General features: G+C 68.3%; 53 protein-coding genes and 2 tRNA genes (1 of these 55 running past the window's edge). 27 read left to right on the top strand and 28 right to left on the bottom strand.

All coding sequences use genetic code 11. From position 1 onward, the window contains the following. The 4 genes from NNZ72_RS13635 to NNZ72_RS13620 all read right to left on the bottom strand — a co-directional run. A protein-coding gene (locus NNZ72_RS13635; RefSeq protein WP_257315859.1) for a 2Fe-2S iron-sulfur cluster-binding protein crosses the window boundary here: on the bottom strand, positions 1-1,536 show its 5' portion. It extends 1,272 nt beyond the left edge of the window; the window shows 1,536 of its 2,808 coding nt (coding positions 1-1,536); the start codon lies at positions 1,534-1,536; its stop codon lies off the left edge, out of view. Further along, positions 1,517-1,801, bottom strand: coding sequence for a sarcosine oxidase subunit delta (locus NNZ72_RS13630; RefSeq protein ID WP_257315858.1), 285 nt, complete (start codon positions 1,799-1,801; stop codon positions 1,517-1,519). The genes NNZ72_RS13635 and NNZ72_RS13630 overlap by 20 nt, the downstream gene beginning before the upstream one ends. A 9-nt stretch (positions 1,802-1,810) precedes the next feature. Beyond that, complete coding sequence (locus NNZ72_RS13625) at positions 1,811-3,064, bottom strand: sarcosine oxidase subunit beta family protein (RefSeq protein ID WP_257315857.1); 1,254 nt, start codon at positions 3,062-3,064, stop codon at positions 1,811-1,813. A gap of 217 nt (positions 3,065-3,281) precedes the next feature. Continuing rightward, positions 3,282-3,884 carry a TetR/AcrR family transcriptional regulator gene (locus NNZ72_RS13620; RefSeq protein WP_257315856.1) on the bottom strand — a complete coding sequence of 201 codons (603 nt, stop codon included), beginning with the start codon at positions 3,882-3,884 and terminating at the stop codon, positions 3,282-3,284. A gap of 261 nt (positions 3,885-4,145) precedes the next feature. On the opposite strand from NNZ72_RS13620, the gene ftsH reads away from it, so the two are divergent. Further along, positions 4,146-5,996 (top strand): ATP-dependent zinc metalloprotease FtsH, encoded by a 1,851-nt coding sequence (gene ftsH, locus NNZ72_RS13615; RefSeq protein WP_306766304.1) that lies wholly within the window; start codon positions 4,146-4,148, stop codon positions 5,994-5,996. On the opposite strand, the gene NNZ72_RS13610 is transcribed toward ftsH, so the two are convergent. From NNZ72_RS13610 to NNZ72_RS13565, 10 genes are all read right to left on the bottom strand, one after another. Then, positions 5,982-7,226 (bottom strand): Zn-dependent hydrolase, encoded by a 1,245-nt coding sequence (locus NNZ72_RS13610; protein WP_257315855.1) that lies wholly within the window; start codon positions 7,224-7,226, stop codon positions 5,982-5,984. The genes ftsH and NNZ72_RS13610 overlap by 15 nt on opposite strands. Beyond that, positions 7,223-8,056 (bottom strand): BtpA/SgcQ family protein, encoded by an 834-nt coding sequence (locus NNZ72_RS13605; RefSeq protein ID WP_257315854.1) that lies wholly within the window; start codon positions 8,054-8,056, stop codon positions 7,223-7,225. Before NNZ72_RS13605 ends, NNZ72_RS13610 begins: the two co-directional genes overlap by 4 nt. 5 nt (positions 8,057-8,061) lie before the next feature. Further along, positions 8,062-8,967 carry a PfkB family carbohydrate kinase gene (locus NNZ72_RS13600; RefSeq protein WP_257315853.1) on the bottom strand — a complete coding sequence of 302 codons (906 nt, stop codon included), beginning with the start codon at positions 8,965-8,967 and terminating at the stop codon, positions 8,062-8,064. Positions 8,968-8,987: 20 nt separating this feature from the next. Then, positions 8,988-9,752, bottom strand: a complete 765-nt coding sequence (locus NNZ72_RS13595) for a glutamine amidotransferase (RefSeq protein WP_257315852.1) — start codon at positions 9,750-9,752, stop codon at positions 8,988-8,990. Between the two features lie 27 nt (positions 9,753-9,779). Then, entirely contained in the window at positions 9,780-10,871 is a 1,092-nt protein-coding gene (locus NNZ72_RS13590) for a phosphotriesterase family protein (protein WP_257315851.1), read from the bottom strand. 1 nt (position 10,872) lies between these two features. After that, positions 10,873-11,883 (bottom strand): ABC transporter permease, encoded by a 1,011-nt coding sequence (locus tag NNZ72_RS13585; RefSeq protein ID WP_371747757.1) that lies wholly within the window; start codon positions 11,881-11,883, stop codon positions 10,873-10,875. Between the two features lie 2 nt (positions 11,884-11,885). Beyond that, entirely contained in the window at positions 11,886-12,677 is a 792-nt protein-coding gene (locus NNZ72_RS13580) for an ATP-binding cassette domain-containing protein (protein WP_257315850.1), read from the bottom strand. 71 nt (positions 12,678-12,748) lie between these two features. After that, positions 12,749-13,690: an ABC transporter substrate-binding protein gene (locus NNZ72_RS13575; RefSeq protein ID WP_257315849.1), complete on the bottom strand. Its 942-nt coding sequence runs from the start codon at positions 13,688-13,690 to the stop codon at positions 12,749-12,751. Positions 13,691-13,829: 139 nt separating this feature from the next. After that, positions 13,830-14,444 carry a cupin domain-containing protein gene (locus tag NNZ72_RS13570; protein WP_257315931.1) on the bottom strand — a complete coding sequence of 205 codons (615 nt, stop codon included), beginning with the start codon at positions 14,442-14,444 and terminating at the stop codon, positions 13,830-13,832. A gap of 117 nt (positions 14,445-14,561) precedes the next feature. Then, the gene (locus NNZ72_RS13565) at positions 14,562-16,244 is read right to left on the bottom strand and encodes a flagellin N-terminal helical domain-containing protein (RefSeq protein ID WP_257315848.1); all 1,683 of its coding nucleotides are present in this window, start codon (positions 16,242-16,244) and stop codon (positions 14,562-14,564) included. Between the two features lie 497 nt (positions 16,245-16,741). Between NNZ72_RS13565 and NNZ72_RS13560 the strand changes: the two genes are divergently transcribed. Genes NNZ72_RS13560 through NNZ72_RS13550 form a run of 3 tightly spaced genes read left to right on the top strand, consistent with a single transcriptional unit; the run spans position 16,742 to position 19,254 of the window. Beyond that, positions 16,742-17,776, top strand: a complete 1,035-nt coding sequence (locus NNZ72_RS13560) for a methionine ABC transporter ATP-binding protein (RefSeq protein ID WP_257315930.1) — start codon at positions 16,742-16,744, stop codon at positions 17,774-17,776. Continuing rightward, complete coding sequence (locus NNZ72_RS13555; protein ID WP_257315847.1) at positions 17,766-18,434, top strand: methionine ABC transporter permease; 669 nt, start codon at positions 17,766-17,768, stop codon at positions 18,432-18,434. Before NNZ72_RS13560 ends, NNZ72_RS13555 begins: the two co-directional genes overlap by 11 nt. A gap of 43 nt (positions 18,435-18,477) precedes the next feature. Next, complete coding sequence (locus NNZ72_RS13550) at positions 18,478-19,254, top strand: MetQ/NlpA family ABC transporter substrate-binding protein (protein ID WP_257315929.1); 777 nt, start codon at positions 18,478-18,480, stop codon at positions 19,252-19,254. A 69-nt stretch (positions 19,255-19,323) separates the two neighbouring features. Here the strand turns inward: NNZ72_RS13550 and NNZ72_RS13545 are convergent. Further along, positions 19,324-19,436: transfer RNA gene (locus NNZ72_RS13545), tRNA-OTHER, on the bottom strand. A gap of 169 nt (positions 19,437-19,605) precedes the next feature. Then, positions 19,606-20,343, bottom strand: coding sequence for an SDR family oxidoreductase (locus NNZ72_RS13540; RefSeq protein WP_257315846.1), 738 nt, complete (start codon positions 20,341-20,343; stop codon positions 19,606-19,608). A gap of 141 nt (positions 20,344-20,484) precedes the next feature. On the opposite strand from NNZ72_RS13540, the gene NNZ72_RS13535 reads away from it, so the two are divergent. The 6 genes from NNZ72_RS13535 (at position 20,485) to NNZ72_RS13510 (ending at position 26,897) form a co-directional block, all read left to right on the top strand. Beyond that, on the top strand, positions 20,485-21,378 hold the full coding sequence (locus NNZ72_RS13535; RefSeq protein ID WP_257315845.1) for a LysR family transcriptional regulator: 894 nt from the start codon (positions 20,485-20,487) through the stop codon (positions 21,376-21,378). A gap of 274 nt (positions 21,379-21,652) precedes the next feature. Then, complete coding sequence (locus NNZ72_RS13530) at positions 21,653-22,480, top strand: helix-turn-helix transcriptional regulator (protein ID WP_257315844.1); 828 nt, start codon at positions 21,653-21,655, stop codon at positions 22,478-22,480. Between the two features lie 109 nt (positions 22,481-22,589). Next, positions 22,590-24,710: a TonB-dependent receptor gene (locus tag NNZ72_RS13525; protein WP_257315843.1), complete on the top strand. Its 2,121-nt coding sequence runs from the start codon at positions 22,590-22,592 to the stop codon at positions 24,708-24,710. A gap of 1 nt (position 24,711) precedes the next feature. Further along, the gene (locus NNZ72_RS13520; protein ID WP_257315842.1) at positions 24,712-25,974 is read left to right on the top strand and encodes an MFS transporter; all 1,263 of its coding nucleotides are present in this window, start codon (positions 24,712-24,714) and stop codon (positions 25,972-25,974) included. Between the two features lie 12 nt (positions 25,975-25,986). Continuing rightward, on the top strand, positions 25,987-26,619 hold the full coding sequence (locus NNZ72_RS13515; RefSeq protein WP_257315841.1) for a class I SAM-dependent methyltransferase: 633 nt from the start codon (positions 25,987-25,989) through the stop codon (positions 26,617-26,619). Continuing rightward, entirely contained in the window at positions 26,616-26,897 is a 282-nt protein-coding gene (locus NNZ72_RS13510; RefSeq protein ID WP_257315840.1) for a cupin domain-containing protein, read from the top strand. The genes NNZ72_RS13515 and NNZ72_RS13510 overlap by 4 nt, the downstream gene beginning before the upstream one ends. A gap of 71 nt (positions 26,898-26,968) precedes the next feature. Here NNZ72_RS13510 and NNZ72_RS13505 read toward each other — a convergent pair whose 3' ends face one another. The 4 genes from NNZ72_RS13505 to NNZ72_RS13490 are packed head-to-tail and all read right to left on the bottom strand — an operon-like array spanning position 26,969 to position 29,439. After that, complete coding sequence (locus NNZ72_RS13505; protein WP_257315839.1) at positions 26,969-27,445, bottom strand: gluconokinase; 477 nt, start codon at positions 27,443-27,445, stop codon at positions 26,969-26,971. Further along, a complete protein-coding gene (locus tag NNZ72_RS13500; RefSeq protein WP_257315838.1) occupies positions 27,445-27,660 on the bottom strand; it encodes a hypothetical protein in 216 nt (71 codons plus the stop codon). Before NNZ72_RS13500 ends, NNZ72_RS13505 begins: the two co-directional genes overlap by 1 nt. Beyond that, the gene (locus NNZ72_RS13495) at positions 27,647-29,008 is read right to left on the bottom strand and encodes an acetyl-CoA carboxylase biotin carboxylase subunit (protein ID WP_257315837.1); all 1,362 of its coding nucleotides are present in this window, start codon (positions 29,006-29,008) and stop codon (positions 27,647-27,649) included. Before NNZ72_RS13495 ends, NNZ72_RS13500 begins: the two co-directional genes overlap by 14 nt. Then, positions 29,008-29,439 carry an acetyl-CoA carboxylase biotin carboxyl carrier protein gene (locus NNZ72_RS13490; protein ID WP_257315836.1) on the bottom strand — a complete coding sequence of 144 codons (432 nt, stop codon included), beginning with the start codon at positions 29,437-29,439 and terminating at the stop codon, positions 29,008-29,010. Before NNZ72_RS13490 ends, NNZ72_RS13495 begins: the two co-directional genes overlap by 1 nt. A gap of 655 nt (positions 29,440-30,094) precedes the next feature. Here NNZ72_RS13490 and NNZ72_RS13485 point away from each other — a divergent pair. Both NNZ72_RS13485 and NNZ72_RS13480 read left to right on the top strand, forming a co-directional pair. Continuing rightward, positions 30,095-30,364 (top strand): SOS response-associated peptidase family protein, encoded by a 270-nt coding sequence (locus NNZ72_RS13485; protein WP_257315835.1) that lies wholly within the window; start codon positions 30,095-30,097, stop codon positions 30,362-30,364. Then, entirely contained in the window at positions 30,364-30,645 is a 282-nt protein-coding gene (locus NNZ72_RS13480) for a hypothetical protein (RefSeq protein WP_257315834.1), read from the top strand. The genes NNZ72_RS13485 and NNZ72_RS13480 overlap by 1 nt, the downstream gene beginning before the upstream one ends. 347 nt (positions 30,646-30,992) lie before the next feature. Here the strand turns inward: NNZ72_RS13480 and lhgD are convergent, their stop codons facing one another. Further along, the gene (lhgD, locus tag NNZ72_RS13475; RefSeq protein ID WP_257315833.1) at positions 30,993-32,186 is read right to left on the bottom strand and encodes an L-2-hydroxyglutarate dehydrogenase; all 1,194 of its coding nucleotides are present in this window, start codon (positions 32,184-32,186) and stop codon (positions 30,993-30,995) included. 16 nt (positions 32,187-32,202) lie between these two features. Further along, positions 32,203-32,931 carry an ABC transporter ATP-binding protein gene (locus tag NNZ72_RS13470; protein ID WP_257315832.1) on the bottom strand — a complete coding sequence of 243 codons (729 nt, stop codon included), beginning with the start codon at positions 32,929-32,931 and terminating at the stop codon, positions 32,203-32,205. A gap of 165 nt (positions 32,932-33,096) precedes the next feature. On the opposite strand from NNZ72_RS13470, the gene NNZ72_RS13465 reads away from it, so the two are divergent. The 11 genes from NNZ72_RS13465 (at position 33,097) to NNZ72_RS13415 (ending at position 45,321) form a co-directional block, all read left to right on the top strand. Beyond that, positions 33,097-34,293 (top strand): ABC transporter substrate-binding protein, encoded by a 1,197-nt coding sequence (locus tag NNZ72_RS13465; RefSeq protein ID WP_257315831.1) that lies wholly within the window; start codon positions 33,097-33,099, stop codon positions 34,291-34,293. 91 nt (positions 34,294-34,384) lie between these two features. Beyond that, positions 34,385-35,140 (top strand): ABC transporter ATP-binding protein, encoded by a 756-nt coding sequence (locus NNZ72_RS13460; RefSeq protein WP_257315830.1) that lies wholly within the window; start codon positions 34,385-34,387, stop codon positions 35,138-35,140. Positions 35,141-35,148: 8 nt separating this feature from the next. Beyond that, positions 35,149-36,063, top strand: coding sequence for a branched-chain amino acid ABC transporter permease (locus tag NNZ72_RS13455; protein WP_257315829.1), 915 nt, complete (start codon positions 35,149-35,151; stop codon positions 36,061-36,063). Further along, the gene (locus tag NNZ72_RS13450; RefSeq protein ID WP_257315828.1) at positions 36,060-37,106 is read left to right on the top strand and encodes a branched-chain amino acid ABC transporter permease; all 1,047 of its coding nucleotides are present in this window, start codon (positions 36,060-36,062) and stop codon (positions 37,104-37,106) included. Before NNZ72_RS13455 ends, NNZ72_RS13450 begins: the two co-directional genes overlap by 4 nt. Next, positions 37,099-37,815: a GntR family transcriptional regulator gene (locus tag NNZ72_RS13445; RefSeq protein WP_257315827.1), complete on the top strand. Its 717-nt coding sequence runs from the start codon at positions 37,099-37,101 to the stop codon at positions 37,813-37,815. Before NNZ72_RS13450 ends, NNZ72_RS13445 begins: the two co-directional genes overlap by 8 nt. Before the next feature lie 27 nt (positions 37,816-37,842). After that, positions 37,843-39,873, top strand: coding sequence for a hydantoinase/oxoprolinase family protein (locus NNZ72_RS13440; protein ID WP_257315826.1), 2,031 nt, complete (start codon positions 37,843-37,845; stop codon positions 39,871-39,873). An 11-nt stretch (positions 39,874-39,884) separates the two neighbouring features. Continuing rightward, on the top strand, positions 39,885-41,582 hold the full coding sequence (locus NNZ72_RS13435; protein WP_257315825.1) for a hydantoinase B/oxoprolinase family protein: 1,698 nt from the start codon (positions 39,885-39,887) through the stop codon (positions 41,580-41,582). Positions 41,583-41,587: 5 nt separating this feature from the next. After that, the gene (locus tag NNZ72_RS13430; protein WP_257315824.1) at positions 41,588-41,779 is read left to right on the top strand and encodes a hypothetical protein; all 192 of its coding nucleotides are present in this window, start codon (positions 41,588-41,590) and stop codon (positions 41,777-41,779) included. 92 nt (positions 41,780-41,871) lie between these two features. Beyond that, positions 41,872-43,176, top strand: coding sequence for a 4-aminobutyrate--2-oxoglutarate transaminase (gene gabT / locus NNZ72_RS13425; protein ID WP_257315823.1), 1,305 nt, complete (start codon positions 41,872-41,874; stop codon positions 43,174-43,176). After that, positions 43,173-44,627 (top strand): NAD-dependent succinate-semialdehyde dehydrogenase, encoded by a 1,455-nt coding sequence (locus NNZ72_RS13420; protein WP_257315822.1) that lies wholly within the window; start codon positions 43,173-43,175, stop codon positions 44,625-44,627. Before gabT ends, NNZ72_RS13420 begins: the two co-directional genes overlap by 4 nt. A gap of 4 nt (positions 44,628-44,631) precedes the next feature. Further along, entirely contained in the window at positions 44,632-45,321 is a 690-nt protein-coding gene (locus tag NNZ72_RS13415; RefSeq protein ID WP_257315821.1) for an SDR family NAD(P)-dependent oxidoreductase, read from the top strand. A gap of 267 nt (positions 45,322-45,588) precedes the next feature. On the opposite strand, the gene NNZ72_RS13410 is transcribed toward NNZ72_RS13415, so the two are convergent. From NNZ72_RS13410 to NNZ72_RS13400, 3 genes are all read right to left on the bottom strand, one after another. Continuing rightward, a tRNA-Lys gene (locus tag NNZ72_RS13410) sits at positions 45,589-45,664 on the bottom strand. Positions 45,665-45,780: 116 nt separating this feature from the next. Next, positions 45,781-46,701 carry a PhzF family phenazine biosynthesis protein gene (locus tag NNZ72_RS13405; protein ID WP_257315820.1) on the bottom strand — a complete coding sequence of 307 codons (921 nt, stop codon included), beginning with the start codon at positions 46,699-46,701 and terminating at the stop codon, positions 45,781-45,783. A 97-nt stretch (positions 46,702-46,798) separates the two neighbouring features. Continuing rightward, the gene (locus NNZ72_RS13400; protein WP_257315819.1) at positions 46,799-47,905 is read right to left on the bottom strand and encodes an endonuclease/exonuclease/phosphatase family protein; all 1,107 of its coding nucleotides are present in this window, start codon (positions 47,903-47,905) and stop codon (positions 46,799-46,801) included. Between the two features lie 140 nt (positions 47,906-48,045). Here NNZ72_RS13400 and NNZ72_RS13395 point away from each other — a divergent pair, with 140 nt between their 5' ends. The 3 genes from NNZ72_RS13395 (at position 48,046) to NNZ72_RS13390 (ending at position 51,365) form a co-directional block, all read left to right on the top strand. Next, complete coding sequence (locus tag NNZ72_RS13395; protein ID WP_257315818.1) at positions 48,046-49,656, top strand: hypothetical protein; 1,611 nt, start codon at positions 48,046-48,048, stop codon at positions 49,654-49,656. A 75-nt stretch (positions 49,657-49,731) separates the two neighbouring features. Then, positions 49,732-50,163, top strand: a complete 432-nt coding sequence (locus NNZ72_RS25465; RefSeq protein ID WP_306766302.1) for a hypothetical protein — start codon at positions 49,732-49,734, stop codon at positions 50,161-50,163. Beyond that, on the top strand, positions 50,160-51,365 hold the full coding sequence (locus NNZ72_RS13390) for a M20/M25/M40 family metallo-hydrolase (protein WP_306766301.1): 1,206 nt from the start codon (positions 50,160-50,162) through the stop codon (positions 51,363-51,365). The genes NNZ72_RS25465 and NNZ72_RS13390 overlap by 4 nt, the downstream gene beginning before the upstream one ends. Before the next feature lie 3 nt (positions 51,366-51,368). Here NNZ72_RS13390 and NNZ72_RS13385 read toward each other — a convergent pair whose 3' ends face one another. From NNZ72_RS13385 to NNZ72_RS13375, 3 genes are all read right to left on the bottom strand, one after another. Further along, positions 51,369-52,592 (bottom strand): aminotransferase-like domain-containing protein, encoded by a 1,224-nt coding sequence (locus NNZ72_RS13385; RefSeq protein ID WP_257315817.1) that lies wholly within the window; start codon positions 52,590-52,592, stop codon positions 51,369-51,371. A 397-nt stretch (positions 52,593-52,989) separates the two neighbouring features. Next, positions 52,990-54,009, bottom strand: coding sequence for a ketol-acid reductoisomerase (gene ilvC, locus NNZ72_RS13380; protein ID WP_257315816.1), 1,020 nt, complete (start codon positions 54,007-54,009; stop codon positions 52,990-52,992). A 159-nt stretch (positions 54,010-54,168) separates the two neighbouring features. Then, positions 54,169-54,813, bottom strand: a complete 645-nt coding sequence (locus NNZ72_RS13375; protein WP_371747756.1) for a TetR/AcrR family transcriptional regulator C-terminal domain-containing protein — start codon at positions 54,811-54,813, stop codon at positions 54,169-54,171. A 364-nt stretch (positions 54,814-55,177) separates the two neighbouring features. Here NNZ72_RS13375 and NNZ72_RS13370 point away from each other — a divergent pair, with 364 nt between their 5' ends. Continuing rightward, positions 55,178-55,558: a BRA0787 family protein gene (locus tag NNZ72_RS13370; RefSeq protein ID WP_257315814.1), complete on the top strand. Its 381-nt coding sequence runs from the start codon at positions 55,178-55,180 to the stop codon at positions 55,556-55,558. Positions 55,559-55,646: the final 88 nt, after the last annotated feature.

The following is a 55,646-nucleotide window of genomic DNA, read 5'->3' as shown; positions in this document are numbered from 1 at the left end:
TTCCGCCACCAGCGCCAGGCCGTTGACGTTCGAGGTCTTGCCTTGGTCGGTCGCCATGCCGAGCGTGGTGTAGCGCTTCAGGTGCTCGACGGAGACGAAATTCTCCCTGACGGCGAGCTCCACGTCCTTGGCGGTGACGTCGTTCTGGAGGTCGATCCAGACACGCTGCCTCGCCCGCGGCTTCGGCCAGGCGGCGACGATGCCAAGGCTGCGGCCGGTGCCGTCGGCAAGCTCCGCCGGAAGGCCGAAGTCGCCGGCGGCCGCACCCGCAACCTCGACGCCCGCCACGGCGCGGCCGGGCACGAAGGCGAGGATGTCGTCGCGCCAGTCGAGCCTGCCCTGCGCCTGGCAGTAGAGATGCACGGTCGGCGTGAAGCCGCCCGATGCGAGCACCGCGTCCGCCTCCAGCACCTGGCCGTCGGAGAGCCGGACGCTGCTTACGGCATTGCGGCCGCCCGCCGAGACGATGGAGGTGCCCCTGAGGACCCGGAGCCCGGCGGGCGCGGCAACGTCGGCGCGATGGTCGACCACCGTCACGTCGGCGCCGGCGGCGGCGAGCGCTTCCGCCGTCTCGTAGGCGAGCCCGTTGTTCGTCGCCACCACGACCTTGCGGCCGGCGGCGACGCCGAAGCGGCGGAGATAGACGAGCGCCGCCTCGGCCGACATGACGCCCGGCAGGTCGTTGTTGCCGAAGGGCAGCGGCCGCTCGATCGCGCCCGTGGCGAGCACGATCGACTGCGCGCGCACCCGCCACAGCCGGTCCGGCGCGCCGCCCTCGCCCTTCTCGTTGAGGCCGACGAGGCGGTGATCGTAGATGCCGAAGGCCGTCGTGCCGGCGAGCACCAGGGCCCCTGCCCGCGTCAGCTCCGCCGCCACGTCCGCCGCCCATTCCGCGCCCGGCTTCCCCTCAACGGTGGCCGCGCGGAACAGCAGGCTGCCGCCTGCCTGCCGCCCGTCGTCCGAGAGCACGACGCGCCGGCCGGCGCGAACGGCCTTGCGGGCGGCAAGAAGCCCCGCAGGCCCGGCGCCGACCACCAGCACGTCGCAATGATGGTTGACCTGCTCGGCGAAAGCCGGGGCCTTCACATTCTCGTCCAGCGTGCCGAGGCCCGCCATCGCGCGGATGCGCGGCTCGAACCGGTGCCAGTCGGGGAACATGAAGGTCTTGTAGTAGAAGGCCGCCGGGATGAAGCGCGAGAAGGCGTCGAGGAAGGCGTGGCGGTCCTTCTCGGCGCTCGGCGCGGCGTTGACGCTGCGCACCGCCAACCCGTCCTCGGCGGGCACCTGCGTGGCGCGCGTGTTCGGCATGCCGCCGGCGATGTCGACGAGCGCGTTCGGCTCCTCGACGCCGGCACCCCAGAGGCCGCGCGGACGGTGGTACTTGAAGCTGCGGCCGAGGATGGAGACGCCTCCGGCAAGCAGCGCCGAGGCGACCGTGTCGCCGGAAAAACCCTCGATCCGCCTGCCGTCGAAGGTGAAGGCGAGCGGCCGCCCCCGGTCGATGGCCGTGCCGCCGTCAGTGCGCCAAGCCGTCATCGCCGCCTCCTTCGATGAGCGCGAAGGACCGCACCGCGCCGTGGTGCACCGTGTCGCGCTCCATGCGGAACACCTCGCCGCAGGTCATGTGCATCCAGATCTCGCTTGCCGGCCCGCGCCGGTTGTCGCGCTCGTGCAGGTAGGCGGCCCATTCACCGTCCGTCACCGCGCGAAACCCTTCGGGACGACGGTTGCCGGCCTCGCCGCCGAAGTGGAATTCGCTCTCGCTCCTCGGGCCGCAGAAGGGGCATGGGAAAAGCTGCATGGCGGTCTCCTAATGCGCGATGCCGGAGCCGGCCGCCTCGTCGATCAGCCGTCCGCGTGCGAAACGGTCGAGATCGAAGGGGCGGCTGACGTCGTGGTGTTTTCCCGTCGCCAGCAGATGGGCGAGCAGCGTGCCGCCGGCGGGGATCGCCTTGAAGCCGCCCGTGCCCCAGCCGCAGTTGAGGAAGAGGCCCGGCAGCGGGCTTTCGCCGAGGATCGGCGAGGAATCCGGCGTGACGTCGACGATGCCGGCCCATTGCCGCATCAGCCGGAGCTGGCGGAAGCTCGGGAACATTTCGAGAAGGCCCGAGATCACCTCCTCCAGCACCGGCAGGTTGCCGCGCTGGCCGTAGGAGGGGACGCGGTCGAGCGCGCCGCCCAGCACCAGCTCGCCCTTGTCCGACTGGCTGGCATAGACGCCGGTCGCCGGCGACAGCACGACCGTGTCGAGCGCCGGCTTGATCGGCTCGGAGACGCAGGCCTGCAGGGCATAGGAGGTGACCGGCAGGCGGAAGCCGGCCTTCGCGGCGAGATGCGAGGAATGGCCGGCGACGACCATGCCGACCCGCTCGGCGCGGATCTCGCCGCGGTTCGTCCTGACGCCGCGGCAGCGCCCGCCCTCGACGATGAATTCGTCCACCTCGCAGGACTGGACGATGTCGACGCCCAGCCGGTCGGCGGCGCGGGCGTAGCCCCAGGCGACCGCGTCGTGCCGCGCCACGCCGGCCCTGCCCTGCCAGACGCCGCCGAACACCGGATAGCGCGCCGCCGGCGACATGTCGAGGAGCGGCAGCACGCGGCGCACGTCCTCGACGCCGAAGAGCTCGGCATCGGTGCCGTTGATCTGCATGGCGTTGACGGTGCGCGCCGCCGTCTCCATCTCGGCCTCGGAATGGGCGAGCGTGACGATGCCGCGCTGGGAGAGCATGATGTTGTAGTTGAGCGCGCGGCCGAGCCCCTCGTAGAGCGTCAGCGCCATGTCGTAGAGCGCCGTGCTCTCGGGGAAGAAGTAGTTGGAGCGCACGACCGTCGTGTTGCGCCCGGTATTGCCGCCGCCGATCCAGCCCTTCTCGATGACCGCGACATTGCGGATGCCGTGCGTCTTCGCAAGGTAGTAGGCGGTCGCCAATCCATGCCCGCCGCCGCCGATGACGAGGATGTCGTAGCGCGGCTTCGGCGCCGGCGAGCGCCAGGCCTGCTGCCAGCCCGTCTGGCCGGCGAGCCCTTCCTTGACGAGCGAGAAGGCGGAGTAGTGCCGCGTCATGATGCGGCGCCCCGGTCCTCACGCGGCTCCGCGCGGCGGCGAATTGGCAAGGCGGAGTGCTGCTGCATGCGCGGCCCCATCGACGAAAAGAATATCCCCTGCGGATTTCCTAGTCCCTCTGGACATAAATGTCCAGAACATTGCGGCAAACGTCGCACGGGTTCCGGAATCCGGCCCCGGCGTCCCGGGGGCCCGTTGCGTACAGGCATGCCATCGCTCAGCCGTCCGGCTGGACGCGCCGCATCAATGTTTCAAAGGCCTCGACCTCGTCGTCCGAGGCTTCCCGCCCGGTGAAGCTGAGGAGATAGGGCCGCAGCAGGCGCAGCCGCGTCTCGCGGTCGTCGCGCATGCCGAGCGTGTAGTGGCCGATCTGCGTGAAATAGAGAACCCGGGCACGGATGAAGGCCTCCTCGTCCGGATAGCCGTAGCGCAGGAACATGCGCGTGACGGCATCGACGCGCTGGTCGTCCGCCTGGTCGACGACGCCGCGCACCGCCGCGTCCACCTGCCCCCAGGACCGCACCGCCGCATCGAGACGGGGGCTGAAGAGTTCCGGGTCCACCCAGCATTCGAAGATGTGGCACACGGCCTTCGTCACCGTCGGGGCGGGACGCAGGGCCCGTTCGAGGATCGGGCTCGTGTTCTTGCGCAGCCAGTATTCCAGCAGTTCCTTGTGCAGCGCCTGCAGGTCGGCGAAGAACCAGTAGAAGCTCGACCGGGACACGGCCAGCTTCCTGGCCATGACCTGGATCTTCACGCTGGCGATGCCCTCCTCGACGAGCGCCTCGATGCCGGCCTCGATCCAGGCCGCCCGCGTCATCCGGCCGGTCGCCTGCCCGGCGCCGGGCCGTCTTTCTGCTGGGCGCCTCGGAGCACGCACGATCTCTTCTCCTGGCGGGTTGTGTGGCACGCCTGTCCGGAACGCCATGTTGCGCAAAGCCGGAGGGATATCAAGTTCGAGGCAGGGGTCCGGCGGCAAAGGCGGCCTCTTTTTGACTTGTCTCAATCCGCAAAGCCGGTGCACCGTCTAAGAGCATCGGACGAGACTCCGCAAGCAGCCCCGCGCAGAGGATGGAATGCCATGGAAATGAACAGGAAGACCCGGTTCAATATCTGGTACTGGGTTGCGGCCTTCTTCGGATTGCTGGTGTTCCAGTATCTCTTCACCACGGCGACGCAGGTCGCCCAGATCCCCTACAGCGAATTCGAGACGCATCTGAAGGAGGGCCGGATCGCCGAGGTATCGGTGTCCGACCGCTTCATCCAGGGCCGCTTCAAGCAGCCCGTCGGCAACCGCCCGATGTTCATCACCACGCGGGTCGAGCCGGATCTCGCGCGTGACCTGCAGGAGCACGGCGTCGTCGTCACCGGCCAGGTCGAGGACACCTTCCTGCGCGACCTCCTGTCCTGGGTCGTCCCGGTCGCGCTCTTCGCGGGCATCTGGATCTTCGTGCTGCGGCGCATGGGCGGCGGTGTCGGCGGCGGGCTGATGCAGATCGGCAAGTCCAAGGCCCGGGTCTACGTCCAGACCGACACCGGCGTCACCTTCAAGGACGTCGCCGGCGTCGACGAGGCGAAGGAGGAGCTGAAGGAGATCGTCGACTTCCTCAAGGACCCCGACGGCTACGGCCGCCTCGGCGGGCGCATGCCGAAGGGCATCCTGCTGGTCGGGCCTCCCGGCACGGGCAAGACGCTCCTGGCAAGGGCCGTCGCCGGCGAGGCGGGCGTTCCCTTCTTCTCGATCTCGGGCTCGGAATTCGTCGAGATGTTCGTCGGCGTCGGTGCCGCCCGCGTGCGCGACCTGTTCGAGCAGGCGCGCGCCAAGGCGCCGGCGATCATCTTCATCGACGAGCTCGACGCGCTCGGCCGCGCCCGCGGCATCGGCCCGCTGTCCGGCGGCCACGACGAGAAGGAGCAGACGCTGAACCAGCTCTTGTCCGAGCTCGACGGCTTCGACCCGTCGAGCGGCCTGGTGCTGCTGGCCGCCACGAACCGCCCCGAGATCCTCGATCCGGCGCTGCTGCGCGCCGGCCGTTTCGACAGGCAGGTCCTGGTCGACCGTCCCGACAAGGTGGGCCGCGTGCAGATCCTCGGCGTGCACCTGAAGAAGGCGAAGCTCGCCCCGGACGTGTCGCCGGAGCAGATCGCGGCGCTGACGCCCGGCTTTACCGGCGCCGACCTCGCCAACCTCGTCAACGAGGCGACGCTGCTCGCCACCCGCCGCAAGGCCGATGCGGTGACGATGGAGGACTTCAACAACGCCATCGAGCGCATCGTCGCGGGCCTGGAGAAGCGCAACCGGCTGCTCAACCCGAAGGAGCGGGAGATCGTCGCCTATCACGAGATCGGCCACGCGCTCGTCGCCATGGCCCTGCCCGGCGTCGATCCCGTGCACAAGGTCTCGATCATCCCGCGCGGCATCGGCGCGCTCGGCTACACGATCCAGCGCCCGACCGAGGACCGCTTCCTCATGACCCGCGAGGAGCTGGAGGACAAGATGGCCGTGCTGCTCGGCGGCCGCGCGGCGGAGAAGATCGTCTTCGGCCACCTGTCGACGGGAGCCGCCGACGACCTGATGAAGGTCACCGACATCGCGCGCGCCATGGTCACCCGCTACGGCATGACCGAGCGCCTGGGGCACGTCGCGCTGGAAAAGGACCGCCGCTCCTTCCTGGCGACCGACCAGCCCTATTACGGCCCGCAGGACCGGGACTATTCCGACGAGACCGCCGCGACGATCGACGAGGAGGTCAAGCGCATCGTCGACGAGACCTTCGAGCGCACGGTCGGGCTGCTGCAAGAGCGCCGCGACACGCTCGAAACGATGTCGCGCCTGCTGCTCGAACGGGAGACCCTCGACCAGGACGACCTGCAGCAGGCGTTCGGCAGCAAGTCCGCTTATGGACGCGGCGGCGCGTCAGAGGCGCGCTAGCGATCCCGCCACGCCGAGCAGCACCCGCGCGCCCGACACGACATGCGCGTCGCTCACGAATTCCGCCTCGTTGTGGCTGATGCCGTTGCGGCACGGCACGAAGATCATCGCCGAGGGCGCAATCCGGCTGACGAACAGCGCGTCGTGGAAGGCGCCGGAGACCATCGGCCGGCTGCGGATGCCGAGCGTCCGGCAGGTCTCCTCGATCTTCGCCGTGATCGACGGGGCGAAGCGGCCGGGCGACATGTCGACGCGCTGGCCGATCGCAACGGCGCAGCCCCAGCGCGCGCCCGCCGCCCCGCATTCCTGCCGCACCCGCCGTTCCATCGCCGCGAGGGCGCCGGCATCCGGGTGGCGGATGTCGACGGTGAAGGTGACGCGGCTCGAGATGACGTTGATGGAGCCGGGTTCAGCGACGATGCGACCGACCGTCAGCCGCGCCTCCGGGTCGGCGGGCATGACGTCCTCCTGGAGCCGCGCGATGGCCGCCGCCGCCGCCGCCATCGGGTCCCTGCGGAATTCGAGCGGCGTGGTGCCCGCATGGGCCGCCTCGCCGGAAAAGGCGATCTCCAGCCATTTGGTGCCCTGCACGGCGGTGACGACGCCGATCGGCACGTCCTCCCGTTCGAGGACGGGTCCCTGCTCGATATGCAGCTCGACGAAGGCGGAGATGGCGTGCCCGGCAGGCCTCACCTCGGCCTCGGGCAGGGCATCAAGGGTCGCCGCCAGTTCGTCGGCGAGGAGCGCGCCGTCCGTCGCCCGCGCCCCGCGCCAGTCCGCGACGGCGCCCGCGCCGGAAAAGGCCATGGACCCCATGCAGCCCGGCGAGAAGCGGCTCCCCTCCTCGTTGGTGAAGGCGACGACCTCGACGGCGCGGTCCGTCTCGACGCCGGCATCGGCGAGCGCCTCCAGCGCCTCGAAGGCGCTGAGCGTGCCGAGCGCGCCGTCGAAGCGGCCGCCGGTCGGCTGGCTGTCGAGATGGCTGCCGATGAGGAGCGGCGCGAGCGCCGCATCGCGGCCCTCGCGGCGGACGAAGAGGTTGGCCGCCTCGTCCTGGAAGACGGTGAAGCCGCGGGCAAGCGCGCGCTCGGCCAGCAGCCGGCGGGCCGCGCGGTCTTCGGCGCTCAGCGCCTGCCGGTTGACGCCGCCGGCCGGCGTCGCGCCGATCGCCGCGAAATCGGCGACGGACTGGAGGAGGCGCGCGGCGTTGACCTCCGGCGTGGCGCTCATCGGCCGAGGCCTGCGATGAAGCGCTTCACGCGCTCCGGATCGACCGCGTTCCACCAGACGCCGTCATGCTTGAGGGCGCTGGCGATGATCACGCCGTCGGCGACGGAGAGGATGTCGTTGGCGTTGTCGTGGGTGACGCCGCTGCCGACCAGCGTCGGCAGCGCGGCCGCCTCCCTGATCATGCGGATATAGCCGAGATCGGCGGCATGGCCGGTGCGCTGGCCGGTGGCGATGACGACGTCGGCGTCGAAGAAGACGAGGTCCTTCACCTGCTCCTCCACCGGCCGGTCGGCGACGATGGCGTGCGCGCCGTGCTTGACGTGGGCGTCGGCGAAGATGCGGATGCCGCGGGCGCGAAGCCGGGCGCGGTAGCGCATGGCGCGGGCCGCCTCCCCCTCGACGAAGCCCTCGTTGGCGACATAGGCGTTGGCCCACTGGTTGACGCGGATGAAGTCGGCGGAGGAGGCCGAGGCGATCGCAAGCGCGGGGATCGCCGCGTTGGCGAGCACGTTGATGCCGATCGGCCGGCCGAGCTCGCGGCGGATGCGGTCGGCGACGACGGCCATGTGGGCGGAGGTCTCGTGGCCGATGTCGTCGGGCTTGGCGAAGGGCACGTCGCCGTGGTTCTCGACGATCAGCGCGTCGCAGCCGCCGGAGAGATAGGCGCGCGCATCCGAAAGGCCGCGCTCGTAGATCGCCTGCACACCCTCGCCGTCATAGCGCGGCGCGCCGGGCAGCGGCAGCAGGTGCACCACGCCAATCACCGGCTTGTCGCGCCCGAAAAGCGTCTTCAGCGTATCCTTGTCCTGCCGTCCGATGGGGTTGCTCATGGCGATCACACGTTTTCCGGTTTCGATGTCCTGGTGAGGGCGGAAAGCTCCGCCCGGCTCGGGAAGGAGGCGAGCGTGCCGGGACGCCCGACCGCGATTGCCGCCGCCTGCGTCGCCAGCCGGGCGGCGTCGGCAAGCGGCGCGCCCTGCGCGAGGCATCCGGCGAGCGTTCCCGCAAAGCAGTCGCCCGCCCCGCTGGCGTCCACCGCCCCGACCGCTCCGGCCGGAATGCGGAGGGACGAAGCCCCCTCGACGACGAGGGCCCCCGCCGGGCCGAGCGTGACGACGACGCGGTCCGCGCCCATGGCGTGCAGCCGGCGCGCCGCGCGCTCGGCGTCGGCCTCGCCGGCCAGCGCCTCGGCCTCCGGCCGGTTGAGGACGAGGAGCGAGACGGCCTCGAGATCGGGCGGCCCGGCGGGAAGCGGGCTCGGGTTGAGGATGGTGAAGAGGCCGGCCGCGCGTGCGGCCTTCAGGCAGGCGGACGTCGCCGCCGCGCCGAGGTTGCCCTGCATCAGCAGCATGTCGCCCGGCCGCCATGTTTGCGCAAGGCTGGTCGCGGCGAGCGGATCGAAAGCCTCGGCGCAGGCGGCGGCGGTGACGATGACGTTCTCGCCCTCGCGGTCGATCAGGATCACCGAGCGGTCGCAGGGACGGTCGAGGCGCGAGAGGCGCAGGTCGGGAATCTCGGCGGCGAGCAGCGCTTCCATCCGCTCGCTCGCCGCATCCCTGCCGACGGGCGCCCAGAGCGCCACCGCCGCGCCGGTGCGGGCGGCGGCGATGGCCTGGTTCGCCCCCTTGCCGCCCGCGCCCTCGCCGGCGGCCGCCGCGTTCAGCGTCTCGCCCGGCCGCGGCAGCCGCTCCAGGCGAAAGCTGGTGTCGACGCAGACATTGCCGACGACGTGGATGGTCATGGGCGGCCCCGGCCTCTCGTTCAGTCGGTCGCCCAGGCGAGCATCCGTTCGAACAGCGTCTTGTAGCCCGGCCAGGCGATGAATTCCGGCGGCAGCCAGTGCGGGCCGACGTCGGAGGTCCAGACCACGGTGCGGCCTTCGCCGTAGGTGCCGGTGACGAGCAGCGGCAGCGAGCCGTATTCGGAGGAGACGGTCATGAGCTGGTCGGCGCCCGCCTTCAGCGTCACCTCGTTGAAGCCGAGCAGATAGGGAAGCTCGCCGGAGATGCCGCTAAGGATCGGATGCGACGCGTCGCCGGACACGACGGGCGTGAAACCTTCCGGCACCTCCACGCGGTCGTCGACGGACAGGCAGGCGACCGGCAGCACCTCCTCGACGGCCGTGGTGCGATAGCGCGCGCCGCCGTTGATGCCCTGGAAGGAATAGTAGCCGCCGAACATCAGCAGCCCGCCGCCCTTGGCGACGTAGTCGCGCAGCAGCTTCAGCCGGTTCGGCGTGCGGCGGGAATGGATCCAGGTGTCGGGGTGGAGCAGCAGCGTGTTGGCGCCGATGTCCGAGAGCACGATGGCGTCATAGGCCTGCAGGCCTTCGAGCGTGCTCGGGAAGTCGCGCTGCGCCTCGTGCGCGGGCATGAAGGTCACGTCGAAGGGACTGTCCTTCAGCGCCTTCAGCAGTTCGTCGGCGCCGGTGTGGTAGGTCACGGTCGGGAACTGGTCGAAACCCTTGATATGGGTCGCGGTCGAAACCCAGGATTCGCCGGCGAGCAGCACTTTCTTCTTGGTCATGATGGCTCCTTGACGGTTGGCTGGCGCTCAGCGCGCAGCGGAAAAGACGGATTTCGGATTGTCGACCAGCATGCGGTCGATCGCCGCCTGCTCGACGCCGTGGCGCTTCAGCCGCGGCAGGAAATGCTTGAGGATGTAGCCGTAGCCGAAACCCCCGTAGCGGGTGAGCATGATCTTCAGGAACACGTCCTGCGACAGCAGCAGCCGGTCCGCGTAGCCCTTGTCGACGAGGGCGGCGATAGCGCGCGCGTTCTCCTCGTCGGATGGCGACTGGGCGTCCTGGTCGGCGTAGTAGTAGTCCATGCCGATCATGTCGTATTCCAGGAAGGCCCCGCGCCGGGCAAGCGCCGTCTGGTAGTCGAGGTCGCCGTGGCTCGGGTTCATGTGGCAGAGCACGGTGTGCGCCGGATCGGCCCCCTCCTCCTCCACCACGTCGAGCACGCGATGGGCGAGGCGCTCCCAGCCCGGCAGGTGGATGGAGAGCGGCAGGCCGGTGATGCGCGCCGCCCGCGCCGAGGCGCGTAGCGACTTCTCCTCCTCGGCGGTGAAATTCCGGCTGACGCCGACCTCGCCGATGATGCCGGCCATGATCTCCGGCTGGCGTTCGCCGCCGCCGACGTCGTCGACGATGAACTGCGTCACCGCCTCCACGTCCATCGCCTTCAGCCATTCGGGATGGGTGTGCTCGAGGTAGAAGCCGGTGCCCATGATGATCCGGAGCCCCGACATGCGGGAAATGCGGGCGAGGCCGGCGGCATCGCGGCCGATGCCGAAATTGGTCGTCTCCACCACGGTGCAGCCGCCGAGCGCCTGGAACCGCTTCAACTCGCGAAGCGCCAGATCGCCGTCGTCGAGCGAGACGTTGTCGCGGTTCATGTAGGGGTTCATGCGCAGTTCGCCGATGATCTCGATCGAGACCTTCTGCTCGGCGATCGCCTTCTCCTCCGGATGGCACGGGCAGATCCAGCTGCGCGCGCCGTCGAGGAAGATGTGCTCGTGCATCAGCGTCACGCCGAGGTCCTCCACCGGAACCGGGCCGGTGACGGTCATGGCCGTTCCGGAGCGCACCCCGATCGGATGGCGCGGCTTCGGCGTGTCGGCGAAGAGATGGTCGAGCATGTCAGCGCCCCTTCGCGCCGCCCCGGAACAGGCGGAAGTTGAGCCAGATCGCGATGAGGATGATGAAGCCGGTGACGATCGGCGTGAAGAAGGGCGAGAGATGCGACAGGATGAGGCCGTTCGCCAGCACCGCCACCGTGAGCGCGCCGAGGATCGTGCCGGTGATCGAGCCGCGTCCGCCGAAGAGGCTGGTGCCGCCGAGCACCACGGCGGCGATGACGTCCAGCTCGAAGCCCTGCCCCGCATTCGACGAGCCGGAGCCGAGACGGGCGGAGAGGATGACGCCTGCCGCCGCGGCCGCCGTGCCGGAGAGCACATAGACCCATAGGATGACGCCGCGCGTGTTGACGCCCGCCCGCCGCGTCGCCTCCGCATTGGCGCCCACGCCGGTGACGTAGCGGCCGAAATGGGTCTCGTTGAAGGCGACATAGGCGACGGCAATCACGACGATGGCGATCAGCGCCGGCGCCGGGATGCCGAGCACCCAGGCGCGGCCGAGCGAGACGAAGGGGCTCGTCGGCTCGATCGGGATCGAATAGCCGCCGGTGATGAGCAGCGCGAAGCCGCGGATCACCGAAAGGCCGGCGAGCGTGACGATGAAGGCGGGGATGCGCTCGTAGGCGATGAAATAGCCCTGGATGCCGCCGACCGCAGCACCGAGCAGCAGCATGAGCAGGATGGCGAGCGGCCAGGGCACGCCGGCCTGGAGCGCTGCGGCCGAGAGCGTGGCGGCGAGCGCCAGCATCGAGCCGACCGACAGGTCTATGCCGCCGGTGGTTATGACGAAGGTCATCGCCGCCGCGACGATCAGCAGCGGCGCGGACTGGCGGATGACGTTCAGCAGGTTCGGCGCCGTCAGGAAGGCGTCCGTCGTCGCCGAGAAGAAGATGCAGCAGGCGAGGAAGAACAGCGCGATCGACATGACGCCGCCGTTCGCCACGAGCTTGTCGAGAAGCGTCGCCTCGCGCAGGCGCGGCGGGTGGCTGGCATAGGCGTTGGGCTCGGAACTCATGGTCAGGCGCCTTTTTCCCGGTTGTGGCCCGCGGACCGGGCGGCGAACTTCCGCCCGACGATGAGATTGACGACGTCCTCGATATTGGTCTCCTCGATGCGTCGCTCGGCGACGTTGCGCCCCTCGTACATCACCTGGATGCGGTCGCAGACGAGGAAGAGGTCCTGCAGGCGATGGGTGATGAGGATGACGGAGACGCCGCGCTGCGAGACGGTGCGGATGAGCTCCAGCACGGCCTCCACCTCGGCGACGGCGAGCGCGGCCGTCGGCTCGTCCATGATCAGCACCGACGGATCGAAGGAGGCGGCGCGGCCGATCGCGATCGACTGGCGCTGGCCGCCGGACAGGTTCTCCACCTTCATGCGCGTGTCGGGGATGACGATGCCGAGATTGGAGAGCATGTCGCGCGCCCGCTCGTGCATCGCCTTCTTGTCGAGCAGCGGCACGCCCGCCACCCGCCGCTTCGGCTCCCGGCCGAGGAAGAGGTTGCCGGCGACGTCGATCGTGTCGCAAAGCGAGAGGTCCTGGTAGACCATCTCGATGTGGGCGGCGCGCGCATCCGCCGGCGATGCGAAGGCGACCTCCCGGCCGTCGATCTCGATCGTGCCGGCGTCGGGGATCACCGCGCCGGACAGCACCTTGCTGAGCGTGGACTTGCCCGCGCCGTTGTCGCCCACCAGGCCGAGGACCTCACCCGGCGCCAGGGTGAGCGAGACGTCGTCGAGCGATTGCAGGGCGCCGTAACGCTTGGAAACGCCGGTCATCCGGACGCGGCTGACATGTGTGTCGGTCATGTTCGATGGCCCTTGCTGGAAATCCGGCCGCCCGGTCCGTCGACGGGACGGGCGGCCGACGGCAGTCCGGCTTACTTGAACATGTCGCGATACTGGTCGACGTTCTCCTTGGTGACGATGGTGACCGGCACGTTGATGATCGGGTCGATCGTCTCGCCCTTCTTCACCTTGACGAGCGCCTCGACGGCGGCCTTGCCTTCACCGGCCGGGTCCTGCTGGATCACCGCGGTGACGAAGCCCTGGTCGATGCCGTCGATCGCCGATTTCGTCAGGTCCCAGCCGAAGACCTTGATGGAATCGCCACGGCCCTGGCTGGCGACGGCAGAGACCGCGCCGAGCAGCGCCGGCTCGCCGGTGGCGTAGAGCGCCGTCATGTCCGGATTGGCCGTCATCAGGTTCTCCGCCGCCGAGAGCGCGACATCCTGCACGTTCTGGCCGTCCACGGTGTCGAGGAACTCGACCTTCTGGCCGCCCTCGGCGACCGCCGCCTTGAAGCCGTCGAGGCGCTGGTTCTGGATGAAGGAGTTGAGCGCGCCGACGACGCCGACCTTGGCGGTGCCGCCCATCTCGTTCTTCACGTAGTCGGAGAAGAATTTCCCGATCTCGCCGCCGGCGGCCGTGTTGTCGACGCCGACGAAGGCGATGTTGTCGCCGTCCGGGATCTGCGCGTCGATGGCGATGACCGAGATGCCGGCGTTCTTGGCGGCGGTGATCGCCGGCTTCACGCCGTTGACGTCGATGGCGACGAGGATGATGCCGTCGACCTTCTGGGTGATGTAGGTCTCGATCGCGTCGTTCTGCGCCGCCGGCACGTTGTTGGCGTTGAAGATGACGAGGTCGACGCCGGCCTCCTTGGCCGCGGCGTTGGCGCCGTCGTTGATCTGGTTGAAGAAGAGCGCCTGCTGGTTGATGGTGACGAGCGCGAACGTATCGGCGAAGGCGCTGGAGACGCCCGTCGAAAGCGTCATGGCGACGGCTGCGGCGCAGCCGAGAAGATATTTGGTCCGACCCATTTTTGAGGTTCCCCTTGTTTGATGCCGCGGGCGGCGTCAGGAATTTACGAGGGGCATTATTCAAGTGACTTGAATTTCTGTCAAGGCGCTTGAGAGGAGCCTCCACAGCGGTCGAGGGAAATTGTTTTCTCCATTTATATCAGAATGTTGGCGGCGTATTGACCCAGAAGATCGAGGCGCGTTCGCTGCCCACGTTGCGGTACCAGTGGGCGAGCTCGGACTTGAAGACGAAACTGTCGCCGGCGGCGAGGCGGAAGGTCTTGTCGCCGATCATCAGCTCGATCTCGCCGACGAGCACGTAGCCCACCTCCTCGCCGGCATGCTGGATCGGCCCGGCGCTCTCGCCGCCGACGTCGATATGGTGGATGTTGCACTGGAGCAGGTGCCCGGTCGAATAGGGAATGATGCGCTCGAGCGAGATGCCCTCGCCCCGCCTCAGGGGATCGAGCGCGATCAGCGGCCGCGTGCCGGCGCGGAAGACCACGCCCTCCTCGCCGTCCGTCTCCTCGAACATCCAGCCGATGTTGGAATCGAGCGCGCGCACCAGCCGGTGCAGCGTCGGCAGCGACGGCGAGGCCTTGCCGTTCTCGATCTTGGACAGCAGGCTTTCCGAGCAGTCCGCCGCCTGCGCCAGCGCCTTCAGCGTCAGCCCGCGCGTCTGCCGCGCAAGCTTCAAGCGCGCACCGAGCCGCACCGGATTCGACTGGATTCTATCCTCCCGGCTGCTGTCAGACGGCGAAGGCGGCTTGACCATATTCATGTGAGAGATTTCGCATTGATCGGATCGCCGATCATACGTCCTTCGATCGAGGGCTGTCCAGTGACCGCCGAACGGCGGCCACGGATGCCGGCAATCCGCGGACGGGCATCGTCAGCGGAAGAGCTGCATGACGTGGTCGGCGCCCGTGTTCGCGATGGACAGCGACTGGATCGCCAGCTGCTGCTGCGTCTGCAGCGCCTTCAGGCGGGTCGAGGCCTCGTTCATGTCGGCGTCGACGAGACGGCCGATGCCGCTGTCGATGGTCGCCATCATCCGGGCGGCGAACTCGGTCTGGATCTCGATGCGCTTCGAGAGGGCGCCGAGCGTGCCCGCGCTCGAGATCGAGCGCTGAAGCATGTATTCCACGCCGTCCAGATATTCCGCGACCGTGAATTGGTTCGCCGTGATGTCGACCTCGGCGAGATCGAAGCGCAGCGCCCAGCTCTTGTTCGTGCGGAAGTCGCTGATGGAGAAGTCGACGGCGTCGTTGCCGTATCCGGGATGGATCGCCTGATCGGCGAAGAAGAAGATCTCCGAGCCGACGACCTTCAGGTCGAGCCCGATCCCGGTCGCCGCATGGGCGACGACGGCGGCGAAGTCCGTGGCGGTTTCCACCCGGGCGCTCGAAATGCCGAGGGCGGCGTTGACGGTGCCCTGATCGATCCGGACGGTTTCCAGCGGCCCGCCGGCGATCTGCACGTCGAACGATATCACCAGGTTGTTCGGCATCGTGAACGCCCTGGTGAAAATCGTGCTGCCCTCCGTGCACATGTTGTCGTGGTTGATGGCGGAGGAACTGTCGAGGCCGAGCACGCTGCCGCCCGGCAGGTCCGATGCCAGGTTTTCGAAATAGATGCTCGACCCGATGTGGCCGGTCGCATCGAGGGTCATGACGTCGTAGGTGGTGAGGCTGCTGTCGCCGCCCCGGTACGCGCTCGCGGGCGCCCCGGCATCGTCGAATGCCTTCTGCAGTATCTTGCGGACGTCGGCCGCATCCTGGATGAGGCCGTCGCTCGTTCCGAGCGCGGCGTCCACCAGCGCCCTGTCGATCGTGATCGGATAGGTGACGCCGGACGACTGGGGGCTGCGGTCGAGCACCAGGTCGAAGGTGATCGTCTCCGTCGCGCCGATCGTGACCGGGCCGTTGAACGTATGGTCCTCGTGGCCTTCGTGGAAATAGGACGTGATGCCCAGAGGCTGCAGGTCGGGATAGTCGCCGCCGACCTCCTTCTGGAGGATGCCGCCGCCGCCGACGTTCAGCATGCTCGTCGTCTTGAGGTCGATCGCAGTCCGCTTGACCGACACGCCGTCGTCGTCCGCCCTTACGAAGGAGGAGACGACATGGGCCTCCAGCGCGCCGATCGCCTGCAGGTTGCCGGCCTCGGCGGTCCGCAGGTAGTTGACGCCGTTGAAGGACGCACCCGACACCACCGCGGCGGCCTGGTCCTTCAGCTGGTCGATCTCCTCCTGTATCTTGGACCTGTCCACGCCCTCCTCCTCGGCGGCGACGAGGCGCGACTTCACGGCATCGAGGATATCGACGATCGAGCTCGTGGCGGCATAGGCCACGTCCACCTTCGCCGCGCCGAGGCCGAGGGCGTCGGACACCGCCGACATCGCCATGCCGTCGGAGTGCATGGTCGTCGAGATCGACCAGTACGCGGCGTTGTCGGCCGCCGTGCCGACGCGCAGACCCGTTGAAACCTCTCGTTGCGTATTCTCTAAATTAGACGATATCAGGCGCAGGGTCTGGAGCGCAGAAATTGCAGCCCCATTCGTCAGAATGGAAGTCATGGGAATGCTCGATTTTCAGGGATTTTGCTCATCATGAGCGAAGAATCATGAAACGATACAAGCATTTGCCGGGTTAATGCACGGTTAACGGCAAGCCGCCTTCCGCGAAGCGGCCGGCGTTCGGCGCTTTCCGGGGATCGCTGCGGGCATGGCGCCGCCGGCCTCCCGTGTTCCCGCACCGCGTGCATCGCGAACACCGCTCGGCGACACATGCTCGCGCTCGCCGCACACGACTCGACGAGCTTCCCCGGATCGGAGCGGCGCTTCCGGTCCGGGGCGTGGCGACCGTTCTCCCGAACGCTGGTATCGCCGCGGCAAAATGCCTTGGAACAGAATATTCCGCTTTCGAGCATTTGCGGGCACAAAACTGCTTCGCAACCCGGCCGGAAATGCGTTAGTCGGGGGCCTTCAATTTCGCGGGGGATGGCGGCGGTGCCGCCTCCCCGGCATGACGGACGGAATACGGGTAGAACATGACGGCTTCCATCGCCCGGCCCATGGTGGCCTTCGAGGGCGTGACCAAGCACTTCGGCGAGGGGGAAACGGCCTTCACCGCGCTCGACGGTGTCGACATGGCGGTCGGCCGGGGCGCGATCACCGGCATCATCGGCCGCTCGGGCGCGGGGAAATCCACGCTGATCCGCCTCGTCAACGGGCTGGAGAAGGCAAGCTCCGGACGGGTGACGGTGGACGGCACCGAGGTCGGCGGGCTTTCCGACACAGGGCTGCGCGGGCTGCGGCGCGAGGTCGGCATGATCTTCCAGCACTTCAACCTGCTCTCCTCGCGCACCGCCTTCGACAACATCGCCCTGCCGCTGGAGATCGCCGGCCTCGACCGGGCGGCGATCGCCGCGAAGGTCGGCCCGCTGCTCGATCTCGTCGGCCTCGGCGACAAGGCGGAGCGCTACCCGTCCGAGCTTTCCGGCGGGCAGAAGCAGCGCGTCGGCATCGCCCGCGCGCTCGCCACGTCACCGAAGCTCCTGCTCTCCGACGAGGCGACCTCGGCGCTCGACCCGGAGACGACGCAGTCGATCCTCGCGCTCCTGAAACGGATCAACGCCGAGCTCGGCCTCACGGTGCTGCTGATCACCCACGAGATGGAGGTGGTGAAGACCATCGCCACCGACGTCGCGGTGATCGACCGCGGCCGCATCGTCGAGCAGGGCCGCACCTTCGACATCTTCACCGCGCCGAAGCACGAGACGACGCGCAGCCTCCTTGCCTCGACGCTCGGCACCAGCCTGCCGGAATGGCTGCGCGGCGGCCTGAAGGCGGAGGCCGCGGCGGGCGACCGCATCCTCGTGCGGCTCACCTTCTTCGGCGCGACGGCGTTCCAGCCGCTGACGGCGCGGCTCGTCGCCGAGATCGGCACGGACGTCAACATCCTCGCCGGCGCCATCGAGGAGATCGCCGGCGAACCGTTCGGCACGCTGGTCGTCGCCTATCCGGCGGCGCCCGAGGTGCTCGCCCGCGCCGACCGGTTCTATGCCGAAACCGGCCTTGCCACGGAGGTGCTCGGCTATGTCGCCTGAGATGCTGTTCAACCTGCTCTGGACGTCGCTCCTGCAGACGCTGCACATGGTGGCGGTCTCCGGCCTCGTCGGCTCGCTGATCGGCCTGCCGATCGGCGTCTTCCTGGCCACCAGCGCCCGCGGCGAGCTCTTCCCCGCGCCGAAACTCAACCAGGCGACCGGGCTCGTCGTCAACGCCGCGCGCTCGACGCCGTTCATCATCCTCGTCGTGGCGATCATTCCCTTCACGCGGCTGCTCGCCGGCACCTCCATCGGCACGACGGCGGCCATCGTGCCGCTCACCATCGCCACCATCCCCTTCTTTGCGCGTCTCGTCGAAGCGGCGGTCCGCGACGTCGACAAGGGACTGATCGAGGCGGCCCGCGCCATGGGCGCGACGCCCATGCAGATCGTCTTCAAGGTGCTTCTCGCCGAGGCGCGGCCCGCCATCCTGCTCGCCTTCACCATGACCCTCGTCAGCCTGATCGGCTATTCGGCGATGGTCGGCGCGGTCGGCGGCGGCGGCCTCGGCGACCTCGGCATCCGCTACGGCTACCAGCGCTTCATGCCGGACGTGATGCTGGCCGTGGTGGTCGTGCTGATCGTCCTCGTCCAGCTCGTGCAGAGCGCGGGCGACGCGCTCGCGCGGCGCTTCGACAAGCGCAACCGCAAGAGCTGATCCAACCCCTCCCAAGACCATGTCAATATCAAGGAGATACATGATGATGAAGTTCCTCGCCACGGCGGCGCTCGCCGCCCTCGTCAGCGTCCCGGCGCTCGCCGAAGACATCAAGATCGGCGTGACGCCCGGCGAGCACGCGCAGATCATGGAGAAGGTCAGGGACGTGGCCGCCGCCAAGGGTCTCAACATCGAGATCCTCGAATTCTCCGACTACGTGGTGCCGAACCAGGCGCTGGCGGACGGCGACCTCAACGCCAACTCCTTCCAGCACCAGCCCTATCTCGACAACCAGATCGCCGACCGCGGCTTCGACCTCGTCAGCGTCGGCAAGACGATCACCACGCCGATGGGCGTCTATTCGAAGAAGGTGAAAAGCCTCGGCGAGCTCGCCGACGGCGCGACCGTCGCCGTCCCGAACGACCCGACCAACGGCGGCCGCGCGCTTCTCGTCCTCGCCAAGGAAGGCCTGATCAAGGTCGATCCCGATGCCGGCCTGAAGGCGGGCCCGGCCGACATCACCGAGAACCCGAAGAACATCAAGATCGCCGAGCTGGACGCCGCCCAGCTTCCCCGCTCGCTCGACGACGTGGACGCCGCCGTGATCAACACCAACTATGCGCTGGAAGCCGGCCTGCACCCGAAGACCGACGCCATCGCCATCGAGGGCAGCGAATCGCCCTACGCCAACGTGATCGTCGTGCGCAGCGCCGACAAGGATGCGCCTTGGGTCAAGACGCTCGTCGAAGCCTATCATGACGACAGCATCAAGGCCTTCATCAACGACGAGTTCAAGGGCGCGCTGATCCCGTCCTGGTAATCGCAACGATACGGCGCCCCGTCTTCCGGCGGGGCGTCATCGCGGCGGGGTTTGAGAGTAAGCGCCCGTTGGCGCGGCGGGCGCAGGAGCGATTCGGCGAGCCCCGCATCCTCGTCCTTCATCGGGCAACGACCTGCCTGTGTCCAAGGAAAGCGCTCTACCAACGAGTAAGCCCCGGCCGCATTCCTCGCACTGCGGTCGGCGGTATCGCGCATCGATAACGCAAACGCTGTGACCGGTGCGGGCAATAGCCTCGGCGGTCAGGCGACCGAAGCCACTTGACGAGCCGGTGACGAGAACGACTCCGGGCATTGGAATCATCCTTTCCTGTGATTTGCCGGGGCAGCCGGCTCAGATCATGCCGCCATTGGCGCGCAATACCTGCCCGTTGACCCAGCCGCCGTCCGGGCCGACGAGGAAGGCAACCGCGGCCGCGATGTCCTCCGGCGTGCCGAGCCGTTCGAGCGGGTTCATCTTCGCCATCCGCTCGATCAGCTCGGGCGACTTGCCGTCGAGGAAGAGCGCGGTCGCAGTGGGTCCGGGGGCCACCGCATTGACGGTGATGCCGCGGCCGCGCAGCTCCTTGGCGAGGATGCCGGTCAGCGCCTCGACCGCCGCCTTGGTCGCGGCATAGACGCCGTAGGTCTCCAGCTTGAGGCCGACCACGCTGGTCGAGAAGTTGACGATGCGACCGCCGTCGCGCAGCCGCCTGGCCGCCTCGCGCAGCGCGTTGATCGTGCCCTTGAGGTTGATGGCGATCTGGCTGTCGATGAGCGCGTCGTCGCCGTCGGCGAGCGTCGCCAGCTTCATGATGCCGGCATTGTTGACGAGCACGTCGATGCCTCCGAAGGCCGCCTCGGCGCTGTCGAACATGCGGGCGACCGCGGCTGCGTCGCTGACGTCGGCCTGAACGGTAAGGGCCTTGCCGCCGGCCTTCTCGATCTCGGCGGCCAGTTCCTCGGCGGGGCCGACCGAGCCGGCGTAGTTGATGACGACGGCGAAACCGTCGGAAGCGAGACGGCGGGCGATGGCCGCGCCGATGCCGCGCGACGCGCCGGTGACGAGGGCGACCTTGTTGCTGTCGATCATGGTTCTTCTCCTTGTGGATGCGCACCTGGGCGCGCTTGACGAGGAGAAGATGCCCCTTTCGCTCTCCCGGATAATCGGCCACTATCCGCCATCACTGTTCCATCATGACGAACAAAGGCAATCTGTGAGACGGAAGTCGCCATGGACCGACTGGATGCGATGCGACTGTTCACGCGCGTCGTGGAGCGCCGCAGCTTCACGCAGGCCGCGCAGGATCTCGGCGTCCCGCGGTCGACGGCCACGCAGGTCATCCGGCAGCTCGAGGATCGCCTGGGAGCCCGCCTGCTCCAGCGCACGACGCGCACGGTGCGGCCGACGCTCGACGGGGAAGCCTATTACCGGCGATGCCTCTCCATCCTCGCCGATGTTGAGGACGCGGACGGCGCCTTCGCCGGCGCGAAGCCGAAGGGCCTCTTGCGCGTCGACGTGCACGGCACGCTGGCTCGGCATTTCCTGTTGCCAGCGCTGCCGCGGTTCCTGGAAGCCTATCCCGACATAGAGCTCTACATGAGCGAGGGCGACCGGCTGGCGGACCTCGTGCGGGAGGGCATCGACTGCGTGCTTCGCGTCGGCGTGCCGCAGGACAGCGACATGATCGCACGCCGCGTCGCCATGCTGGAGGAGGTCACCCTCGCCTCGCCCGCCTATATCGCGCGGTTCGGGATGCCGGACAGTCCCGATGCTCTAGCCGGCCGCCATCGCATGGTCGGCTTCCACTCCACCGCGACCGGCGGGCTGCTGCCGCTGGAATTCACCGTCGGGGGCAAGGTCCGCAACGTGACGCTCCCGGCGACGGTGTCGGTAAACGCCGCCGAAAGCTATGTCGCCGCGGCGAGGCTGGGGCTGGGGCTGATCCAGGTGCCGCGCTATCACGTCGAGGCCGCGCTACAGGCGGGCGAGCTGGTCGAGGTGCTGCCGGACTTTCCGCCGACGCCGACGCCGGTCTCGCTCCTTTACCCCACCAGCCGCCAGCTTTCGCCGCGGGTGCGGCTGTTCATCGACTGGGTCGTGCAACAGTTCGGCGCGCGCGCCTAGCCGAGCGCGAACCGGACCCTTGCAATCGACCAGTCCGCCGTGGATTGGTCGATCGCGGCATGAACGGGAGAGGCGGCCATTTCGGTCATGATGCCGTCCGCCGCCCCGACCGCCTCGGTAGGCCGGTTGCCCCCTGGAGCCGCCGCGATCAACGGATCGCACAAATAACTTGACTATCATACTCATATATTGTGATCGTTCCCCGGTCGAAATGCGCGTTCGCGGCGCATGGCATCGTGCCGGCCGCGACGCATCCTCTCCCTTGGAGAACGCCGTGGAGATCATCCGCGCCTGTGGCCTCAACATCTTCCTCGAAACCGCCGCCGTGCGGCGGGAGACGGTGTGGGAGAGCGTCACGCCGCCCGGCCACTGGCTCGGCACCCTGCTCGAGGGCAGCCTGTCGGTGCAGCAGGACGGTCTCGGCGAACACCGGTGGGAAAGCGGCGGCGGCACGATCTTCTCCGCCGGCGACTGCGTCGCCACGCGCCATGTCGTCCTGCGCGACGGCGGCATCGCGGCCGTCTTCGTGCAGATCGAGGCGGACATGGCCGAGCCGCTGGTCGGCGGCGACACGCTGGCGATGATCGCGCGCAAGACGCCGGACCCGCGCATCGCCCTGCCGGAGGCGGCGCGCACCATCGCCTGGCAGATGCTCGGCTGCCCGCTGCAGGGCACGGCCCGCCGCCTCTACATGACCGGCAAGGCGATGGAGATGGTCGCCCATGTCCTGGACGACGCCGTCGCGCCCGCACACGCCGGCGTAACGGCGGGATGGCCGGCGCGCGACATCGCCCGGCTGCACGAGGCGCGCAGCATCCTGCTCACCGAGCTCGCCGCCCCGCCCAGCGTGCCGGAGCTCGCCCGCCGGGTCGGCACGAATGCCAAGAAGCTCGGCAGCGGCTTCCAGGCGCTGTTCGGCACCAGCGTCTACGGCTTCGTCAAGGCGAGCCGGCTCGATGCCGCCCGGCTGCTGCTGGAGGGCGGCGAGACGTCGATCGCCCGCGTCGCCCGGCAGGTCGGCTACCAGCCGCAGCATTTCGCCACGGAGTTCCGCCGCCGCTTCGGCGTCGCGCCCACCACCATCGCCGGCCGGGCGCGCTGACCCCGATAGTCCGTTTCCCGAACGTCTTTGCCGCGATCCCGAACGGTCATGCGATTGTCCCTGCGGCAGGCCCCATGCGAAGACCCTCGTAAACATGAGGGAATTCATCATGAATAGGAAACACCACGCCGCCCTGCGCGCGGCAACCGTCCTTGCGGCCACGGGCCTCGTTCTCGCCGATGCCGGCGCGCTTTCGGCGCAGGAGCCGCAGGCCTCCGCGGAGGCGACCGCGGAGGCGACCGTTCTCGAGCAGATCGTCGTCACCGCCCGCCGGCGCGAGGAGAAGATCCAGGAGGCGCCCGTCGCGGTCACGGCCATTGCCGCCGAAGAGCTCGGCAAGGGCCGGACGGACACGATGGAGGACGCCGCCTTCAGGACCCCGAACGTGCTCTTCAACGGACAGGGCGGCCCCGTCAGCATCCGCGGCGTCACCTCGCTCGGCATTTCCGGCGGCGTCGACAGGCAGCCGGCCGTCGGCATGTTCCTCGACGAGGTCTACCTCGCCCGTCCCATGGGCTATCCCTTCATCCTCGAGGACCTGGAGCGCGTCGAGGTGGTGCGCGGCTCGCAGGCGACGCTCTACGGCAAGAACACGATCGGCGGGGCGGTCAACCTGATCTCGCGCGAGCCCGGCGACACGCCCGGCGGCGAATTCTCCGCCACCGTCGGCACGGATCTCAACACGCGCTTCAAGGCGGCCTTCGAGACGCCGATCGAGGGCACGGACTGGGCGGTGCGCGCCACCGGCGCCTGGAGCGGCAATCGCGGCTATATCGAGAACCTCGCCACCGGCGGGAACGTCAGCGACACCGATCTGCTGTCGGGCCGCATCGTCGCCACCGGCGAGGTCGGCGACGGCACCCGGATCAAGATCATCGGTGACTACACGCGCGACCGCGGCGACGGCGGGCTCTGGTATGCGCCGTTGCCGCTCGCCTTCGACCACGAGGCGACCCACGACTTCAAGCCGGAGAACAGCGTCGACAGCGGCGGCCTTTCCGTCCGCGTCGACCACGACTTCGAAACGGTGCGGCTGACCTCCGTGACCGCCGTCCGCGGCCACGAGATGCGCAGCTATCTCGACGGCGACTTCAGCGCCACGCCCTCCATCGGCCAGGCCCAGGAGGAGACGCAGCGCCAGTTCAGCCAGGAATTCCGCCTCTCCTCACTGGACGACGACGTCCTCCGCTGGAGCGGCGGGCTCTTCTACATGCACGAGCGCTTCGAGGGCACGCAGTATTTCGACCTTGCGGCCTTTCCGCGGGACATCTGGAGCCGGGACGTCTTCGAGCAGTCGGCCGATACGGTGTCGGTCTTCGGAGAGGCCGGCTATTTCCTGACGCCGGAATGGGAGCTCTCGGCCGGCGGGCGCTATACCTACGACCGCAAGTCGACGACGAGCGAGATCTCCTCGCCGAGCGGCAGCTTCATGTTCGGCACCCCCGGCCGCGCCGAGGGCGACGTCTCCTTCTCCAACGTCTCGCCGGAAGCGGCCCTCACCTACCACCTCTCCGACGGCAACATCGCCTATGCCAAGATCAGCCGCGGCTACAAGTCGGGCGGCATCAGCCCCTATATCGAGGCGGACGGCACGGCGAACGTCTACGATCCTGAGACCACCACGTCCTACGAGCTCGGCACCAAGGCGACGTCCGGCGACGGCCGGTTCACCCTGGCGGCCTCGCTCTTCCACATCGACTGGAAGGACCAGCAGGCGGTGATCTACACGACGCCCGTCACGCGCGTCTACCGCAACGCCGCGGCGGCGACCTCCAACGGCCTGGAGATCGAGGCGACCGCGCAGCTGACCGGGGAGATCGGGCTGCGGGCCGGCTACGGCTACACCCGCGCCAGATACGACGATTTCATGGACAGCGTCATGGGAGCGGTCTACACGGGCAACGACCTGCCCTTCGCGCCCCGCCACAGCATAACCGCCGGCCTGAGCTTCACGCGCGAGCTCGACGCCGGAGCCGTGCTGAAGGCGGGCGTCGACTATACGTTCCGCAGCTCCTACGCCTTCACCGCCGACAACGCGTACCGGCAGGCGCCGACCCACCTCGTCGACGCGCATGTCGGCCTCGAGAAGGACGGCTGGAGCGCCAGCCTGTGGGCGAAGAACCTGACCGACGAGCGCTATCTGAAGAACTATTTCAGCTATAGCGGCACCGACATGGGCGTCGCCGCGCCCGGCCGCACGATCGGCATCACGCTCGCGAAGGTGTGGTGACATGGCCGGGAACGACGACGCCGCGCCGCTTGCCTTCGCCGACACCGCCGCCCCGGCGGACGCCGGCCGGCGGCACTTCTTCCTGATGATCGGCGCGCTCTACTTCACGCAGGGGCTGCCCATGGGGCTCTCCATGGAGGCCGTGCCCGTGCTGATGCGCCAGAACGGCGTCTCCATGGACGTCATCGCGCTGGTGCCGCTCGCCGGGCTGCCCTGGATCATGAAGTTCCTCTGGGCGCCCGTGGTCGACAACCGCTGGAAGGCCGGCCTCGGGCGGCGCAGGAGCTGGATCGTGCCGATGCAGGCGATCCTCGTCCTCTGCCTTGCCCTGCTCGCCGTCCTCCCGCTCGAGGGCGCCGGCCTTCCCGCCGCGGTGGCGGCGCTCGCCGTCGGCACGCTCGCAAGCGCCACGCAGGACACGGCGACGGACGGCCTTGCCGCCGAACGGCTGGCCGGCCGCGGCCTCGCCTATGCCAATGCCTTGCAGGTCGGCGGCATGATGGCCGGCTTCATGGTTGGCGGCGGCGGCGTGCTGATGGTCTTCGACAGGCTCGGCCAGCAGGGCGTCTTCCTGCTGCTCGCCCTCGTCCCGGCCCTGACCCTCGTCATCGCCCTCTCCTGGCGCGAGCCGCCGCCGCCCGCCGCACCGCGCGACGGCCACAGGGCGCGGCTGGCGGACACGTTCCGGCGTCCCGGCATCCGCCTGCTCCTCGTGCTTGCCTTCATCTATGGCGGCGCCCATGCCGGCGGCCTCGGCGTCAGCAAGATCTTCCTCGTCGACCAGGGCTGGTCGAACCGGGACACCGGCCTCGTCGCCACCTTCAGCGGCTTCGTGATGCTCGTGCTGGGATGCCCGGCCGGCAGCGCGCTGACGGCGCGCAACCGCTGGCGCGCCATGGCGGCGGGCATGGCGCTCGCCGCCGCCTCCTTCGTCGTCTGGGGCCTCGTCGCCGGCGGCATCCTGCCGACCGACCGGTCGTGGATCCTGCTGGCGATCGGCATTCTCTCCGTCGCGAGCGGTTTCATCGCGGTTTCCGCGGCGACGATCATCATGGCCTTCGGCGGCGCCGGAAAGCAGGCGGGCACCGACGTCACCGTGCTGCAGAGCGCCAACGTGTTCGGCGAGATGGCGATCGCCGGCCTTGTCGTCTGGGCGGCCGGGCGGACCGGCTACGCCGTCACCTTCGCGGGGGCGGCGGCCGCGCTCGTCCTCGCGCTCCTGTTCGTTTCCCGCACGGCGCGCACCATCCCCGTGACCCGATAGCGGAGGCTCCTCATGCTCACCCTTTCCTCCACCATGGTCGACCGCATCGCGCGGCGGCCGGGCGGCCTTCTCGGCTACCTGCTCTATCGCTTCCCCGTCGGCCACAGGGCCGGCTTCGATCTTGCCCTGACGCGGCTGCCGCCGGAGGCGGGCGATCTCGTCCTGGAGGTCGGCTGCGGCGGCGGCGTCTTCCTGCGCCGGCTGCTGGGAAGCGGCTGTCGCGCGATCGCCGTCGACCACAGCCCGGACATGGTGGCCAATTCCGGCCGCCTCAATGCCGCCGCGCTCGCGGACGGACGGCTGGTGCTGCATCAGGCGGACGCCGCCGCGCTCCCCGTCGCGTCCGCCACGGTCGACAAGGCCTATTGTCTCAACGCCTTCTTCTTCTTTCCGCAGCCCGCCGAAAGCCTGAAGGAGATGGCGCGCGCGCTGAAGCCCGGCGGCACGCTCGCCCTCGTCACCGCGCCGCCCGCCTTCCGCCGGCAGATCGCCCGGATTTCCGCGAGCATGGCGGACAACATGCGCTTCGACGAACCCGGCACGCTTGCCGCCTGGGCGCGCGACGCCGCCCTCGTCCCGGTGGAGACGCGCGAGGTCGCCAGCGCCGGCTACCTGTTCATCGCGCGCAAGGAGGAGACGGCATGAGCGACGAGGCGATCATCGAGATGCCCGGCTTCCGCGGCCGCATCACCGGCAGGCTCGGCGACATGCTGGTCATCGACGCGGAGGTGGAGGCCGACATCCCGGCCCACGCCGCCGAGACGGAGGAATTCGCCATCGTCCTCATCGACCGTTTCGAGCTGGTGATGAACGGCAGGACGCGCTCCTTCGGGCCGGGCGACCATCTGGTCGTCGCGGCCGGCATCGACCACGCCGTCCGCGTCATCGAGCCCGGCCGGCTCGTCCTGATCGGCAAGATGTAGGTCCCGCGCAGACGATGGCGGAGGCGCGCGCGCCTCGGGCCGCAACGAATGGCGGGGTCGCCCGATTCCAGCTACGGCTTCTGCAGCGACGCCGCGATCCGGTCGACGACCGCCTCCACTGGTGCATCGATGTCGACGGTCATTGCGTTTTCGTCTGCTGCGGGGGGTTCGAGTGCGTCGAACTGGCTGTCGATGAGGCTTGGCGGCATGAAGTGGCCGGCGCGGGCGGCCATGCGGGCGGCGATCAGGTCCCTCGTGCCGGACAGGTGCACGAAGACCACCGGCGCGCCGGCCGTTTTGCGGATGTGGTCGCGGTAGCGGCGCTTGAGGGCCGAGCAGCCGAGGATGAGGATGCCGTGCGGCTTTGCGAGCCTTTCGCCGACGAGGGTGAGCCAGGGCCGGCGGTCGTCGTCGCTCAGCGGCTCGCCCCGGCGCATCTTGTCGATGTTTGCCGGCGGATGCAGGTCGTCGCCGTCGAGATAGCTGGCGCCGAGGCGGGCGGCGAGCGCCGCGCCGACGGCCGACTTGCCGCAGCCGGCGACGCCCATCAAGACGATGCGGGCACGTCGGCGGGCCTATCGTCAACCCGCACGGAGCGCGCACCGGCATCGAGGACGATCTTCAACCCGCCGCCGTCGGGCGTGGTGATCTCCAGCACGCTCGCGCCGGAGCCTTCGAGCCAGCCGGCGAGCGTGGAGATGAGGGCGGGATCGGCGAGGTCGTCGATCGTGTTCCTGCCCGCCGAGCGGTCACGCCTCGCCACGGGGTTCCTCCCTCAGCCGTTTCTCGAGATGATGGATGTCGACGCCGCCGCGCACGAAATCCGGATCGGCGAAGATCCGCTCGTGCAGCGCAAGATTGGTGGCGATCCCGTCGATGCGGGTCGCAGACAGCGCGACCTGCATGCGGCGGATCGCATCGGCGCGGGTCGGCGCGTGGACGATCAGCTTGGCGATCAGCGAATCGTAATAGGGTGAGACGCGGTATCCCGCCGAGACATGCGTGTCGACGCGGATGCCCGGGCCGCTCGGAAAATGCACGGCGGCGATGCGCCCCGGCGCGGCGACGAAGGTCGTCGGGTCTTCCGCATTGATGCGGCACTCGAAGGCATGGCCGCGAGCCTCGCCGGCAAAGCGGGCCGTCTCCAGCACCGCCCCTTGCGCGGCGCGGAGCTGCTCGTGCACGAGGTCGACGCCGGCCGTCATCTCCGTGACGGGATGCTCGACCTGCAGGCGGGTGTTCATCTCGATGAAATAGAACTCGCCGTTCTCGTAGAGGAACTCGAAGGTGCCGACGCCGCGATAGCCGATCTGCCGGCAGGCCTCCGCGCAGCGCGCGCCGATCCGCTCGGCCAGCGCCGGCGCGATGCCGGGCGCCGGCGCCTCCTCCACAACCTTCTGGTGCCGGCGCTGGACGGAGCAGTCGCGATGCCCGACCCAGACGGCATTGCCGTGATTGTCGCAGAGCACCTGGAACTCGACATGGCGCGGGTGCTCCAGGAACTTCTCCATGTAGAGCTCCGGCCTGCCGAAGGCGCGGCGCGCCTCCTCGCGGGTGATGGCGATGGCGTCGGCCACCTCGGCGCTCTCGCGCACGACGCGCATGCCGCGCCCGCCCCCGGCCGCCTTGACGATGACCGGATAGCCGATTTCTTCCGCGATCGCCCGCACCGCCGCTGCATCTTCGGGCAGCGGCTCGCCTGGCCCCGGCACGCAGGGCACGCCCGCCGCCATCATCGCCCGCTTGGCGGCGATCTTGTCGCCCATGATGCGGATCGCGGCGGCCGGCGGGCCGACGAAGGTCAGGCCCGCCGCCTCCACCGCCTCGGCGAAATCGGCGTTCTCCGACAGGAAGCCGTAGCCCGGATGGACCGCCTCGGCGCCCGTCACACGGGCTGCGAGCAGGATGGCCGCCTGGTTGAGATAGCTGCGCCCCGGCGCCGAGGGGCCGATGGCAAGCGGCCCGCCCTCGCCCGGCGTGGCGCGGCCCGCCCTGTCCGCCTCGGAGGCGATGAGGACCGGCCTCAGTCCCAGCTCCAGGCAGGCGCGCTCGACGCGCACGGCGATCTCGCCGCGGTTGGCGATGAGGACGGAGGTGAAGGGCGCGCCCATCAGACGACCTCCACCAGCGGATCGCCGAAGCCGACGTCCTGCCCGTCCTCGAAGAAGATGCGCCTGACGGTGCCGCCGAAGGGCGCGCTCACCGTCGTGAAGACCTTCATCGCCTCGACGATGCAGAGCGTCTGTCCCGGCTCGACGGCATCGCCGACGGCAACCAGGGGTGCGGCACCGGGGCTCGCGGACCTATGAAGGACGCCGGCACTGACCGAACGCACGATCCGGTCGTCCGCCTGCCCGCCTTCTTCGCCCGACGACGCCGTGGCGGAAGCCTGCGAGCCGGCCGCTGCAGGCTCGCCTCCGGCGGCTGCCGCCCGCGCGGGATTCCGGATGACGACGGTCGTGCCCGCCTCGCTGACCGTCAGTTCCGACACACGCGAACGGCCGACGAAATCGAGAAGTGTCCTGATCTTTTCCAGATCCATGGTTTTCCCCAAGGCACGACGGAACCGGCGCTCGCCGCAGCGGCCAACCCTCCGGTCCGATTGGGAAAACCTTACACAGCATTGCGATTGATGGGGGCAGACAAACTTTGAATACCAGCGCGAACGAACCCGGCCATGGTCGCGCTTGCCTCGGTCCGTCTCCGGCGAGTTAAAGCGGCGGCGATCGCTTGGATGTTTATCCCGGATCGAAGCGAGCAGCCGTAAAGGGTCTGGACCGACGGGCCGGCTCCTTTTCCCGAAGCGGGGCGAAGCGGTCTCGACAGACGGCTTGTCTCCGACGCGGATGCCGCGCGATATCTCGATCGTAGAGCGGCGCGCCGAGCTCACCACCGGCGATATAGCGCGTGCCCTGCGGCACGGTGGCAACCGCGATCAGTTTGTATCCATTGCCGCGTCGCGTTTGGCACGCTCCATAAATCCGCGTCGACAACCTTTCTCCGAAAAGGAATCACGACGGCTCTCTCCTCGCGAAGGACCGCGGCACTCCGGATCGGAATCTTCAAGAGGCAAGTACGGACGGCGATGCCGGGGGGTATAACCGAGCCCGGCCCGCTTCGCCGTTTGCGTTGCGACACGACCCGGGCTCGGCTACCTTGGACGCCCTGCATACAAAGCTCATGGCCCGGAAGACGCGATGAGAGAGCGCAAGGACGAACGGATGTTCAGGAACGTCGGCGAGCCCCTCTTTGCCATCGTCGGCATCCGGCGCGGAACCGCGGAGGCCGGTAACGTCTCCGCGATACTGACGACGGAGCCTGGGCCGGACACCGAATCCGGCCATGATCGCCGGGTGGCCATTCTCGAATCTTCCGCACGGGCGGGCTGGCCCGGCCCATCCGTCTCCGCCAAATCGCTGATCCGGCCGCTTCCCGCGAGCCTCTTACGCGCGGAGCAAGTCGGATAATGCGCTTCACCTTCTCCCATAGCCATGCCTTTCCGGGCTGCCGCGTCGCGATCGAGGAAGCCGGGGCGGCGGAAGGCACGAGCGTCATCGAGTTCGGCGACGGCGTCGTGCTGATCGGCGAATGGCACCCGGACGGCGACGCCATCCGTCTGAGCGTCCCCGCCCATCGCACGGTGAAAGGGACAGACATCGCGGCACAGGACTGGCGGCTGACACGAGGCGGCGACGGCCTCTGGCGCGCGCGGAAAATCCCCGATCGCCCGGCGGGGGCCGAACCATGACCGCAACCGAACCGCAAGCCACGTCGAGATCGAAAGCGAGCGCCTGTGCCATGGGTTTGCCGGCGGGCCTGCCGGCATTCGTCTTCCTGCCGGTCGGGCGCCTCGGAATGTCTCCCTCGGTTGATGCCCAATTGGATTTTAGAGTGTCGGGCGAGCGGCTGGGAGTGCCGAACTCGTATGAAAAGGGCAACCACGACGCTTCATCGTCATAAGGCCTGCCCCTCCTTCACGAGCACCTCGCCGATGAGCTTGCCGCCGGTCATGTTGCGGCGCCTCCCGCCGTTGCCGGACATGTCGGCCTCCTTGATCGGGGATCCGCTGTTCGCTCGGCGTCGTCGCCGATATCCTCAGGGCGTCGCCTTCAGCCGGCCGACGATCATCTCGGCGATCGGGATCGCCGAGGTAGCCGCGGGCGAAGGGGCGTTGCAGACATGCAGCATTCGGTCGGTCTGCGCGAACAGGAAGTCATGGATGAGCGTGCCGTCGCGGCGCATGGCCTGGGCGCGGATGCCTGCCTCGTGCGGCAGGAGGTCGGCGAGCTCCAGGCTCGGGCAGTATTTCCGGCATTCCTGCAGGTAGCCCGGCTTCCACAGCGAGTTGCGCATCTCCGTCGCCGCGGATTTGCGATGGGCGAGCACGGTCTTCCAGAAGCCGGGAAACAGCGCATAGTCGGCCATGTCGGCGAGATTGACGGAAAGGCGCGGATAGCCCTCGCGGGCAAAGCCGATCACCGCGTTCGGCCCGACCGTCACGCCGCCGTCGATCATCCGCGTCAGGTGGACGCCGAGGAAGGGCAGCGCCGGGTCGGGGACCGGATAGATCAGATGGCGGACGATGTCGTTCTTCGCTGCCGGCAGGCGGTAATATTCGCCGCGGAAGGGGACGATGCGATGGTCGATCGCAAGGCCGGCGAGCACCGCCAGCCGGTCCGACTGGAGCCCGCCGCAGGCGACGAGCTTCCTCGCCCGCCAGCTTTCGCCTGCCGCGGCGACATCGACGGCGTCGACGCTCTCGCGGATGGCGGTGACGCGGGTCGAAAGCCTGATCTCGCCGCCGAGTGCCGCGATGCGCCGGCCCATCGCCCGGCAGACCTCGGCATAGTCGACGATGCCGGTCGCCGGGACGAGGAGGGCGCCGCGCCCGCTGATGTTCGGCTCGCGCTCCTTCAGCTCCTCCTCGCCGAGGCGGTGGACCTCGATCGTGTTCTCCTTCGAGCGCGCGTAGAGCGCCTCCATCCGCTCCATCTCGATTTCGGAGGTGGCGACGAGCAGCTTGCCGCAGACCTCGAAGCGGATGCCGTTCTCGGCGCAGAATTCCTTGGTGGCGGCGGCCCCCTTGCGGCAGAGCTCGGCCTTCAGGCTGCCCGGCGGATAATAGATGCCGGCATGGATGACGCCGCTGTTGTGGCCGGTCTGGTGCCGGCCGAGCCCGTCCTCCTTCTCGATCAGGACGAGGCTGCTGCCGGGGTGGTCCTCGAGGAGGCGCATGGCCGTCGCCAGCCCGACGATGCCGCCGCCGATGACGCAATGGTCGTGGATCATCTGCTTTCTTTCCCGATCAGGCCTGGGCCGCCCGGCCGGCGCCGTAGCCGAAATAGGCCTCCTCCAGCGCATGGCCGTCGGCAAGGTCGCACGCCGCACCCTCAAGCGCCACATGGCCGTTGCGCAGCACATAGATGCGCGAGGCGAGGTCGAGGATGCGGGCGGTGGATTGCTCGACGACGAGCAGCGTCAGCCCGTCGGCATTGAGCTGGCGCAGGCTCTCATAGACCTGGTCGATGACGAGGGGCGCAAGGCCGAGCGAGGGCTCGTCGATCATCATCATGAGCGGCCGCTGCAGGATCGCCCGGGCGATGGCGAGCTGCTGCTGCTCGCCGCCGGAGAGATGCCCGGCGACGCCGTGATAGCGGCTCCTGAGGATCGGGAAGAGATCCAGCACCCGCTCGCGGTCGGCGGCCGCTGCGTCCCTGTCGCTGCGGATCATCGCGGCGACGGAAAGGTTCTCCTCAACCGTCAGCGTGCGGAAGATGCTGCGGCCCTCCGGCACCAGCGCAAGGCCGCGGCAGCACAGCCGCTCCGGCGGCTCGCCGGCGATCGTCTCGCCGTTGAAGGCGATCGTGCCGGCGGACGGCGCCATCAGGCCCGAGACCGTCTTCAGCAGCGTCGACTTGCCGGCACCGTTCGGGCCGACGACGAAGACCACCTCGCCCTTCGCGACCGTGAGGTCGACCGATTTCAAGGCCTCAAGTCGGCCATAGCCGGCGCTGACGCCGCGGATTTCCAGCATATCGTTCCCCTTCAGCGCGGCTCTTTCGCCCTGCCGGATCGGGAGGGGCGCGCCGCTTTTTTGCCGTTGACAAAGAAAAAATAGTACGCATTCTGTCTCCTGTCCACAGAGGACTATGTGCAAAAAACACGGCGGTGCAACGATCATCGCCAAAGGGGAACGACGATGAAATCTGTTGCTGTGGCCGCCTCGGCCGCAATCGCTCTTCTGTCGCCTGTCACCAGCGCCCGCGCCGAGGACCCGATCAAGATCGGCTTCGCCATCGCCGAATCCGGCTGGCTTTCCAACTACGACAGCGCCCCCTTCAAGGCGGCGGTGATGAAGATCGAGGAGATCAACAAGGCCGGCGGCCTGCTCGGCCGTCAGATCGAATATTCGGTGATGGACACCAAGACGGAGCAGGCGCGCGCCGCCACCGTCGGCGCCCAGCTCGTCGACGGCGGCGTCGACATGCTCGTGGTCTCCTGCGACTACGATTTCGGCGCGCCGTCGGCGCTTGCCGCCAAGCAGGCGGGCAAGATCGCCTTCAGCCTGTGCGCCGCCGACCCGAAGATGGGCGTCCAGGGCGTCGGCCCGCTCGCCTTCACCGCCAACAGCGCGGCGCAGTCGGAAGGCATCGCCATTGCCGAATACGCCCAGAAGAAGATGAACCTCAAGACGGTCTACGTGCTGGAAGACCTGCTGATCGAATACAACAAGTCGGCCTGCGCCGGCTTCCGCGCCGGCTGGGCGGCCGGCGGCGGCGAGGAATCGATCCTCGGCAACGACACGTTCAAGAACGACGACCCGTCGATCGCCTCGCAGATCACCCGCCTGAAGGGGCTGGCCACCCAGCCGGACGCCGTCTTCATCTGCTCCGTCACGCCGGGCGGCGCGTCCGCCGTGCGCCAGCTCCGCGCCGCCGGCATCGACCTGCCGATCCTCGCCAGCACGGCGATGGTCGACAATTACTGGCTGAACGCCGTGCCGGGCCTCAAGGACTTCTACCTGCCCGCCTTCATGTCGCTCTACGGCGACGATCCGCGGCCGGAAATGAACGCCTTCCTGGAGAGCCACAAGGCGCGCTACGGCGAGCCGCCGGTCTCCTCCTATTCGGTGCTCGGCTACAGCCTGATCGAGCAGTGGGCCTATGCGGTCGAACAAGCCAAGACGACGGAGTCCGAGGCCGTGGTCGCCGTGATGAACGGCTTCAAGGACCAGCCCTTCACCGCCGGCCCGACCTCGTTCACCGATCAGTTGCACATCCAGGTCGACCGGCCCTGGCTGATCATGAAGGTCGAGAACGACTCCTTCCGCGCCGTCGAGGTCTACCGCAACTCGTTCAAGCCGGACATGAAGCTCCTGTTCCGCGTCGGTCAGTAACGACCCCGTTCCCCGCCGACGGCGCCTGACGCCATCCGGCGGGGCAATCGCCCGAGCTGTTCAACTGCGCTGACGCACAGGTTCCCTGGCCATGTCACGTTCCTCGAAAGAAAGGCTCGAAGCCCGCGGCGTCGCGGTCGCCTTCGGCGGCATCCGCGCGCTGAGCGGCGTCGACCTTTCGTTGAAGCGCGGCGAGATCCTCGGCCTCATCGGGCCGAACGGTGCCGGCAAGACCACCATGGTCAACGTGCTGAGCGGCTTCCAGCGGCCGACGAGCGGCGCGATCCGCCTCGACGACATCGACGTCTCGCGCCTTTCGGCCCGCAAGATCGCCCAGGCCGGCGTGGCGCGCAGCTTCCAGGCGGCCCGGCTGTTCCGGGCGATGACGGTCGAGCAGAACCTCTCGGTCGCCGCGATCGGCGCCGGCCTCGCGCGCCGCCCGGCCCGCGAGCGCGCGCTCGGCATCCTCGACTGGATGGGGCTTGCCGGCAAGGCGGACCTGCGCTGCGACAGCCTCTCCTACGGCGACGAGCGGCGCGTCAGCATCGCCCGCGCGCTCGCGCTCGAGCCGTCCTTCGCGCTGCTCGACGAGCCCGCCTCGGGCATGAACGACGCCGAATGCGAGGCGCTGATGGAGCTGATCGCACGGTTGCCCGAGCGCTTCGGCTGCGGCGTGCTGCTGATCGAGCACAACATGAAGGTGATCATGGGCGTGTGCGAGCGCATCCATGTCCTCGACGGCGGCCAGAGCCTTGCCGAAGGCTCGCCCGCCGACATCCAGATGAACCCCGTCGTCCGCCGCGCCTATCTCGGCGAGAAGGCGTCGGACCGCACGCTCGCGATCTAGGACCCGCCATGGCCAACATCGTCCAGGTTCTCGTCGACGCCATCGCCCTCGGAAGCCTCTATGCCCTGGTGGCGCTGGCGATCGGCCTCGTCTTCGGCGTCATGCGGCTCATCAACTTCGCCCAGGCCGACTACATCACCATCGGCGCCTATGCGCTGGTCGTGCCGACGGCGAGCGTCACCCCGCCCCTCCTCCTCGGCGCGCTGCCCGCCGCGCTGATGATCGGCGGCGTGCTCCTGGTCGTCGTCGTGCTGGCGCTCGCCACCGAGCGCGTCGCCTTCCGGCCGCTGCGCAACTCCAATCCGTCGACGCTGCTCATCTCCTCCTTCGCCGTCAGCTATTTCCTGCAGAACCTCGTCATGCTGGTCCATACCGGCCGACCGAAATCGGTCGGCATCGGCCAGGGGCTCGCAAGCGCGGTGGAGATCGCCGGCGTGCGCATCCCCGGCGTCCAGCTGCTGACCATGGTCGTCGCCGCCGGCCTGCTCGTCGCGCTCGTGCTCTTCCTCAAGAAGACGCCGCTCGGCATCCAGATGCGGGCGGCGGCGGAGAACTTCCAGATGGCCCGCCTGCTCGGCATGCCGGCGAACCGGGTGATCGCGCTCGCCTTCGCCATCTCCGGCCTGCTCGGCGGCGCCGTGTCGCTGCTGCTGACCATCCAGACCGGCACGCTCGATCTGCGCATGGGGCTGATGCCCGTCGTCTATGCCTTCTTCGCCACCGTCATCGGCGGCATGGGCTCGCTGCCGGGCGCGGCCCTCGGCGGCTTCCTCGTCGGCGTCGCGAGCGTGCTCCTGCAGACCTACCTGCCGCCGGATCTCAGGCCGTTCCGGGATGCCGGCGTCTTCACCCTCGTCATCCTGATCCTGCTCGTCCGCCCGCAGGGCCTGATCGTCACCAGTGCCGCCAAGGAGCGCGTATGATGAAGAGCGACGCCGTTTTCCACTTCTGGTTCCCGGTGCTGGCGATCGTCGTGCCGCTCGCCGTGATCGTGGCGCTCACCGACCAGTTCGGCGGCCTGTCGCTGCAGCGCACGGTGATCGAGATGCTGATCAGCATCGTCATCGTCGTCGGGCTCTACATCTTCGTCGGCAATTCCGGCATCATCTCCTTCGGGCACGCCACCTTCATGGCGATCGCCGCCTATGCCTCGGCGTGGCAGACCTGCTGCGAGATGCTGAAGCCGATCACCATGTCGGGTCTGCCGCCCTTCCTGCGCGACCAGAGCATCCCGTTGTTGCCGTCGGCCCTCGTCTCCATCCTGCTCGCCGGCGGTGCCGCCTTCCTCACCGGCCTCGTCCTCATGCGCCTCACCGGCCTTGCCGCCTCGATCTCGACGCTCGCCGTGCTGTTCATCCTGAACGTCGTCTATTCCAACTGGGACAGCGTGACGATGGGCTCTGCCTCGATCGTCGGTCTGCCGACCTATGTGACGGCCTGGCTCGCCTTCGGCTGCGCCTTACTGGCGATCGTCGTCGCCTGGCTCTACCAGACCTCCGCCTTCGGCCTTGCGATCCGCGCGACGCGGGAGGACGAGGTGGCGGCCGCCGCCTCCGGCATCTCGCTCTACTGGTCGCGGCTCATCGCCTTCACGCTGTCCGGCTTCGTCGTCGGCCTCGGCGGCGTGCTGCAGGCGCATTTTCTCGGCACGGTGTCGATCAACAACTTCTTCCTGAGCTTCACCTTCCTGGCACTTGCCATGCTGATCGTCGGCGGCATGGGCAGCCTCGCCGGCGCGGTCGCCGGCGTCGTCGTCGTCACGACGATCGTCGATCTCTTCCGCCGGCTGGAGGCGGGAATTTCGGTGGGCGGAGGGCAATGGTCGATCCCGGCCGGCACGCAGGAGCTTATCATCGCGGCGTTCATGCTGTTGATACTGATCTTCCGCAAGAACGGAATCATGGCAGGACGGGAAATAGGCCTGCCGCAGCACACGCATCGCGAGAAAGGGCTCGTCCATGGCTAACCATCTTCTCTTCAACCCTCTCTCCGCCGCCGAGGAACCGTCGCCAATCATCGACAACCGCATGCTCTCCGACCAGGTCTCGACCTTCCTGGTCCGGGAGCTGATCTTCGGCCGGCTGCAGCCTGGCCAGCGCATCAACGAGGCGGAGCTCGCCCGCCAGCTCGGCATCAGCCGCAACCCGATCCGCGAGGCCGTGCGCCGGCTGGAGGAGCGCGGGCTGCTCGTCGCCGTGCCGCGCAAGGGAACCTTCGTGCGGACCTTCCTGCTAAGCGACATCGACGAGATCTTCTCCTTCCGCGTCGTCGTCGAGCGCTTCGCCGTCGAGCAGGCGCTGCCGCAGATGTCGGACGCAGACATCGACCGCATCGCCGGCGTCGTCGAGGCCATGGTCGCCGCCGCCAATGCCAATGACGAGATCGGCGTCGTCGAGAACGACCTTTCCTTCCACCTCGAGATCTGCCGGCTGTCGAAGAACCGCCAGACGCTGCACGCCTTCACCAACATCCAAGCTGAGGTGCAGATGCTGATCACCATGGCCGAGCGGCAGTTCGAGAGCCTGATGGCCGCCGCCGTCGACCACTGGCCGGTGGTGGAGGCGCTGCGCAGCCGCGACCCGGCCAAGGCGATGGACGCGATCACCGACCATATCCGCGATTCCTGGCGCCACCTGCTCGAAGCTTACGAACGGGAAAAGCCCCGCTCGTCCTGACTGGACCATTCAAGAAAAGAGGGAACAATGCCTGACAGCAAAATCATCGGCATCGACATCGGGGGGACGTTCACCGATTTCGTTTTCTACGATGCCGCGACCGGCACCATCGAGAACTGGAAGAACCTGACGACGCCCGCCGAGCCGATCGAGGGCGTGCTGCAAGGCCTTTCGCAGGTCGAGGACGTCGCCGCCGTCGACAAGATGCGCCTCGGCACGACGATCGCCACCAACGCGCTGCTCACCCGGCGCGGCGCCAAGGTGGCCTATGTCACCACCGCCGGCTTCCGCGACGTTCCCTTCATCCAGCGCGGCGACCGCCGCAGCCACTACGACATCACCTGGATCAAGACCAAGCCGCTCGTCAAGCGCGCCGACACCCACGAGATCGCCGAGCGCCTGAGCGCCAAGGGCGAGGTGGTCGAGCCGCTCGACGAGGCCGCGGTGCGCGAGCTGGCGGGCCGGATCAGGGCCGACGGCACGATCGAGGCGATCGCGGTCTGCACGCTCTTCTCCTATATCGACCCGCGCCACGAGCAGCGCATCCGCGACATCCTCGCCGAGGAGCTGCCCGGCATGCCGATCTCGATCTCCTACGACGTGCTGCCGAAGTGGAAGGAATACGACCGCGCCTCGACGACGATCGCCGACGCCTATCTGAAGCCGATCGTCTCCGACAGCTTCAACCGCATGCACAAGCGGCTCGCCGCGATCGGCATCGGTGACAAGATCGGCGTGATCAAGTCGAACGGCGGCGAATCCACGCTGAAGGGCGCGGCCGACGCGCCGGTGCAGATGACGCTCTCCGGCCCGACCGGCGCGGTCGTGGCGACGCGCGTGCTTTCTGAGCTCACCGGCATCAGGAACCTCGTCACCTTCGACATGGGCGGCACCTCGACCGACTGCTCGACCGTCGTCGACGGCATGGAGCACGTGACGACGAGCTTCGAGATCGAATGGGGCCTGCCGATCCAGATCCCGATGATCGACATCCACACGATCGGCGCGGGCGGCGGTTCGATCGCCTGGATCGACAAGGGCGGCATGCTGCGCATGGGCCCGCAGTCGGCGGGGGCGGCACCCGGTCCCGCCTGCTACGGCCGCGGCGGCGAGAACGCCACCGTGACGGACGCCAACGTCGTGCTCGGCCGCATCAATCCCGACTATTTCCTCGGCGGCAAGATGAAGCTCGACGCGGCGGCGGCGCACCGCGCGGTGAAGACGGTCGCCGACCAGCTCGGCCTCGAAGTCGACGCAGCCGCCTTCGCCATGGTGCAGATCGCCAACAACAACATGCTGGGGGCGCTGCGCGCCGTGCTCCTGCAGCGCGGCCTCGACCCGCGCGACTTCACCCTCGTCGCCTCGGGCGGCGCCGGCCCGGTGCATATCTGCGACCTCATGGATATTTCCGGCATCCCGCAGGGCATCGTGCCGAACTATCCCGGCCAGTTCTCCGCCTTCGGCTTCATCATGACCGACGCGCGCGTCGACCGGCACCGCACGGTGCAGCAGACCTCGAAGTTCTTCGACGGTGCGCGCGCCACGGCGGCGATGACGGAGCTGGTGGACGGCGCGATCGCCGAGCTCGTCTCGCAGGGCTACCGCCAGAAGGTCGAGATCTACCGCTCGATCGAGGCGCGCTACTTCGGCCAGAACCACGAGCTGGAGCTGAGCTTCCCCGGCAACGACTTCAACGACGTGACGATCGCCGACCTCTGGGAGCGCTTCCACGAGGAGCACCAGAACCGCTTCGGCTTCTCGATCCCCGGCGAGACCATCGAGACGGTCAATATCAAGGTCGTCGCCGTCGCGGTCTCGGAGAAGCCGCAGATGCGCGAGCTCGAAAGGGGCGAGGGCGCGCCCGTGCCCTCGGGCAGCCGCAAGGTGCGCTACGAGGACGGCTGGCACGAGGTCGCGACCTACGACCGCGGCGGCCTGCGGCAGGGCCAGACCATCGCCGGCCCGGCCATCGTCGAGGAGAGCGCCTCCGTCACCATCCTGCGGCCGAAGCAGACGCTCAGCGTCGACCGGCTCGGCAACCTGATCATTTCCGCCTGAGGAGCACCGCCATGGACTTCGTAACGATGAACATCCTGGAATCCAGCATGGTCTCGCTCTGCAAGGAGATGGGGATCGTGCTGATGAAGACGTCCTATTCGACGATCTTCAACGAGGCGCTCGACTTCACCTGCGGGCTCGCCGACATGAACGGCGACATGATGGCCGTCGCCGACTATTGCCCGGCGCAGATCGGCGGCATGCCGCTGCTCATCAAGTCGTGCCTCAAGGAGATCCCGATCGGCGAGATCGAGGAAGGCGACGTCATCCTGCACAACGACCCCTATCGCGGCGGCCTGCACACGCCCGAGCACACCTTCTTCAAGCCGATCTTCGTCGACGGCGAGATCATGGGCTTCGCCGTCGCCATCGGCCATATCGCCGAGGTCGGCGGCATGGCGCCCGGCGGCTTCTGCGGCGAGGCGACGGAGATCTTCCAGGAGGGCATCCGCATCCCGCCGGTGAAGATCAAGAAGAACGGCAAGGACAATGTCGAGGTGTGGAAGCTGCTGCTCGCCAACGTGCGCACGCCGCGCGTCAACTACGGGGACCTGCGCGCCCTCATCGCCGCCGTCGATCTCGGCGAGAAGCAGATGACGCAGATCTACAGGAAATACGGCAAGGAGAAGATCAAGGAGACCGTCAACGACCTCCTGCTCTATTCGGAGCGGCGCATGCGCGCCGAGCTGGAGGCGATCCCCGACGGCATCTACGCCTTTTCCGACAAGATCGAGAGCGACGGCATCGACGCGGAGCGCACCTACACGATCAACGTGGAGGTGCACAAGCGCGGCGGCGAGATCATCATCGACTACCACGGCTCCTCGCCGCAGGCCTCCGGCCCGATCAACGCCACGCTCGGCGTCGCGACCTCCGCGGCCTACAACGCCGTGCTGCACATGACCGACCCGACCATCCCGCGCAATTCCGGCTGCTTCCGGCCGATCCGCGTGATGGCGCCGCCGGGCTCGATCGTCAATGTCGACTTTCCCGCCCCCGAGGTCGGCGGCAACACCGAGACCCATCCGCGCATCGTCGGCACGATCCTCGGCGCCATGGCGCCGGCCGTCCCGGACCGGGTGATGGCGGCGGAAGGGGCGACCCATTGCAACTTCGTCTTCGGCGGCGTCGATGCCGAGACCAAGGAGTTCTTCGCCTGCTACGACCTGGAGGCGGTCGGCTGGGGCGGGCGCGCCTTCGCCGACGGCAACGACGGCGTCGACTCGATCAACGGCAATTGCCGCATCACGCCGGTCGAGGTCTACGAGACGCGTTTCCCCTGGCGCATCGAGAGCCTTGCCTTCAACGTCGACGCCGGCGGCGCCGGACAGTATCGCGGCGGGGTCGGCTACACCAAGCAGATGCTCTGCCTCAACGACGAGATCATCTGCTCGCAGATGACCGACCGCCACCTGCTCGCCCCGTGGGGGCTGAACGGCGGCACCGAGGGCGGCGTCGGCGCGACGCTCGTCATGAAGGCCGGCCACAACGCCTGGCAGACGATGCGCGAGGCCTACGGCAAGGCCTCGACCAGCCGCTATTCCAACGTCTCGATCCGCCGCGGCGACCGCGTGCGCCTCGTCACCCCCGGCGGCGGCGGCTACGGCGATCCGGCCAGGCGCGACCCGGCGGCGATCGCCGAGGACGTCCGCGAGGGCTACGTCTCGAAGGAGGCCGCCCTGAAACATTACGGCTACCAGGAGGCCTGAGATCCATGAAATTTTCGCTGAACGGGCTTTACATCGAAAGCTACACGAAATGCGCCAATTGCGGCGTGCTGATCTACGAGGCCTCGGCCGAGGACGCCGCCCGCAAGAAGACGCATGACGGGCAGACCTACTGCTCGCAGGAATGCGTCGACTGGAAGATCGAACGGGACGCCCGCCACGCCGAGGCGGCCCACTGAGTTCCGATGGCCGGTACCGCCGGAAGAAGCGGGACCGACCGCCAGGCCGCGGCAATCCGGCCGCGCCTTGACAACAAACCGAGGAGACACCCATGCCCACGAACGCTGCCTTCGCGGCACGGCGCAGCGCCGCGATTCCGGCCGGCCTGTCGAAGCATCTCGACGTCTATATCGAGAAGGCCGAGAATGCCGAATTGTGGGATGTCGAGGGCAAGCGCTATATCGACTTCGCCGCCGGCATCGCCGTCAACAATACCGGCCATCGCCATCCCAGAGTGGTCGAGCGCGTCCGCCGCCAGCTCGACAAGGTCACCCATACCTCGTTCCAGACCACGCCCTATATCGATTACGTCGCGGTCTGCGAGAAGCTGAACGCGCTGGTGCCCGGCGATTTCCCGAAGAAGACCTTCCTCGTCTCGACCGGCGCTGAGGCCATCGAGAACGCCGCCAAGATCGCGCGCGCCGCCACCGGCCGTTCGGCCTTCGTCGCCTTTTCCGGCGGTTTCCATGGCCGCACGCTGATGGCGATGACGCTGACCGGCAAGACCACCCCTTACAAGGCCGGCTTCGGCCCGCTGGTGCCGGACGTCTTCCACCTGCCGTTCCCGATCGCCTATCACGGCATCTCCGAGCAGGAGTCGCTGACGGCGCTCGACCGTTTCTTCCGCTCCGAGGTCGATCCCACCCGCGTCGCCGGCATTTTTGTCGAGCCGGTGCAGGGCGAAGGCGGCTTTTATCCGGCGCCCGTCACCTTCCTGCGCACGCTGCGCGAAATCTGCGACGAACACGGCATCCTGCTGATCGCCGACGAGATCCAGACCGGTTTTGCCCGCACCGGAAAGATGTTCGCGATGGAGCATGCCGGCGTTGCCGCCGATATCGTCACCATGGCCAAGGGGCTCGGCGGCGGCTTTCCGATCGCCGCCGTCACCGGCCGCGCCAGCATCATGGACAAGATCCCCATGGGCGGCGTCGGCTCCACCTTCGCCGGCAATCCGCTCTCCTGTGCGGCCTCGCTCGCGGTTCTCGACATCATCGAGGACGAAAAACTGATCGACCGCGCAAACGAGGTCGGCCGCCGCCTCACCGACGTCTTCAGGGATTGGCAGGAGGGCAACGAATTCGCCTGCATCGGCGAGGTGCGCAGCCTCGGCGCCATGGTGGCGATCGAATTCGTGCGCGACCGCGAGACGCGCCAGCCCTGGCCGGAGCTGGTGAAAGCCATCACCCACACTGCCGCCGAAAAGGGTCTCTTGCTGCTCTCCTGCGGCGTGCATGGCAATGTCGTGCGCGTGCTGACGCCATTGACCATCCCCTTCGAGCACCTTGACGAGGGTATCGCCATCCTGAAGGACAGCCTGCGCGCTGCGCTTGAAAAGGCGGAGAGCGGGCAATGACCCCCGCGCTCCTGCGCGACCGCGCCTTCGTCGACGGCGCGTGGGTCGCGGCCGAGACGGGCGCGACCTTTGCGGTGCGCAACCCCGCCACCGGCGCGGTTCTGGCAGAGGTTGCCGATCTCTCCGCCGCCGATGTCGAGACCGCGGTCCGCGCCGCCGAGCGGGCGCAGGTGGACTGGCGCGGGCGCCCGGCCAGGGAGCGGGCAAAGCTGCTGCGCGCCTGGTTCGACCTGATCACCGCCCATACGGAAGACCTCGCCCGGCTGATCACCGCCGAGCAGGGCAAGCCGCTCTACGAGGCGCGCGGCGAGGTGGCGTTCGGTGCATCCTTCGTCGACTGGTTCTCCGAGGAGGCCAAGCGGGTCTATGGCGACGTCATCCCGTCGGCCGGGCGCGACCGGCGTTTCGTCGTGCTGAAACAGCCGATCGGGGTATGCGCCGCCATCACGCCCTGGAATTTCCCGCTGGCGATGATCACCCGCAAGGCGGCCGCGGCACTCGCCGCCGGCTGCACCATGGTCGTCAAGCCCTCCGAGGAGACGCCGCTGACGGCGCTGGCGCTCGCGGCGCTGGCGGATCAGGCCGGCATTCCGGCCGGCGTGCTCAACGTCGTGCCCTCGAAGGACGCCGCGGGCATCGGCCGCCTGCTCTGCGAGCATCCGGTGATCCGCAAGCTCTCCTTCACCGGCTCGACCGCCGTCGGCAAGCTCCTGATGCGGCAATGCGCCGACACGCTGAAGAAGCTGTCGCTGGAACTCGGCGGCAATGCGCCCTTCATCGTCTTCGACGATGCCGACCTCGACCTCGCCGTCGCCGGCGCGATCGCCTCGAAGTTCCGCAATTCCGGCCAGACCTGCGTGTGCACCAACCGCATCTACGTGCAGGACGGTATCCACGATGCGTTCGTGGCGAAGCTGACGGACGAGGTCGCGCGCCTGAAGGTCGGCGACGGGGCAGCGCCCGACATCGTTCAGGGGCCGCTGATAAACGAGAAGGCGGTGGTCAAGGTCGCCGAGCTGATCGGCGATGCCGTCGGCCAAGGCGCGCATGTCCAGACCGGCGGCAGGCGTCATGCGCTCGGCGGCACCTGGTTTCAGCCGACCGTGCTTTCCGGCATGCAGGCCTCGATGCGGCTTGCGCGCGAGGAGGCCTTCGGCCCGATCGCGCCGGTCTTCCGCTTTTCCGACGAGGCCGAGGTCATCCGCCTTGCCAACGACACGCGCTACGGCCTGATGGCCTATTTCTACGCGCGCGACATCGGGCGGATCTGGCACGTGCTGGAAGAGCTGCAATTCGGCATGGTCGGCATCAACGAGGGGCTGATCTCGACGGAGCTCGCCCCGTTCGGCGGCATCAAGGAGAGCGGCTTCGGCCGCGAAGGCTCGAAATACGGCATCGAGGAGTATGTCGAGCTGAAATATGCCTGCTTCGGCGGGCTCGGGAGGACATAGCGCCATGGCGGAGGAACCCGCCGGCAAGGTCGCGCTGGTCGTCGGAGCCTCGCGCGGCCTCGGCCTCGGTCTCGCCGAGGCCTTTCTGTCCCGCGGCTTCGAGGTGATCGCCACGGTGCGCGACGAGCGCGGCCGTGCCGCCCTCGCCGAGAGGGGCGTGCACAGGATCGAGACCCTGGACATCAACGCGCCGGAGGAGATCGTCCGCCTGCGCAACGCGCTCTTAGGCAGCGTCCTCGATGTCCTGTTCGTCAATGCCGGCATCGCCAACGATCCTGCCGCCCCGATCGAGGCCGTACCCGTGGAGGATTTCGTCGAGGTCATGGTCACCAACGCGCTCTCGCCGTTACGGGTCGTCGCAGCGCTCCATGGCCTGGTCGCGCCGGCGGGCGTCGTCGCCGTGATGTCGTCCAACATGGGCAGCGTCGCCGGCAATGCCGGCAGCGGATGGGAGGCCTATCGTGCCAGCAGGGCCGCGCTCAACCAGCTGATGAAGAGCTTCGCCGCCCGCCATCCCGACGGACGGACCTATCTCGCCCTCTCGCCCGGATGGGTGCGCACCGACATGGGCGGGGACGCCGCCCCGCTCGACGTGGCGACGAGCGCCGCCGGGATCGTCGAAACGCTGGTCACGCGCTCCGGCAGCCGCGGCGTTCATTTCGTCGATTACCGCAACAAAACGGTCGCGTGGTAGATTTCAAGAGATGGCGGGCCTCGCCTTCGGCGCTCTTCGACGAGCGCGGTCCACGTTCGAGGCCGCAGATTAGTACTATGGGCCGCAAAAGGCACCGGGGTAGAATCGAAGAGCCGGGCCAATTTCAAAGGGTGGGCACTTGCCAGCAAGAGGCATTCAGGAACCAGAACGAAACCTGAATTGGAAACCGTTTCCGATCGCAAGATAATCAGCGGCGCCAATCCTCTTGAGAAATCGAGAAGACATCAACGATATCATAGGCTTGATTGGTGGGTGATCACGGGCTCGAACCGTGGACCCGCTGATTAAGAGTCAGCTGCTCTACCAACTGAGCTAATCACCCACACGACCGCTCCGGCGGTCTGGAGGGGCGTATAATGGCCTTCGGCGGGCTTGTCCATATGCGTTCGAGAAAAAATCGCCGGCCCGGCGGATTTTTTCGCAGGCGCAAAACGGCCGTCACAAACAGAGGTCGCCCGTGGCGAGCCGCACCGCCTGCCCGCCGATCCGCGCGCCGGCAACCTGGCCGCCCGCCACGTCGAGATGCAGGTGGATGAAGGAGGGGCGGCCCATCTCCACGCCCTGCTCGACGAGGAAGGGATGGTGGCCGTCGACCGGGGCGTCGAAATGATGGATCGCGCCGGAAAGGGCGGCGACGGCGGCGCCCGTCGCCGGATCCTCGGCGATCCCCATGTCGGGCGCGAACATGCGCGCGTGGAAGCGGGCGTTGTGGTTCACCCCGCCGCGGCAATAGACATAGGCCGCCGCAAGTCTCCCCTCGGCGAAGGGCGCGCAGCGCTCCCACAACATCGGATCGAAATCGACGGCCGCCGCCGCGGCAAGGCCGTGCACCGGCACCAGGACGAAGGCGACGCCGGCGCTCCACAGCGACGGCACGTGGTTCTCGAAGCCGATCTGCCCCGGCTTCAGGCTGAAGGCGTCGGCGAGCGCCTGGCGGTCGAAGCCGGCGTCGATGCGCACGGACCGGCGCGGCAGGTCGAATTCGGCGAAGGCAGCCGTCCCCGCCGAAAGCCGCACGGCGCAGCGCACCGGCCCGACATTCTCCTCCAGCACGCTGACGAGGTCGAGCGGCAGCCCGCCCGCCCGCCCCTCGCCCGCCTCGGCGATGGCGATCGCCGCGCCGACCGTCGGATGGCCGGCGAAGGGCAGTTCGCGGCCGGGCGTGAAGATGCGCAGCCGGGCCGTATGCGCCGGGTTCTCCGGCGCCGTCACGAAGACGGTCTCCGACAGGTTGAACTCGCCCGCGATCTTCTGCATCGCGGCAGTATCGAGCCCGTCGGCGTCGAAGACGACGGCGAGCGGATTGCCGGCGAGGCGCGTGTCGGTGAAGACGTCGTAGATGGCGTAGCGGCGTGGCAAACGAATCTCCCGGTTTCACGAAGAGGCAAGGCCCGGCGGCGGGCTAAACCTGCACGACCGCCCCCGCCCGGGCAAGCGGAAATCCCGCGTCGCGGCGTCACAGATCGAGCGTCATGACGACCGGGCAATGGTCGGAGGCCTTCGGCCGGTCCCAGCCGATGCGCGGATAGCGCTCCACCTCCTGGCCCGGCGGAAACAGCGTGCGGAAGGGCTGGCCGGCACGCACGATCTCGGGCACGCGCAGCGCGTTGCGCTCGGCGAGCGCCGGCGACAGCCAGATATAGTCGAGCTGGCAGAGATGGCGCTCCTCCGGCCCGCGGCTGTGATAGAGCGTCCAGCGGTCCTCGACCGGCCGGCGCTCGACCGGATTGACGACGAAGCCGTCGGCGGTGAAGACGTCGAGCGCGCTTGCCTCCTCGCGCACCGGCACGAAGCGATAGCCATTGCGCCGGTCGCCCTCGATCGACAGCTTCTCCTGGTAGTCGTTCATGTCGCCGCAGATCGCGAAGTTCTTCGCCGCGGCGCGGTTGCGGCCGAAGCGGTCCTCGACGATGCGGCGCACGGCGCGCGCCTCGGCAAAGCGGATCGGCATGGTCGACTGGCGGCCGTCGAGCCCCTCCCGCCCCGGGCCCATCGACTTGAAGTGCACGACGTAGAGCGTCAGCGGCCGCCCGCCGATCCTGAGGTCCATCTCCAGGCAGTCGCGCTTGAAGATCTTGTCGTCGGGGTTGAGGCCCGGGCCGAGGTTGGGCGTGTAGAGGCCGAAGTCGCGATAGGTCACGGAGGCATGGCTGCGCACGTCGACGCATTCGATCGGCTGGCCGTCGCGCGTCTCCTCACGCATCAGCACGCAGACGTCGATGCCGCGGCTGTCGTTGCCCTCGATCAGGTACTTCTGCCGGTAGCCGTTGCCGACCATGCGGAAGAGGTAGCCGTATTCGAAGGCCTGGAGCGCGGCCATGTTGTCGACCTCCTGCAGGCAGAGGATGTCCGCGTCCGCGTCGGCGATGGCGAGCGCGGAGTGCTGGCGCGCGTCGTCGGTGTGCGCCACGGTGCGCGCCTCCTCCAGCCGCTGGTATTCCGCCTCGTTGCGGATGTCGAAGAGCCGGAGCACCCGGTCCTGCCGGAGCTGGTTGCGGAACCCCGTGAAGTCGAAGCGGGTCATGAGGTTTTCGATGTTGAACGTGGCGAGGCGTAGCGACATGTCTTCCTTCCGTCGTGGCGGGCGGAGTGTAGCCAGCGGGCGAAGGATGGAAAACGGTCTTTTTGCCGGCCGGCGAATAAGCGCGCGCCGCGCTTCGTCCTCATCATAGGCAAATTCCGGTTTCCGGCGGGGAGGATGCCATGGGGGCGGTACGGATCGACTGGCGGGCCTGCGTCGGGGCGTGGCTCCTCGCGCTGTTCGTCGCCTGCCTGCCGGCCCGCGCCGACTATCTCGCCGAGCCCGGCGAGGCCGCGCGCGCCATCGACAAGGTCGTCGACGGCCTTTCGCCCGCGCCGCAGGCGCACACGATCCGCATCACCGACCGCGAGATCACGCTCGTCCTGCGCGACGCCGCGCGCGCGGGCGACATGAACGAATGGCGCGTGCGCACCGCAAGCCGCCTGTTCTTCGCCTTCGAATCGGTGCGCGGTCCGACGCCGGTCGCCGCGCCGGGCATGGTGGCCGACCTCGCCTCCGGCCTGTTCGCGCTGGATGCGGTGGCGCTCGACAGGGTCGACACGGTCGCGGCGAAAGCGGTCGCCTATGCGAAGCTGGAGGACGGGGGCGCGGTCAAGTCGATCGAGATCGCCCGCCGCGTCCATCTCCTGCCGTCCCCGAGCTACGGCGACATCCGCTGGTCGATCTACGTCGCCTCGCCGCGCGAGAGCGCCACCGTCTATGCGGACGCGGGCGGCGAGATCGTCGGCGGCGACCTCTCCAACACCAACCGCGCCCGCAACATGCACCTCATCGACGACGAGGACTGGCCGAAGGAAGCCGCGCTGGAAAGCCTCCTCGGCGCAGCCGGCAGCGGGCGGGTCGTGCGCGACCTGACGGTCGATTCGCGCTCGGTGCAGGTGAAGGCGGACCATCCGACGCAGAAGGAGCAGACGGTCAGCTACACCTGGACCGTTTCCGGCGTGACGCGCTCGGCCTCCGCCTGGCCGCTCTTCCCCGGCACCGATCCCGAGCAGGTCTTCTCGCTCTCCGAGGTGGACCTCTCCTCGCTTTCCGCCATCCGCGAGGCGGCGAAGACGGCGTGGGGCAACGACCGGTCGACGATCAACTACATGATGCTGCGCCGCTTCACCGACGGGCCCGGCAAACCGGAGCTGCGCTGGACGGTGCGCTTCACGGATTTCGCGACGGGCGGCGAGGTGGCGTTCATCTCGAATTCCGGCTCGGTGGACCTGACGGCGACGGGCGAGGTGCGCGCCGTCGACCTGCCGCCGTCGCGCCGCAAGAGCCGCGACTGGCTCGATCCGGCGACGACCCTGAAGGTCTTCGGCATGCTCCGGGAGCAGTTCGGCGAAACCGCGCGCTTCGCCGAGATCATCGTCGACAGGGAATCGATGCAGATCCTCGCCGAGGTGCCCGACGCGCCCGGCACGATGCGCAACTACCACGTCACCGAGCGCGGCATCTCCGCCTCGGGCATGATGATGCCCTGGGAGGCGGAGTTCCGGCCGGAACGGCTCTACACGCTCGACGACATCGCCTTCTTCAGCGCCGACAAGCTCGGCGAGTTGACGGCGCGGACCTTCACCCGCCTGCACGTGGGCCCCGAGATGGCACGCTCGCGCTACACCTTCTCCATCGGCCAGCTCATGACGCCAACCGGCGACTTCATGGTCCCCTCGCCCGACGGCAAGGTGACGCTGGAGATCCGCATCGAAAGCCCGGACGGCTGGAAGGGCGGGCGCATCACCTATTCCTCGGCCGGCGAGGAGATCGACATCGTCATGCCCTGAGGCGGGACGCAACGCCTTGACCGCACGCCGCTTTCTGGAATGATGCGGCCCCTTCCAGCAAACAGGCCCTCCTCCATGCCAGACCCGTCCTCCGCCGAGCGCGTGCGCGACCTCTCGCTTCTCATGACCCGCTGGCCGAGCGTCACCGGCTCGCCGGACGAGGCGGCCTTTGCCGGCAGGCTGCAGGCGCTCCTCGCCGGACTGCCCCCGTTCCGGCGGCATCCCGACCGGCTCTTCACCGTGGCGAGCCACGGCGAGCCGATGACGGAGAGCGTCGCGGCGCTCGTGCGCGGCAGCGGCCGGCGCACGGTGGTGCTCGCGGGCCATTTCGACACGGTCTCCATCGCCAACTACGGCAGCCTAGCGCCGCTCGCCTGCGATCCGGAGCCGCTGGCGGACGCCCTACTGGCCGAACTGCAAAGCGCCCGCTCAACGCCGCCGAGGCGCAGGCGCTCGCCGACCTGGAGAGCGGCGACTTCATTCCCGGCCGCGGGCTCCTCGACATGAAGAGCGGCCTTGCCGCCGGCATCGCCGTCCTGGAGCGCTTCGCCGGGCTCACCCACGCGGAGGGCAACCTTCTCTTCGTCGCCACGCCCGACGAGGAGAACCGCTCGCGCGGCATGCGCAGCCTGCGCGACGCGCTGCCGGAGATCGCCCGCCGCTTCGACCTCGACATCGTCGGCGGCATCAACCTCGATTCGTCGAGCTGCATGCGCGACGGCGAAGAGGGCCGCGCGGTCTATCTCGGCTCGATCGGCAAGTTCGCGCCCTTCGCCTTCGTCGTCGGCCGGCCGACCCATGCGGGCTATCCGTTCGACGGCATCAGCGCGCAGCGCATAGGCGCGGAGATCGTCCGCGCCGTGGACACCGTGCCGGAGCTTGCCGACGAGGCCTTCGGCGAGCGCGCCCCGCCGCCCGTCTGCCTGAAGGCGCGCGACCTGCGCGACGGCTACGACGTGACGACGCCGGACCGGGTCTGGCTCTCCTTCAACTGGCTGACGCACCGCCGCGGCGCCGCCGAGCTGCTCGCGGACTTCCGCGCCGTCGTGGCGGGCGCGCTCGCGGCGGCACTCGACGCAGAGGACGGGCACGCCGCCCGCCACCGGGGCACGGAGAAGCGCAGGACGGACGGCGTCGTGCTCACCTATGCCGACCTCCTCGACAGGGTGCGTGAGCGCGGCGGCGAGGCGGCGCTCGGCCGGCTGGAGCGGCTCGACGCGGAGGTCTCGGGCGGCGGCGATCCGCTGAAGGCGAGCCGCAAGATCGTCGCGGCGGCCGCGACGGAGGCGGGCATCGAGGGGCCGGCGGTGATCGTCGGCTTCGCCAGCCTGCACTATCCGCTCGTCCACCTCGACCGAAACGGCGAGGCCGGGCAGCGGATGCGGGAGAGGCTTGCCGCCGTCACGGCGGAGGTGGCGGCGCGCCACGGCACCGGCATCAAGTTCAAGCAGATCTTCGCCGGCATTTCGGACATGAGCTTCCTCGGCCACCGCCCGACGACGGACGAAACCGGCCTCATCGCCGCCAACACGCCGTCCGCCGCCTTCACCGATCGGGCACCCGAGGGCCTCCTCGCCTTCCCGACCGTCAACATCGGTCCCTGGGGCCGGGACTACCACCAGAAATGGGAGCGCGTGCACGCGCCCTATACGTTCGGCGTGCTGCCGGACCTCGTCTTCGAGGCGGCCGTCGCCTGCCTGAAGCCGTAAGGCTCAGGCGGCGAGCCGTCCGGCGCCGACCACCCGGCCGAGCCGGGCGATGCCCTCGGCGATCGTCGCCTCGTCGGCGCGGGAGAAGCTGAGGCGCAGCGTGTTGGCGCCGCTGCCGTCGGCATGGAAGGCCTGGCCCGGCACGAAGGCGACCTTCTCCGTCTCGATCGCGCGGGCGAGCAGCGCCGCCCCGTCCATGCCGGCCGGCAGCGTCACCCAGACGAACATGCCGCCCTCCGGCTTCGTCCAGGAAACGCCCGGCGGCATGTGACGGGCGAGCGCCGCCAGCATGGCATCGCGGCGGCTGCTGTAGGCGGCGCGGATCTTCTCCGCCTGCGTAGCGAAGTGCCGCGCGGCGACATGGGCGACGGCCATCTGGTTGACGGTCGAGGAATGCAGGTCCGCCGCCTGCTTCATCAGCACCAGCTTGCGGACGACGGGGGCGGCCGCGACGATGAAGCCGACGCGCAGGCCGGGCGCCAGCGTCTTGGAGAAGCTGCCGCAATAGATTGTCCGCGCGGCGTCGATATGACCGGTCCGAGCGATGTCGAGCGCGAGGATCGGTGGCACCGGCTCGCCGTCGTAGCGCAGCGACTGGTAGGCGGCGTCCTCGATCACCGGGATGTCGAGCTCGGCGGCGAGGTCGAGCAGCCTCTCGCGGCCCGCCCGGTCGACGGTCTCGCCGGTCGGGTTGGCGAAATCGGCGGAGAGATAGGCGAACTTGACGCGCCCGCCGGCCTCCGCGGCCGCGGCGCGATAGGCCGCCGGGGTACGGTTGCCGGAGAGGTTCAGCCGGTCGTAGGCGGGCTCGTAGGCGTTGAAGGCCTGAAGCGCGCCGAGATAGGTCGGCGAGGTGACGAGCGCGGTGTCCTTCGGCGAGAGGAAGAGCTTTCCGAGATAGTCGAGCCCCTGCTGCGAGCCGGAGACGATGAAGACGTTCTCGGCCGTGCAGGGAATGGCGAGCCCGGCCATTTCGCCGACCAGCCAGTCGCGCAACGGGCGGAAGCCTTCGCTGACGGAATATTGCAGGCCGGCCGCCGCCGCCTCGCCCGACAGCGCCTCGGCATAGGCCTCGGCGAAGGCCTCTTTCGGAAACAGCGCGGGATCGGGAATGCCGCCGGCGAACGAGATGATGTCCGGCCGTTCGAGCAGTTTCAGCAATTCGCGGATTTCGGATGCCTTCATGCGCGACGCGCGGGTCGCGAAGGCCTGGTCCCATGTGAACATCGGGGCTTCCTCGGGCTTTTTCCTCAGCCCGCAGCACATCACGGCCCCGAAATTATGTCAACAATGCTGACCTAAATAAACGCACGAAGGAAACCTGCCGCCGGGACGGCGTATCCTTCCAGGTCGGTCCGCCCCCGACCCCGGTCAGGTCGTCCGGTCGCCGTAAAGGCTCAGCAGCACCAGCATGGCAATGCAGCCGAGGATGAAAACGTCGAACCAGGCGAAGTAGTGGAGCAATGTCGTCATCGAACGATCCTCCCGATTGTGAAACGGGATACGACGACAGTTTGTTCCTCTTTGCACTTCATGGCAAACGAAAGGAGCCGGACGGTTTCCCGCCCGGCTCCGGAATGCTTGCGTCCATCTTCCCATCGAGGGGAAGGCAAGGCGCGAACGGTCAGTTGACGGCCTTGTCGACCAGCTTGTTCTTGCCGATCCAGGGCATCATGCCGCGCAGCTTGGCGCCGACTTCCTCGATCTGGTGGGCGTCGTTGTTGCGGCGGATGCCCTTGAAGCGGGCGCCGCCGGCCTTCCATTCCTGCATCCACTCGGAGGTGAACTTGCCGGTCTGGATGTCCTTCAGCACGCGCTTCATCTCGGCCTTCGTCTCGGCGGTGATGATGCGCGGGCCGGAGACGTATTCGCCCCACTCGGCGGTGTTGGAGATCGAGTAGTTCATGTTGGCGATGCCGCCTTCGTAGATCAGGTCGACGATCAGCTTCACCTCGTGCAGGCACTCGAAATAGGCCATTTCCGGGGCGTAGCCGGCTTCCACCAGTGTCTCGAAGCCGGCGCGGATCAGCTCCACCAGGCCGCCGCAGAGCACGACCTGCTCGCCGAAGAGGTCGGTTTCGCACTCTTCCTTGAAATTGGTCTCGATGATGCCCGAACGGCCGCCGCCGACGCCGCAGGCGTAGGAGAGCGCGAGGTCGAGGGCGTTGCCGGAGGCGTTCTGATGCACGGCGACGAGGCAGGGCACGCCGCCGCCCTTCTGGTATTCGCCGCGCACCGTGTGGCCCGGTCCCTTCGGCGCGATCATGACGACGTCGACCGAGGCCTTCGGCTCGATCAGGCCGAAATGGACGTTGAGGCCGTGGGCGAAGGCGATCGCCGCGCCGTCGCGGATGTTGCCGGCGATCTCGCCCTTGTAGATGTCGGCCTGCAACTCGTCCGGCGTCGCCATCATCAAGAGGTCGGCCCACTTGGCGGCGTCCGCCACGGTCATGACCTTGAAGCCGTCGGCCTCGGCCTTCTTGACGGTCGGCGAGCCGGCCTTGAGCGCGATCGCCACGTTCTTGGCGCCCGAATCCTTGAGGTTGAGCGCATGCGCCCGGCCCTGCGAGCCGTAGCCGACGATGGCGACGTTCTTCGCCTTGATGAGGTTGAGATCGGCATCACGATCGTAATAGACGCGCATCGATGGTTCCTTCCCTTCGCTTGTCCGTTGCGTTTCGACCGGCGGCTCCCCGCCGGCTTCCGAGCATTCCCGCTTTTCTCCGAAAGGCGAGACCGCTCAATTCCCTTGTCTTCACGCATGTCCGCAGGCGAACCGCGTCGCGCCCTTGCCGGAGATGCTCTAGCTTTCCACGCCGTAGAGCGTGAGGAAGGCGTCGACCGCCTTCTCCGCCCGCGGCGAGAATTCCTTCTTCAGCGCGCCCCGGTCCTCGCCGAGCAGCATGCGCAGGTGCATGTCCGAGACGATCAGGCCGTAGAGCGTGCCGTAGGCCTCCTCGGCGTCGTCGAAGGCGATGAGCCCCGCCTTGCGCCCCGCCTCCAGCAGCGCCGTCGCCCGCCTGCCGATCTGCCGCCGGCCGCGCTCCTGCAGCAGGCGGCCAAGCTTGGCGCCCTCGCGGCTCGCCTGGCCGATCGCCAGCCGGTTCAGAGCCAGCGACACCTCGCCCGACAGCACGTCGATCAGGTCGCGCGCGAAAACCGTCAGGTGCCGGCGCAGGCTTGCCGCCGACAGCGCGCCGGCGCCCGCCTCGACCGTGCGCACCTTGCCGGCCTGGTAGGCGATCATCGCCGAGAGCAGCCCGTCGCGGTCGCCGAACCACTTGTAGAGGCTTTCCTTCGAGCAGTTCGCCGCGCGCGCCACGCCCGCCGTCGTCAGCGCCTTCTCGCCGCCCTCGACCAGCAGGCCGAGCGCGCGTTCGAGGACCGCGCCCTGACGTTCCGTCAGGCCCGCGGCCGCGCCTTCCCCGCCCTGTTCGACGACCTGCAAAATATCCGGCTCCATTCGCCCGAAATTGCGTACCGTACGGTACGGTTCGCCATCTTCTAGCGGCATCCCGCTCCCGGGTCAACACCCCTCGACTCGCTCTTTTCCGCCGGCGAAGACCGCGCAAGGCGCCGTGCGGCCGGCGAAAAAGTTGCTGCGCCGCACAAGAGGCGAGAAATTTTCTTTCCGTTATCCTTTTGATTTGAAACAAGAGTTCATAACAATCGTTACGTATGCGACGAAAGGACAAAATTTTTCGCTTCCCAAGAGATGTCCCGTCGTTAACAATCGTGAAAGCCCGCGTTGCCCGGCAACCGGAGCCTTTGCAGGAGTAGACGTCAACGCCTTTGCGCAAAGGAGACAGAAAATGCTGAATTTCCTGCCTGACCTTCACGAAGGACACGCTCCCATCACGCTGCAACAACTGTTCGGCGACGCTCTCGAGGCCTTCGATGCCTGGGAGGAAGGACGCGCCGAGCCGACCGTTATCTACGAGGACCGCCTGCTGCCGATCGGCACCGTCTTCGAAAGCATGCGCGGCTGCACCGACATCCTGCCGCGCGTGATGGCGGACATCCTGTCCGACAAGCTCGCGGCCAATCCCGCGGCGACCGACGCCGAGATCCTGACCTTCTCCGACGCGGCCCGCATCGCCGGCGCCCTCGTCGAGCAGAGGCGGCTATGCGGCGAGGCGGCGATCGCCGCCTTCCTCGACCACCACCGCGTCGACAAGCGCCGCCCGGCCTGAACACGGAAGGCCCCGCTCGCGGGGCCTTATACATTGGAAGGCCGGAACATCGGTTACGATGTTCCGGCCTCTTGTCATTGTGGTGGTT

The organism is Shinella pollutisoli (assembly GCF_024609765.1).
Taxonomy (GTDB): Bacteria; Pseudomonadota; Alphaproteobacteria; order Rhizobiales; family Rhizobiaceae; genus Shinella; species Shinella pollutisoli.
This window is presented reverse-complemented; position numbering and strand designations above follow the sequence as displayed.

Coding starts and splice junctions, on each gene's coding strand:
- NNZ72_RS13630 (WP_257315858.1), bottom strand. CDS start 1,801: ATGCAGCTTTTCCCATGCCCCTTCTGCGGCCCGAGGAGCGAGAGCGAA.
- NNZ72_RS13625 (WP_257315857.1), bottom strand. CDS start 3,064: ATGACGCGGCACTACTCCGCCTTCTCGCTCGTCAAGGAAGGGCTCGCC.
- NNZ72_RS13620 (WP_257315856.1), bottom strand. CDS start 3,884: ATGACGCGGGCGGCCTGGATCGAGGCCGGCATCGAGGCGCTCGTCGAG.
- ftsH (WP_306766304.1), top strand. CDS start 4,146: ATGGAAATGAACAGGAAGACCCGGTTCAATATCTGGTACTGGGTTGCG.
- NNZ72_RS13610 (WP_257315855.1), bottom strand. CDS start 7,226: ATGAGCGCCACGCCGGAGGTCAACGCCGCGCGCCTCCTCCAGTCCGTC.
- NNZ72_RS13605 (WP_257315854.1), bottom strand. CDS start 8,056: ATGAGCAACCCCATCGGACGGCAGGACAAGGATACGCTGAAGACGCTT.
- NNZ72_RS13600 (WP_257315853.1), bottom strand. CDS start 8,967: ATGACCATCCACGTCGTCGGCAATGTCTGCGTCGACACCAGCTTTCGC.
- NNZ72_RS13595 (WP_257315852.1), bottom strand. CDS start 9,752: ATGACCAAGAAGAAAGTGCTGCTCGCCGGCGAATCCTGGGTTTCGACC.
- NNZ72_RS13590 (WP_257315851.1), bottom strand. CDS start 10,871: ATGCTCGACCATCTCTTCGCCGACACGCCGAAGCCGCGCCATCCGATC.
- NNZ72_RS13585 (WP_371747757.1), bottom strand. CDS start 11,883: ATGAGTTCCGAGCCCAACGCCTATGCCAGCCACCCGCCGCGCCTGCGC.
- NNZ72_RS13580 (WP_257315850.1), bottom strand. CDS start 12,677: ATGACCGACACACATGTCAGCCGCGTCCGGATGACCGGCGTTTCCAAG.
- NNZ72_RS13575 (WP_257315849.1), bottom strand. CDS start 13,690: ATGGGTCGGACCAAATATCTTCTCGGCTGCGCCGCAGCCGTCGCCATG.
- NNZ72_RS13570 (WP_257315931.1), bottom strand. CDS start 14,444: ATGGTCAAGCCGCCTTCGCCGTCTGACAGCAGCCGGGAGGATAGAATC.
- NNZ72_RS13565 (WP_257315848.1), bottom strand. CDS start 16,244: ATGACTTCCATTCTGACGAATGGGGCTGCAATTTCTGCGCTCCAGACC.
- NNZ72_RS13560 (WP_257315930.1), top strand. CDS start 16,742: ATGGTGGCCTTCGAGGGCGTGACCAAGCACTTCGGCGAGGGGGAAACG.
- NNZ72_RS13555 (WP_257315847.1), top strand. CDS start 17,766: ATGTCGCCTGAGATGCTGTTCAACCTGCTCTGGACGTCGCTCCTGCAG.
- NNZ72_RS13550 (WP_257315929.1), top strand. CDS start 18,478: ATGATGAAGTTCCTCGCCACGGCGGCGCTCGCCGCCCTCGTCAGCGTC.
- NNZ72_RS13540 (WP_257315846.1), bottom strand. CDS start 20,343: ATGATCGACAGCAACAAGGTCGCCCTCGTCACCGGCGCGTCGCGCGGC.
- NNZ72_RS13535 (WP_257315845.1), top strand. CDS start 20,485: ATGGACCGACTGGATGCGATGCGACTGTTCACGCGCGTCGTGGAGCGC.
- NNZ72_RS13525 (WP_257315843.1), top strand. CDS start 22,590: ATGAATAGGAAACACCACGCCGCCCTGCGCGCGGCAACCGTCCTTGCG.
- NNZ72_RS13520 (WP_257315842.1), top strand. CDS start 24,712: ATGGCCGGGAACGACGACGCCGCGCCGCTTGCCTTCGCCGACACCGCC.
- NNZ72_RS13515 (WP_257315841.1), top strand. CDS start 25,987: ATGCTCACCCTTTCCTCCACCATGGTCGACCGCATCGCGCGGCGGCCG.
- NNZ72_RS13510 (WP_257315840.1), top strand. CDS start 26,616: ATGAGCGACGAGGCGATCATCGAGATGCCCGGCTTCCGCGGCCGCATC.
- NNZ72_RS13505 (WP_257315839.1), bottom strand. CDS start 27,445: ATGGGCGTCGCCGGCTGCGGCAAGTCGGCCGTCGGCGCGGCGCTCGCC.
- NNZ72_RS13495 (WP_257315837.1), bottom strand. CDS start 29,008: ATGGGCGCGCCCTTCACCTCCGTCCTCATCGCCAACCGCGGCGAGATC.
- NNZ72_RS13490 (WP_257315836.1), bottom strand. CDS start 29,439: ATGGATCTGGAAAAGATCAGGACACTTCTCGATTTCGTCGGCCGTTCG.
- NNZ72_RS13485 (WP_257315835.1), top strand. CDS start 30,095: ATGAGAGAGCGCAAGGACGAACGGATGTTCAGGAACGTCGGCGAGCCC.
- NNZ72_RS13480 (WP_257315834.1), top strand. CDS start 30,364: ATGCGCTTCACCTTCTCCCATAGCCATGCCTTTCCGGGCTGCCGCGTC.
- lhgD (WP_257315833.1), bottom strand. CDS start 32,186: ATGATCCACGACCATTGCGTCATCGGCGGCGGCATCGTCGGGCTGGCG.
- NNZ72_RS13470 (WP_257315832.1), bottom strand. CDS start 32,931: ATGCTGGAAATCCGCGGCGTCAGCGCCGGCTATGGCCGACTTGAGGCC.
- NNZ72_RS13465 (WP_257315831.1), top strand. CDS start 33,097: ATGAAATCTGTTGCTGTGGCCGCCTCGGCCGCAATCGCTCTTCTGTCG.
- NNZ72_RS13460 (WP_257315830.1), top strand. CDS start 34,385: ATGTCACGTTCCTCGAAAGAAAGGCTCGAAGCCCGCGGCGTCGCGGTC.
- NNZ72_RS13455 (WP_257315829.1), top strand. CDS start 35,149: ATGGCCAACATCGTCCAGGTTCTCGTCGACGCCATCGCCCTCGGAAGC.
- NNZ72_RS13450 (WP_257315828.1), top strand. CDS start 36,060: ATGATGAAGAGCGACGCCGTTTTCCACTTCTGGTTCCCGGTGCTGGCG.
- NNZ72_RS13445 (WP_257315827.1), top strand. CDS start 37,099: ATGGCTAACCATCTTCTCTTCAACCCTCTCTCCGCCGCCGAGGAACCG.
- NNZ72_RS13440 (WP_257315826.1), top strand. CDS start 37,843: ATGCCTGACAGCAAAATCATCGGCATCGACATCGGGGGGACGTTCACC.
- NNZ72_RS13435 (WP_257315825.1), top strand. CDS start 39,885: ATGGACTTCGTAACGATGAACATCCTGGAATCCAGCATGGTCTCGCTC.
- NNZ72_RS13430 (WP_257315824.1), top strand. CDS start 41,588: ATGAAATTTTCGCTGAACGGGCTTTACATCGAAAGCTACACGAAATGC.
- gabT (WP_257315823.1), top strand. CDS start 41,872: ATGCCCACGAACGCTGCCTTCGCGGCACGGCGCAGCGCCGCGATTCCG.
- NNZ72_RS13420 (WP_257315822.1), top strand. CDS start 43,173: ATGACCCCCGCGCTCCTGCGCGACCGCGCCTTCGTCGACGGCGCGTGG.
- NNZ72_RS13415 (WP_257315821.1), top strand. CDS start 44,632: ATGGCGGAGGAACCCGCCGGCAAGGTCGCGCTGGTCGTCGGAGCCTCG.
- NNZ72_RS13400 (WP_257315819.1), bottom strand. CDS start 47,905: ATGTCGCTACGCCTCGCCACGTTCAACATCGAAAACCTCATGACCCGC.
- NNZ72_RS13395 (WP_257315818.1), top strand. CDS start 48,046: ATGGGGGCGGTACGGATCGACTGGCGGGCCTGCGTCGGGGCGTGGCTC.
- NNZ72_RS25465 (WP_306766302.1), top strand. CDS start 49,732: ATGCCAGACCCGTCCTCCGCCGAGCGCGTGCGCGACCTCTCGCTTCTC.
- NNZ72_RS13390 (WP_306766301.1), top strand. CDS start 50,160: ATGAAGAGCGGCCTTGCCGCCGGCATCGCCGTCCTGGAGCGCTTCGCC.
- NNZ72_RS13385 (WP_257315817.1), bottom strand. CDS start 52,592: ATGTTCACATGGGACCAGGCCTTCGCGACCCGCGCGTCGCGCATGAAG.
- ilvC (WP_257315816.1), bottom strand. CDS start 54,009: ATGCGCGTCTATTACGATCGTGATGCCGATCTCAACCTCATCAAGGCG.
- NNZ72_RS13370 (WP_257315814.1), top strand. CDS start 55,178: ATGCTGAATTTCCTGCCTGACCTTCACGAAGGACACGCTCCCATCACG.